This window comes from Pseudomonas sp. GW821-FHT05H12, assembly GCF_059419385.1.
Window position 1 is genome coordinate 11365 of sequence record NZ_JBWKRS010000018.1, and the last position, 54938, is coordinate 66302.

The 54938-nt window shown below is 60.7% G+C and carries 61 protein-coding genes and 1 pseudogene (1 of these 62 running past the window's edge); 15 read left to right on the top strand and 47 right to left on the bottom strand.

What is annotated here, in order from left to right:
• Positions 1–296 precede the first annotated feature (296 nt).
• Positions 297–1922, top strand: a complete 1626-nt coding sequence (locus AC07SU_RS17140; protein ID WP_494997697.1) for a glucan biosynthesis protein D — start codon at positions 297–299, stop codon at positions 1920–1922.
• A gap of 110 nt (positions 1923–2032) precedes the next feature.
• Here AC07SU_RS17140 and AC07SU_RS17145 read toward each other — a convergent pair whose 3' ends face one another.
• The 4 genes from AC07SU_RS17145 to AC07SU_RS17160 all read right to left on the bottom strand — a co-directional run bounded on the left by AC07SU_RS17145 (position 2033) and on the right by AC07SU_RS17160 (position 6193).
• A complete protein-coding gene (locus AC07SU_RS17145; protein ID WP_176994806.1) occupies positions 2033–2218 on the bottom strand; it encodes a hypothetical protein in 186 nt (61 codons plus the stop codon).
• A gap of 195 nt (positions 2219–2413) precedes the next feature.
• Positions 2414–2959: a GNAT family N-acetyltransferase gene (locus tag AC07SU_RS17150; protein ID WP_494997698.1), complete on the bottom strand. Its 546-nt coding sequence runs from the start codon at positions 2957–2959 to the stop codon at positions 2414–2416.
• Positions 2960–3061: 102 nt separating this feature from the next.
• The gene (locus tag AC07SU_RS17155) at positions 3062–4168 is read right to left on the bottom strand and encodes an NADH:flavin oxidoreductase/NADH oxidase (RefSeq protein WP_494997699.1); all 1107 of its coding nucleotides are present in this window, start codon (positions 4166–4168) and stop codon (positions 3062–3064) included.
• Between the two features lie 123 nt (positions 4169–4291).
• A complete protein-coding gene (locus AC07SU_RS17160) occupies positions 4292–6193 on the bottom strand; it encodes a potassium transporter Kup (protein WP_176994809.1) in 1902 nt (633 codons plus the stop codon).
• A gap of 289 nt (positions 6194–6482) precedes the next feature.
• Between AC07SU_RS17160 and rimO the strand changes: the two genes are divergently transcribed.
• From rimO to tsaA, 5 genes are all read left to right on the top strand, one after another.
• On the top strand, positions 6483–7823 hold the full coding sequence (rimO, locus tag AC07SU_RS17165; RefSeq protein WP_017254931.1) for a 30S ribosomal protein S12 methylthiotransferase RimO: 1341 nt from the start codon (positions 6483–6485) through the stop codon (positions 7821–7823).
• Between the two features lie 110 nt (positions 7824–7933).
• Entirely contained in the window at positions 7934–8428 is a 495-nt protein-coding gene (locus AC07SU_RS17170; RefSeq protein WP_494997700.1) for a GNAT family N-acetyltransferase, read from the top strand.
• Between the two features lie 159 nt (positions 8429–8587).
• A complete protein-coding gene (locus AC07SU_RS17175) occupies positions 8588–9298 on the top strand; it encodes an rRNA pseudouridine synthase (protein ID WP_494997701.1) in 711 nt (236 codons plus the stop codon).
• A gap of 70 nt (positions 9299–9368) precedes the next feature.
• Positions 9369–9830, top strand: a complete 462-nt coding sequence (locus AC07SU_RS17180; protein WP_071487504.1) for a YehS family protein — start codon at positions 9369–9371, stop codon at positions 9828–9830.
• A gap of 3 nt (positions 9831–9833) precedes the next feature.
• Complete coding sequence (gene tsaA, locus AC07SU_RS17185) at positions 9834–10529, top strand: tRNA (N6-threonylcarbamoyladenosine(37)-N6)-methyltransferase TrmO (protein WP_176994812.1); 696 nt, start codon at positions 9834–9836, stop codon at positions 10527–10529.
• 163 nt (positions 10530–10692) lie between these two features.
• On the opposite strand, the gene fpr is transcribed toward tsaA, so the two are convergent.
• Positions 10693–11472: a ferredoxin-NADP reductase gene (gene fpr / locus AC07SU_RS17190; protein ID WP_003189055.1), complete on the bottom strand. Its 780-nt coding sequence runs from the start codon at positions 11470–11472 to the stop codon at positions 10693–10695.
• A gap of 124 nt (positions 11473–11596) precedes the next feature.
• Here fpr and AC07SU_RS17195 point away from each other — a divergent pair, with 124 nt between their 5' ends.
• Positions 11597–12523, top strand: coding sequence for a LysR family transcriptional regulator (locus AC07SU_RS17195; RefSeq protein WP_010212678.1), 927 nt, complete (start codon positions 11597–11599; stop codon positions 12521–12523).
• A gap of 3 nt (positions 12524–12526) precedes the next feature.
• Here the strand turns inward: AC07SU_RS17195 and AC07SU_RS17200 are convergent, their stop codons facing one another.
• From AC07SU_RS17200 to AC07SU_RS17210, 3 genes are all read right to left on the bottom strand, one after another.
• On the bottom strand, positions 12527–12889 hold the full coding sequence (locus AC07SU_RS17200) for a diacylglycerol kinase (protein ID WP_017137081.1): 363 nt from the start codon (positions 12887–12889) through the stop codon (positions 12527–12529).
• A 75-nt stretch (positions 12890–12964) separates the two neighbouring features.
• Complete coding sequence (erdR, locus tag AC07SU_RS17205) at positions 12965–13615, bottom strand: response regulator transcription factor ErdR (RefSeq protein WP_176994813.1); 651 nt, start codon at positions 13613–13615, stop codon at positions 12965–12967.
• A 252-nt stretch (positions 13616–13867) separates the two neighbouring features.
• Complete coding sequence (locus tag AC07SU_RS17210) at positions 13868–14587, bottom strand: tRNA-uridine aminocarboxypropyltransferase (RefSeq protein ID WP_494997702.1); 720 nt, start codon at positions 14585–14587, stop codon at positions 13868–13870.
• 179 nt (positions 14588–14766) lie between these two features.
• On the opposite strand from AC07SU_RS17210, the gene AC07SU_RS17215 reads away from it, so the two are divergent.
• Positions 14767–15207 (top strand): PA3611 family quorum-sensing-regulated virulence factor, encoded by a 441-nt coding sequence (locus AC07SU_RS17215; RefSeq protein ID WP_176994815.1) that lies wholly within the window; start codon positions 14767–14769, stop codon positions 15205–15207.
• 293 nt (positions 15208–15500) lie between these two features.
• Complete coding sequence (locus AC07SU_RS17220; RefSeq protein ID WP_494997703.1) at positions 15501–16613, top strand: LOG family protein; 1113 nt, start codon at positions 15501–15503, stop codon at positions 16611–16613.
• Positions 16614–16676: 63 nt separating this feature from the next.
• On the opposite strand, the gene recX is transcribed toward AC07SU_RS17220, so the two are convergent.
• From recX to AC07SU_RS17400, 36 genes and pseudogenes are all read right to left on the bottom strand, one after another.
• Positions 16677–17144 carry a recombination regulator RecX gene (gene recX / locus AC07SU_RS17225; protein WP_176994817.1) on the bottom strand — a complete coding sequence of 156 codons (468 nt, stop codon included), beginning with the start codon at positions 17142–17144 and terminating at the stop codon, positions 16677–16679.
• 8 nt (positions 17145–17152) lie between these two features.
• A complete protein-coding gene (recA, locus tag AC07SU_RS17230) occupies positions 17153–18211 on the bottom strand; it encodes a recombinase RecA (protein WP_016970800.1) in 1059 nt (352 codons plus the stop codon).
• 84 nt (positions 18212–18295) lie between these two features.
• A complete protein-coding gene (locus tag AC07SU_RS17235) occupies positions 18296–18796 on the bottom strand; it encodes a CinA family protein (protein WP_176994818.1) in 501 nt (166 codons plus the stop codon).
• Positions 18797–18877: 81 nt separating this feature from the next.
• The gene (locus AC07SU_RS17240) at positions 18878–19378 is read right to left on the bottom strand and encodes a lysis system i-spanin subunit Rz (RefSeq protein ID WP_494997704.1); all 501 of its coding nucleotides are present in this window, start codon (positions 19376–19378) and stop codon (positions 18878–18880) included.
• Positions 19366–19923 carry a glycoside hydrolase family 19 protein gene (locus AC07SU_RS17245; protein WP_494997705.1) on the bottom strand — a complete coding sequence of 186 codons (558 nt, stop codon included), beginning with the start codon at positions 19921–19923 and terminating at the stop codon, positions 19366–19368. The genes AC07SU_RS17240 and AC07SU_RS17245 overlap by 13 nt, the downstream gene beginning before the upstream one ends.
• Before the next feature lie 8 nt (positions 19924–19931).
• Positions 19932–20132 (bottom strand): hypothetical protein, encoded by a 201-nt coding sequence (locus AC07SU_RS17250; protein ID WP_494997706.1) that lies wholly within the window; start codon positions 20130–20132, stop codon positions 19932–19934.
• A 646-nt stretch (positions 20133–20778) separates the two neighbouring features.
• Positions 20779–20974, bottom strand: a pseudogene (locus AC07SU_RS17255) (tail fiber protein); the annotation flags it as partial.
• Positions 20975–20985: 11 nt separating this feature from the next.
• Positions 20986–21585 carry a YmfQ family protein gene (locus AC07SU_RS17260; protein WP_176994823.1) on the bottom strand — a complete coding sequence of 200 codons (600 nt, stop codon included), beginning with the start codon at positions 21583–21585 and terminating at the stop codon, positions 20986–20988.
• Positions 21573–22613, bottom strand: coding sequence for a baseplate J/gp47 family protein (locus tag AC07SU_RS17265; protein WP_176994824.1), 1041 nt, complete (start codon positions 22611–22613; stop codon positions 21573–21575). The genes AC07SU_RS17260 and AC07SU_RS17265 overlap by 13 nt, the downstream gene beginning before the upstream one ends.
• Positions 22603–23001 carry a phage GP46 family protein gene (locus AC07SU_RS17270; RefSeq protein ID WP_176994825.1) on the bottom strand — a complete coding sequence of 133 codons (399 nt, stop codon included), beginning with the start codon at positions 22999–23001 and terminating at the stop codon, positions 22603–22605. Before AC07SU_RS17270 ends, AC07SU_RS17265 begins: the two co-directional genes overlap by 11 nt.
• Positions 23001–23510 carry a phage baseplate assembly protein V gene (locus AC07SU_RS17275; protein ID WP_176994826.1) on the bottom strand — a complete coding sequence of 170 codons (510 nt, stop codon included), beginning with the start codon at positions 23508–23510 and terminating at the stop codon, positions 23001–23003. The genes AC07SU_RS17270 and AC07SU_RS17275 overlap by 1 nt, the downstream gene beginning before the upstream one ends.
• Positions 23511–23526: 16 nt before the next feature.
• The gene (locus AC07SU_RS17280; RefSeq protein ID WP_494997707.1) at positions 23527–24564 is read right to left on the bottom strand and encodes a phage baseplate assembly protein; all 1038 of its coding nucleotides are present in this window, start codon (positions 24562–24564) and stop codon (positions 23527–23529) included.
• A 3-nt stretch (positions 24565–24567) separates the two neighbouring features.
• Positions 24568–25806 (bottom strand): DNA circularization protein, encoded by a 1239-nt coding sequence (locus AC07SU_RS17285; RefSeq protein ID WP_494997708.1) that lies wholly within the window; start codon positions 25804–25806, stop codon positions 24568–24570.
• Complete coding sequence (locus AC07SU_RS17290) at positions 25793–26968, bottom strand: phage tail tape measure protein (protein WP_494997709.1); 1176 nt, start codon at positions 26966–26968, stop codon at positions 25793–25795. Before AC07SU_RS17290 ends, AC07SU_RS17285 begins: the two co-directional genes overlap by 14 nt.
• Before the next feature lie 130 nt (positions 26969–27098).
• Positions 27099–27395 (bottom strand): phage tail assembly protein, encoded by a 297-nt coding sequence (locus tag AC07SU_RS17295; RefSeq protein WP_176994830.1) that lies wholly within the window; start codon positions 27393–27395, stop codon positions 27099–27101.
• Positions 27392–27739 carry a phage tail tube protein gene (locus AC07SU_RS17300; protein WP_176994831.1) on the bottom strand — a complete coding sequence of 116 codons (348 nt, stop codon included), beginning with the start codon at positions 27737–27739 and terminating at the stop codon, positions 27392–27394. The genes AC07SU_RS17295 and AC07SU_RS17300 overlap by 4 nt, the downstream gene beginning before the upstream one ends.
• A 64-nt stretch (positions 27740–27803) precedes the next feature.
• Positions 27804–29300, bottom strand: coding sequence for a phage tail sheath subtilisin-like domain-containing protein (locus tag AC07SU_RS17305; RefSeq protein WP_176994832.1), 1497 nt, complete (start codon positions 29298–29300; stop codon positions 27804–27806).
• Entirely contained in the window at positions 29300–29482 is a 183-nt protein-coding gene (locus AC07SU_RS17310) for a DUF2635 domain-containing protein (RefSeq protein WP_176994833.1), read from the bottom strand. The genes AC07SU_RS17305 and AC07SU_RS17310 overlap by 1 nt, the downstream gene beginning before the upstream one ends.
• Positions 29479–30063 carry a phage tail terminator protein gene (locus tag AC07SU_RS17315; protein WP_176994834.1) on the bottom strand — a complete coding sequence of 195 codons (585 nt, stop codon included), beginning with the start codon at positions 30061–30063 and terminating at the stop codon, positions 29479–29481. The genes AC07SU_RS17310 and AC07SU_RS17315 overlap by 4 nt, the downstream gene beginning before the upstream one ends.
• 63 nt (positions 30064–30126) lie before the next feature.
• Positions 30127–31134 carry a phage late control D family protein gene (locus AC07SU_RS17320; RefSeq protein ID WP_494997710.1) on the bottom strand — a complete coding sequence of 336 codons (1008 nt, stop codon included), beginning with the start codon at positions 31132–31134 and terminating at the stop codon, positions 30127–30129.
• A gap of 9 nt (positions 31135–31143) precedes the next feature.
• Positions 31144–31356 (bottom strand): tail protein X, encoded by a 213-nt coding sequence (locus AC07SU_RS17325; protein WP_176994836.1) that lies wholly within the window; start codon positions 31354–31356, stop codon positions 31144–31146.
• The gene (locus AC07SU_RS17330) at positions 31349–31732 is read right to left on the bottom strand and encodes a phage tail protein (protein WP_494997711.1); all 384 of its coding nucleotides are present in this window, start codon (positions 31730–31732) and stop codon (positions 31349–31351) included. The genes AC07SU_RS17325 and AC07SU_RS17330 overlap by 8 nt, the downstream gene beginning before the upstream one ends.
• Entirely contained in the window at positions 31732–33009 is a 1278-nt protein-coding gene (locus tag AC07SU_RS17335) for a hypothetical protein (RefSeq protein ID WP_256349796.1), read from the bottom strand. Before AC07SU_RS17335 ends, AC07SU_RS17330 begins: the two co-directional genes overlap by 1 nt.
• Positions 33010–33137: 128 nt before the next feature.
• The gene (locus AC07SU_RS17340) at positions 33138–33710 is read right to left on the bottom strand and encodes a phage tail assembly protein (protein WP_494997712.1); all 573 of its coding nucleotides are present in this window, start codon (positions 33708–33710) and stop codon (positions 33138–33140) included.
• A 133-nt stretch (positions 33711–33843) separates the two neighbouring features.
• On the bottom strand, positions 33844–34350 hold the full coding sequence (locus AC07SU_RS17345; protein ID WP_494997713.1) for a phage major tail tube protein: 507 nt from the start codon (positions 34348–34350) through the stop codon (positions 33844–33846).
• Entirely contained in the window at positions 34350–35516 is a 1167-nt protein-coding gene (locus AC07SU_RS17350; protein WP_176994840.1) for a phage tail sheath protein, read from the bottom strand. Before AC07SU_RS17350 ends, AC07SU_RS17345 begins: the two co-directional genes overlap by 1 nt.
• A gap of 2 nt (positions 35517–35518) precedes the next feature.
• The gene (locus AC07SU_RS17355; protein WP_176994841.1) at positions 35519–35710 is read right to left on the bottom strand and encodes a hypothetical protein; all 192 of its coding nucleotides are present in this window, start codon (positions 35708–35710) and stop codon (positions 35519–35521) included.
• A 60-nt stretch (positions 35711–35770) separates the two neighbouring features.
• Positions 35771–36199 carry a phage tail assembly chaperone gene (locus AC07SU_RS17360; protein ID WP_494997714.1) on the bottom strand — a complete coding sequence of 143 codons (429 nt, stop codon included), beginning with the start codon at positions 36197–36199 and terminating at the stop codon, positions 35771–35773.
• A 2-nt stretch (positions 36200–36201) separates the two neighbouring features.
• Positions 36202–38214 carry a phage tail-collar fiber domain-containing protein gene (locus AC07SU_RS17365; protein WP_494997715.1) on the bottom strand — a complete coding sequence of 671 codons (2013 nt, stop codon included), beginning with the start codon at positions 38212–38214 and terminating at the stop codon, positions 36202–36204.
• Positions 38215–38844 (bottom strand): phage tail protein I, encoded by a 630-nt coding sequence (locus AC07SU_RS17370; protein WP_494997716.1) that lies wholly within the window; start codon positions 38842–38844, stop codon positions 38215–38217. It lies immediately after the preceding gene.
• Positions 38841–39836 carry a baseplate J/gp47 family protein gene (locus AC07SU_RS17375; protein ID WP_494997717.1) on the bottom strand — a complete coding sequence of 332 codons (996 nt, stop codon included), beginning with the start codon at positions 39834–39836 and terminating at the stop codon, positions 38841–38843. Before AC07SU_RS17375 ends, AC07SU_RS17370 begins: the two co-directional genes overlap by 4 nt.
• On the bottom strand, positions 39833–40165 hold the full coding sequence (locus AC07SU_RS17380) for a phage baseplate protein (RefSeq protein ID WP_176994846.1): 333 nt from the start codon (positions 40163–40165) through the stop codon (positions 39833–39835). The genes AC07SU_RS17375 and AC07SU_RS17380 overlap by 4 nt, the downstream gene beginning before the upstream one ends.
• 9 nt (positions 40166–40174) lie before the next feature.
• On the bottom strand, positions 40175–40786 hold the full coding sequence (locus AC07SU_RS17385) for a phage baseplate assembly protein V (RefSeq protein WP_494997718.1): 612 nt from the start codon (positions 40784–40786) through the stop codon (positions 40175–40177).
• Between the two features lie 3 nt (positions 40787–40789).
• A complete protein-coding gene (locus AC07SU_RS17390) occupies positions 40790–41293 on the bottom strand; it encodes a hypothetical protein (RefSeq protein ID WP_494997719.1) in 504 nt (167 codons plus the stop codon).
• Positions 41294–41315: 22 nt separating this feature from the next.
• Complete coding sequence (locus AC07SU_RS17395) at positions 41316–41660, bottom strand: phage holin family protein (protein WP_176994849.1); 345 nt, start codon at positions 41658–41660, stop codon at positions 41316–41318.
• Between the two features lie 599 nt (positions 41661–42259).
• Positions 42260–42994 carry a LexA family transcriptional regulator gene (locus AC07SU_RS17400; RefSeq protein ID WP_259172023.1) on the bottom strand — a complete coding sequence of 245 codons (735 nt, stop codon included), beginning with the start codon at positions 42992–42994 and terminating at the stop codon, positions 42260–42262.
• A gap of 199 nt (positions 42995–43193) precedes the next feature.
• Between AC07SU_RS17400 and mutS the strand changes: the two genes are divergently transcribed.
• Positions 43194–45785: a DNA mismatch repair protein MutS gene (gene mutS, locus AC07SU_RS17405; RefSeq protein WP_494997720.1), complete on the top strand. Its 2592-nt coding sequence runs from the start codon at positions 43194–43196 to the stop codon at positions 45783–45785.
• Between the two features lie 142 nt (positions 45786–45927).
• A complete protein-coding gene (gene fdxA, locus AC07SU_RS17410; RefSeq protein WP_003208688.1) occupies positions 45928–46251 on the top strand; it encodes a ferredoxin FdxA in 324 nt (107 codons plus the stop codon).
• A 492-nt stretch (positions 46252–46743) separates the two neighbouring features.
• On the opposite strand, the gene apbC is transcribed toward fdxA, so the two are convergent.
• On the bottom strand, positions 46744–47838 hold the full coding sequence (gene apbC, locus AC07SU_RS17415) for an iron-sulfur cluster carrier protein ApbC (RefSeq protein ID WP_494997721.1): 1095 nt from the start codon (positions 47836–47838) through the stop codon (positions 46744–46746).
• 172 nt (positions 47839–48010) lie between these two features.
• On the opposite strand from apbC, the gene metG reads away from it, so the two are divergent.
• The 4 genes from metG to AC07SU_RS17435 all read left to right on the top strand — a co-directional run bounded on the left by metG (position 48011) and on the right by AC07SU_RS17435 (position 52406).
• Positions 48011–50062, top strand: coding sequence for a methionine--tRNA ligase (metG, locus tag AC07SU_RS17420; RefSeq protein ID WP_494997722.1), 2052 nt, complete (start codon positions 48011–48013; stop codon positions 50060–50062).
• A gap of 150 nt (positions 50063–50212) precedes the next feature.
• Positions 50213–51376, top strand: coding sequence for an electron transport complex subunit RsxB (gene rsxB / locus AC07SU_RS17425; protein WP_494997723.1), 1164 nt, complete (start codon positions 50213–50215; stop codon positions 51374–51376).
• 101 nt (positions 51377–51477) lie between these two features.
• Positions 51478–52116 (top strand): endonuclease III, encoded by a 639-nt coding sequence (gene nth, locus AC07SU_RS17430; protein ID WP_494997724.1) that lies wholly within the window; start codon positions 51478–51480, stop codon positions 52114–52116.
• A 107-nt stretch (positions 52117–52223) separates the two neighbouring features.
• A complete protein-coding gene (locus AC07SU_RS17435; RefSeq protein ID WP_124526113.1) occupies positions 52224–52406 on the top strand; it encodes a PA3496 family putative envelope integrity protein in 183 nt (60 codons plus the stop codon).
• 87 nt (positions 52407–52493) lie between these two features.
• On the opposite strand, the gene AC07SU_RS17440 is transcribed toward AC07SU_RS17435, so the two are convergent.
• Together AC07SU_RS17440 and AC07SU_RS17445 are read right to left on the bottom strand one after the other, a co-directional pair.
• Positions 52494–53126: a response regulator transcription factor gene (locus AC07SU_RS17440; RefSeq protein ID WP_176994855.1), complete on the bottom strand. Its 633-nt coding sequence runs from the start codon at positions 53124–53126 to the stop codon at positions 52494–52496.
• Positions 53127–53746: 620 nt separating this feature from the next.
• Positions 53747–54938: the 3' portion of an argininosuccinate synthase gene (locus AC07SU_RS17445; protein WP_010212738.1), read on the bottom strand. The gene runs 26 nt beyond the window's last position; 1192 of the gene's 1218 nt are visible here — the last part of the coding sequence; its start codon lies beyond the right edge, outside the window — the gene reads right to left on this strand; its stop codon occupies positions 53747–53749.

The following is a 54938-nucleotide window of genomic DNA, read 5'->3' on the forward strand; positions in this document are numbered from 1 at the left end:
CCCTTGTAGGAGCCGGCTTGCCGGCGATGGCGACCTTGAATGTTGCGCTGACGTCAAGGGCCTCATCGCCGGCAAGCCGGCTCCTACACTGGAGTTGTGTCAGTTGGAAATGTCTTGTCGCACTTGCAACGCCATCGTCCCGCCATCAATCATTTTTCCTACGTCACCGAACCGCTTAAGCTATCCGGCGTCTGTTTATTGTTCGTTGCGTTTGGTCGAAGGCATGTCCGAACCGTAATTTCTGATCCAGTACGTGCCAGGAACGGCGCAGGATTTGCTCACGACAGGTTGTCTCTATGCACCGCAGGAATTTGCTCAAAGCGTCCATGGCCATTGCGGCTTACACCGGTTTATCGGCCAGCGGCCTGCTCGCTGCGCAAGCCTGGGCCGGCAACCGCGCCGCCGACGGCAAGGCCATCGCTTTCGATTTTGAATCGCTCAAGGCCCAGGCCAAGCAATTGGCCGGCACGCCTTACAAAGACACCAAACAGGTGCTGCCGCCGACCCTGGCGACCATGACCCCGCAGAATTTCAACGCCATCGGCTACGACGGCAAACACTCGCTGTGGAAGGAATTGAACGGCCAACTGGACGTGCAGTTCTTCCACGTCGGCATGGGCTTCAAGACGCCGGTGCGCATGCACAGCGTCGACCCCAAGACCCGTGAAGCCCGCGAGGTGCATTTCCGCCCGTCGCTGTTCAACTATGAAAAAACCACCGTCGACACCAAGCAACTGACCGGCGACCTGGGTTTCTCCGGCTTCAAGCTGTTCAAGGCGCCTGAGCTGGACCGCCATGACGTGCTGTCGTTTCTGGGTGCCAGCTACTTCCGCGCGGTGGATTCCACCGGCCAGTACGGCCTTTCTGCCCGTGGCCTGGCCATCGATACCTACGCGAAAAAACGCGAGGAATTCCCCGACTTCACGCAGTTCTGGTTCGAAACCCCTGACAAGGACGCGACCCGCTTTGTGGTCTACGCCCTGCTCGACTCGCCAAGCGCCACCGGTGCCTACCGCTTCGACATCGACTGCCAGGCCAGCCAGGTGGTGATGGCCATCGACGCGCACATCAATGCGCGTACCGCCATCGAACAACTGGGCATCGCGCCGATGACCAGCATGTTCAGCTGTGGCACCCACGAGCGCCGCATGTGCGACACCATCCACCCGCAGATCCACGATTCCGACCGCCTGGCCATGTGGCGCGGCAACGGCGAGTGGATCTGCCGCCCGCTCAACAACCCGGCCAAGCTGCAGTTCAACGCCTTTGCCGACAAAGACCCGAAAGGCTTTGGCCTGGTGCAGACCGACCACGAATTCGCCAGCTACCAGGACACCGTGGACTGGTACAGCAAGCGTCCAAGCCTGTGGGTAGAACCAACGACGGCGTGGGGCGAAGGCTCGATCGACCTGCTGGAAATCCCGACGACTGGCGAAACCCTGGACAACATCGTGGCCTTCTGGATCCCGAAAACGCCGGTGGCTGCCGGTGACTCGCTGAACTACGGCTACAAGCTGTACTGGAGCGCCCTGCCGCCTGTGAGCACGCCGCTGGCGCAGGTCGATGCGACCCGTTCCGGCATGGGTGGTTTTACCGAAGGTTGGGCACCGGGCGAGCACTACCCTGAGGTGTGGGCACGTCGCTTTGCCGTGGACTTCAAGGGGGGCGGCCTCGACCGCCTGCCGGCCGGCACAGGGATCGAGCCGGTAGTGACCTGCTCCCACGGCCAGGTGAAGGATTTCAGCGTGCTGGTGCTCGACAACATCAAGGGCTACCGCATCCTGTTCGACTGGTACCCGACCAGCGACAGCGTGGAACCGGTGGAACTGCGGCTGTTCATCCGCACCCAGGACCGCACCTTGAGCGAGACCTGGCTGTATCAATACTTCCCGCCAGCGCCAGAGGCGCGTAAATACACCTGATACCCCCTTGTAGGAGCTGGCTTGCCAGCGATGCAGACACCTCGGTTTCTCGGCTGTACCGAGGCGATGCTATCGCGGGCAAGCCCGCTCCCACAGTGATGCCCCTTCATCTAGAACCGCGAAACACTCTTCATCGCCCCAATCAAATAGCGCATCGCCACCTGATCGTTTTCGGTCAACGCCCGGTACTGCGCCAGCAATTCAGCTTCATCGGAACTCAGCCTTCGCCCCCACAACGACAACCTGCGACCCACATAAGCCGCCACCGCACCCGCTACACCATAGGACTTGGCCATGGACCGTTACTCCTGATATCGATCAAATACTGTCGGTGCCCATCACCCGCCTCCCGCAAAGCGCAATGCCTGCGTGAACAAACCGACTGACTCCCTGGGCCAGAAATCAGACTTACCCTAAGCGTAGAAACTATCTCGCCAGACGTGGGATTTTTTTAGAGTATTAACTTAAAAAAATTCAGTGGTAACAAAGGCCTACAGCCCTTTCTCACGCAATGGCCGATACAGGTGAATGTCGTGGGGTTCCTGTGCAAACAGTCCGGGGTCGGGGTGTTGCAGCCTCTGGCAGCCATGACGCAGGTAAAAGTCCACGGTATTGCGCGACTCCGTAGCCGATACATACAGGCCATCGATGCCAGCCTTTCGCCCCTGCTCACACGCCAGGGCAAACAACCGCCCTCCCAGCCCGTGCCCTCGCGCCCGATGGCTGACGTGCAGGAACTTCAACTGCTGCAGGAGCAGGCCCTGGTTGTGGATGGGGCGATTGTCCACCACCACTGCAGCCACCAGGGTTGGCCCGTCGAACACACCCCATAACCACCCGCCCCGCTCAAGGCAGGCGAGCAGTGCAATGGCGTCCTGTTCAGCCTCGCCTTCGGGCCAGCCGCGCATGTCGTGGAAGTCGGGGTATAGCACCAGCTCGCCGTCCTCGACGCGGTAGCACTCGTGTACCAGTTCCGTGCGGTCGATGGTGGCCAACAAAGGGATATCGTTTTTAGTTAACGCTCGTTCGACCGACATGGTGGCCTCCTGCTTTTGAGCGCCAAGCATCGGGGTTGCGTGAACCGCGGGCAAGAAAAAACCCACCGGGCCAGGGTGGGTTTGTATTAAGCGACTGTAGGATCAATCCCTGAGATCGGACTCGTGAATCGGCTGGTCGCGATGGGTCGCCCGTTGGTACTGCGCTGGCCAGATGGCCTTGCGCCCGCCCAGGTCGTCGTCGGCATGCAGCGGCCAGTACGGGTCGCGCAGCAGTTCACGAGCCAGGAAAATGATATCGGCCTGGCACGTGCGCAGGATGTGCTCGGCCTGGGCCGGCTCGGTGATCATGCCGACGGTGCCGGTGGCCATGCCGGACTCCTTGCGCACACGCTCGGCGAAGCGCGTCTGGTAGCCGGGGCCCGTGGGGATCTCGGCGTTGGCGGCGGTGCCACCGGAGGACACGTCGATCAGGTCCACGCCCAAGTCCTTCAGGCGGCGTGCCAGCTCCACCGTTTCGTCGGGGTTCCAGCCGTCTTCCACCCAGTCGGTGGCCGATACGCGCACGAACAACGGCAGCTCCTGGGGCCAGACGTCGCGCACGGCCTTCGTCACTTCCAGCACCAGGCGGATGCGGTTTTCAAAGGAGCCGCCATATTGATCCTGGCGCTGGTTACTGATGGGCGAGAGGAATTGATGCAACAGGTAACCGTGGGCCGCGTGGATCTCCACCACTTCGAAACCCGCCGTGAGTGCGCGTTTGGCGGCGGCGACAAAGTCGGCGATCACCTGCTGGATCTGCGCTTCATCGAGTGGCTTGGGCTGTGTGTGGTTGGGGTCAAAGGCAATCGGTGACGGCCCTACCGGCACCCAGCCGCCGTCTTCAGGCTTGACGCTGCCATGCTTGCCGATCCAGGGCCGATGGGTGCTGGCCTTGCGCCCGGCGTGGGCCAGTTGAATACCTGCGACCGCCCCCTGGGCCGCGATAAACCGGGTGATGCGTTGCAGTGGTTCGATCTGTGCGTCGTTCCACAGGCCCAGGTCCTGGGCGGTGATGCGGCCATCGGCGGTCACGGCGGTGGCTTCGGTGAAAATCAGCCCGGCGCCCCCCACCGCGCGACTGCCCAAGTGGACTAGGTGCCAGTCATTGGCCAGGCCATCATCCGCAGAGTACTGGCACATCGGCGAGACGGCGATGCGGTTGAGCAGGGTCAATTGACGGAGGGTATAGGGTTCGAGCAGCTGACTCATGGCGCACCTCTTCTGGGTTCTATGGGCACTCAACGGTGCTTAGAGCCTAGTCGACAACGCGCGATTGCACAGGGTTCAGAATGGAACACGGGAGCCGATTGCCGGCTCCCGTCTTGCAGCCGCTTACATTTCGACCTGGGTGCCCAGCTCGATCACGCGGTTGACCGGTAGCTTGAAGAAACGCAGGTTGCCGTTGGCGTTCTTCAACATAAACGCGAACAACGCCTCGCGCCAGCGCGCCATGCCCTTGATCCGGGAGGCGATGACGGTCTCACGGCTAAGGAAGTAGGTGGTGCGCATCGGGCTGAAGTCCAGATCGTCCAGATGGCACAGCTTCAGGGCTTCGGGCACGTCCGGCTCGTCGGCAAAACCAAAGTGCAGGATCACCCGGAAGAAGCCTTCGCCGTAGGCATCCACTTCGAAGCGACGCGAGGTGGGCACACGGGGAATGTCTTCGTAGACCACCGTCAGCATCACCACTTGCTCATGCAACACCTGGTTGTGCAGCAGGTTGTGCAACAGCGCGTGGGGCACCGCGTCAGGCCGCGCGGTGAGGAACACGGCGGTGCCTTGCACACGGTGCGGCGGCTGCACGCGGATACTGCCAATAAAGATCGGCAGCGGCAGGCCGCCTTCGTCGAGGCGATCCACCAGCAATTGCTTGCCGCGCTTCCAGGTGGTCATCAGCACGAACAACACGATCCCCGCCAATACCGGGAAGGCACCGCCCTGGATGATTTTCGGCACGTTGGCCGCAAAGTACAGGCCGTCGACCAACAGGCAGCAGACCAGTACCGGCACCGCCAGGATCGGCGGCCATTTCCACAGCAGCAACATCACCGCCGACACCAGGATAGTGGTCATCAGCATGGTGCCGGTCACCGCCACACCGTAGGCCGAGGCCAGGGCGTTAGAGGACTCGAAGCCCAGCACCAGCAGGATCACGCCGACCATCAACGACCAGTTCACCGCACCGATATAGATCTGGCCCTGCTCGGCGCTGGAGGTGTGCTGGATGTGCATGCGCGGGATGTAGCCCAACTGGATCGCCTGGCGCGTCAACGAGAACGCACCGGAAATCACCGCCTGGGACGCAATCACGGTCGCCAGGGTGGACAGCACCACCAGCGGGATCAACGCCCAGCTCGGCGCCAGCAGGTAGAACGGGTTGCGCGCCGCTTCCGGGTCGCCCAGCAGCATGGCGCCCTGGCCGAAATAGTTCAGCACCAGCGCCGGCAGCACCAGCATGAACCAGGCGCGGGCGATGGGCTTGCGGCCAAAGTGGCCCATGTCGGCGTACAACGCCTCGGCCCCGGTCAATGCCAGGACCACGGCGCCGAGAATGGCCACGCCAATCCCCGGGTGGGCCTGGAAGAAACGCACGCCCCACAGCGGGTTCAACGCGCTGAGCACTTCAGGGTGCAGCGTGATGCCATACACCCCCAGGCCGCCCAGCACCAGGAACCAGGTCACCATCACCGGCCCGAACAGCTTGCCGATGCGGTCGGTGCCGTGTTTCTGGATCAGAAACAACGCCACCAGCACGATCAACGCGATGGGCACGACCCATTTTTCAAGGCCGTCGAACGCCAACTCCAGGCCTTCGATGGCCGACAACACGGAAATGGCCGGGGTGATCATACTGTCGCCGTAGAACAGCGCCGCACCGCACAACCCGCACACCACGAGGAAACTGCGCAGCTTCTTGCGCTCCCCTGCCGCCCGACGTGCCAGTGCCGTCAGGGCCATGATGCCGCCCTCGCCCTGGTTGTCGGCGCGCAGCACGAACAGCATGTACTTGATCGATACGACCCAGATCAGCGACCAGAAGATCAGCGCCAGGATCCCCAGCACCCCATCATGGTTGACCTGAACCCCGTAACCGCCAGTGAACACTTCTTTTAGGGTATAGAGCGGGCTGGTACCGATATCGCCGTAAACCACCCCGACCGCCGCCACCAGCATGCCAATCGGCTTTGCGTTGGAATGCTCGGCACCTGCTGCCTGACTACTTGCCTGACCCATCAACCACTCCTGCCCTTTGACCTGAGGTCTTTTATAAACAGCGCGTCTAAGCTGACCCTAGCATGCGCTGTTTTACTTCTCGTAACAGACGTTTTATTGACCTCGGGGTTTTACCCGTGTGCAACGGCGCGAAGCATAGCGCAGCACTCGTCGTATTTCCCTGCATAAAGCTGGTCAAGTGCGTTGCCCGTCGCTAGAATTGCGCACTTTTTGATCAGAGGCGCACCAAGCGCCCGTCTACCGCCTTGTCGTGCCCGACTGGCGGCGTCATTCAATACCGAGGTTAGACATGTCCACCACTCCCGCGACGGCCAATCCCAAGGTCGGCTTTGTATCCCTGGGCTGCCCCAAGGCCCTGGTCGATTCCGAACGCATCCTTACGCAATTGCGCATGGAAGGCTATGACGTCGTGTCCACCTACCAGGACGCGGACGTGGTGGTGGTCAACACCTGCGGCTTCATCGACTCGGCCAAGGCTGAGTCCCTGGAAGTGATCGGCGAAGCGATCAAGGAAAACGGCAAGGTCATCGTGACCGGTTGCATGGGTGTGGAAGAAGGCAATATCCGCAACGTGCACCCAAGCGTGCTGGCCGTGACCGGCCCGCAGCAGTACGAGCAGGTGGTCAACGCCGTGCACGAAGTGGTGCCACCGCGCCAGGATCACAACCCGCTGATCGACCTAGTGCCGCCGCAAGGCATCAAGCTGACCCCGCGTCACTACGCGTACTTGAAGATTTCCGAAGGCTGCAACCACAGCTGCAGCTTCTGCATCATCCCGTCGATGCGCGGCAAGCTGGTCAGCCGCCCGGTGGGTGACGTGCTGGACGAGGCCCAGCGCCTGGTCAAATCCGGTGTGAAAGAGCTACTGGTGATCTCCCAGGACACCAGCGCCTACGGCGTCGACGTCAAATACCGCACCGGTTTCTGGAACGGCGCGCCGGTGAAAACCCGCATGACCGAACTGTGCGAAGCCTTGAGCAGCCTGGGCGTGTGGGTGCGCCTGCACTACGTGTACCCGTACCCGCACGTGGACGAGCTGATCCCGCTGATGGCTGCCGGCAAGATCCTGCCGTACCTGGACATCCCGTTCCAGCACGCCAGCCCGAAAGTGCTCAAGGCCATGAAACGCCCAGCCTTCGAAGACAAGACCCTGGCGCGCATCAAGAACTGGCGCGAGATCTGCCCGGAGCTGATCATCCGTTCCACCTTCATCGTCGGCTTCCCTGGCGAAACCGAAGAAGACTTCCAGTACCTGCTGGACTGGCTGACCGAAGCCCAACTGGACCGCGTCGGCTGCTTCCAGTACTCGCCGGTGGAAGGCGCGCCGGCCAACCTGCTGGACCTGGCCGTGGTGCCGGACGACGTCAAGCAAGACCGCTGGGAGCGTTTCATGGCGCACCAGCAAGCGATCAGCTCGGCGCGCCTGCAACTGCGCATCGGCAAGGAAATCGAAGTGCTGATCGACGAAGTCGACGAGCAAGGCGCCGTTGGCCGTTGCTTCTTCGACGCGCCGGAAATCGACGGTAACGTGTTCATCGACGATGCCAGCGGTTTGAAGCCAGGTGACAAGGTGTGGTGCACCGTGACCGACGCCGACGAGTACGACTTGTGGGCTGAAAAGCGCGACTGAATCGCGCCTGCGTAATAATTTGAAAAAGCCCCGCCTCTGGACAAGATGCGGGGCTTTTTTCGGTCTATCGTTTGCCCATCGGCGCCATTCATCGGCAAGGGGCAGCGGGCATGCGTCAGCGTTCGGTTATCCACACACCTAAAACCAGCGACTATGCGGAGCTGGCGCGCCTTTGGGAGGCCTCGGTGCGGGCGACCCATGACTTTCTGCCAGACAGTTACATCCTGTTGTTGAAAAACCTGGTGCTGACCCGCTATCTGGATGCCGTGATGCTGATCTGTACGAAGGACGCGCGTCAGAACATTACCGGGTTTGCCGGGGTGGCGGCGGGCAAGGTCGAGATGCTGTTTATTGATCCGCAGCACCGGGGTGAAGGTCTGGGCCGGCAATTGCTGAGGTATGCGATCGAGCATTTGAACGCCGATGAGCTGGATGTGAACGAACAGAACCCACAAGCGTTGGGGTTTTACTTCAAGCAGGGGTTCGAGGTTATCGGGCGTACGGAGCATGATGGCCTCGGCCAGCCTTACCCACTGCTGCACATGCGCTTGCGCGCTTCTGTAGGAGCTGGCTTGCCGGCGATGCAGGCACCTCGGTCTGCCTGATGTACCGCGTGGAGGCAATCGCAGGCAAGCCAGCTCCCACACAAGCCAGCTCCCAGCAAAGCCAGAGCCCCCACAAAAAACACCCGCACTGAAATGGAGCCGGGATTAACCGGCGCCAGGCAGGTACAATAGTCGCCCCCTTTTGTTACGGCCCTTGTCATGACTGACCCCATACGCCTCTCCAAACGCCTTATCGAACTGGTCGGTTGCTCCCGTCGGGAGGCTGAGCTGTTCATCGAAGGCGGCTGGGTCTCGGTGGACGGTGAAGTGATCGACGAGCCGCAGTTCAAGGTCACTACCCAAAAGGTCGAACTCGACCCCGAGGCCAAGGCCACCGCGCCGGAGCCGGTGACCCTCCTGCTGCACGCGCCGGCTGGCGTGGACGCCGAAACGGCCTTGGCCTCGATCAGCGCCGACACCCTCTCCGAAGAACACCGCTTCGGCAAGCGCCCGCTCAAGGGCCACTTCCTGCGCCTGACCGCCAGCGCCGACCTGCAAGCCAAGGCCAGCGGCCTGCTGGTGTTTACCCAGGATTGGAAGATTCTGCGCAAGTTGACCGCCGATGCCGCCAAGATCGAGCAGGAATACGTGGTCGAGGTCGAAGGCGACATGGTTGCCCACGGCCTCAACCGCCTGAACCACGGCCTGACTTACAAAGGCAAAGAGTTGCCGCCCGTCAAAGCCAGCTGGCAGAACGAAAACCGCCTGCGCTTTGCGATGAAAAACCCGCAGCCCGGCGTGATCGCCCTGTTCTGTGAAGCGGTTGGCCTCAAAGTCATCGCCATCCGTCGTATTCGTATCGGCGGCGTGTCCATCGGCAAGGTGCCGGTCGGCCAATGGCGTTACCTGTCCGGCAAAGAGAAGTTCTAAGCCGCTACCCTTTTTCTCGACACTGCCGGATTTGAGCGGTGTCCTCAGTTGAATACCAGGATTGCCCACCATGATTCACAACGACGTACTGCGCAGCGTGCGCTACATGCTCGACATCAGCGACAACAAGATGGTCGAGATCATCAAGCTCGGCGGCATGGACGTGACCAAGGACGATCTGCTGACCTACCTCAAGAAAGACGAGGAAGAAGGCTTCGTGTTCTGCCCGGATGAAGTCATGGCGCACTTCCTCGATGGCCTGGTGATCTTCAAGCGCGGCAAGGACGAAAGCCGTCCGCCGCAGCCGATCGAGACGCCGGTGACCAACAACATCATCCTTAAGAAACTGCGCGTGGCCTTCGAACTGAAGGAAGACGACATGCACGCCATCCTCAAGGCCGCCGAGTTCCCGGTGTCCAAGCCGGAGCTGAGCGCACTGTTCCGCAAATTCGGCCACACCAACTACCGCCCGTGCGGCGACCAGTTGCTGCGCAACTTCCTCAAGGGCCTGACCCTGCGGGTTCGCACCTAAGCCATGAGCTACAACGTCTCTCCCGTCGGTTTCGTGCGTTCCTGCTTCAAGGAGAAGTTCGCCATCCCGCGCCAACCGCAACTGGCGCCCGCCGCCCGTGGCGTACTGGAGCTGGTGGCGCCGTTCGACGGCGGCGAGGCGGTGCAGGGCCTGGAGCAGGTCAGCCATGTGTGGCTGTTGTTTTTGTTCCACCAGGCCCTGGAAGACAAGCCCCGCCTGAAAGTGCGCCCGCCCCGCCTGGGCGGCAATGCATCCATGGGCGTGTTCGCCACCCGCGCCACCCACCGACCCAACGGCATCGGCCAGTCGGTGGTGAAGCTGGACAAGGTGGAACCCGGCAAGCTGTGGATCTCCGGGATCGACCTGCTCGATGGCACGCCGGTGCTGGATATCAAGCCGTACGTGCCGTATGCCGACATTGTCGACATCGCCACCAACGGCATCGCCAGCGCCGCGCCACAACTGATTCCGGTGCAATGGCTGAAGACCGCCCTGCAACAGGCACAAAGCCACGCCGAACGCCTTGGCGAACCCTTGGTGGCGTTGATTGATCAATGCCTGGCACAGGACCCACGGCCGGCGTACCAGACACCAGGGCCAGAGCGTGAATACGGCGCGCAGTTCTGGGATGTGGATGTGCGCTGGCACTATCCCGAGGCTGGGGTGATTTGTGTGTTGGAAGTGCTCGCGGCGAAATAAACGCTGAAACGACTGTGGGAGCTGCTTGTGTGGGAGCTGGCTTGTCGGATCGCCGCACCGCTGCGATAGCATCACCTCGGTTCAACTGAATGACCGCGGCGTCTGCATCGCAGGCAAGCCAGCTCCCACACAAGCCAGCTCCCACAATTTTTTGTATCGGTGTTTATTTTTCGACGAATGCGCGTTCGATCAGGTAGTCACCCGGCTCACGCATGCGCGGCGAAACCTTCAGGCCGAAGCTGTTCAGCACTTCGCTGGTTTCGTCCAGCATGCTTGGGCTGCCGCACAGCATGGCGCGGTCGTCTTCAGGGTTGATCGGCGGCAGACCGATGTCGCTGAACAGCTTGCCGCTGCGCATCAGGTCCGTCAGGCGGCCTTCGTTTTCGAACGGCTCGCGGGTCACGGTCGGGTAGTAGATCAACTTGTCACGCAGGGCCTCGCCGAAGAATTCGTTCTGCGGCAGGTGCTCGGTGATGAACTCGCGGTAGGCGACTTCGTTGACGTAACGCACGCCGTGGCACAGGATCACTTTTTCAAAGCGCTCGTAGGTTTCCGGGTCCTGGATCACGCTCATGAACGGCGCCAGGCCAGTACCGGTGCTGAGCAGGTACAGGTGCTTGCCCGGCTTCAAATCGTCAAGCACCAGGGTGCCTGTCGGTTTTTTGCTGATGATGATCTCGTCGCCTTCCTTCAAGTGCTGCAATTGGGAAGTCAGCGGGCCATCCGGGACCTTGATGCTGAAGAACTCCAGATGCTCTTCCCAGTTCGGGCTGGCAATGGAGTAAGCACGCATGAGCGGGCGGCCGTTGGGCTGTTGCAGGCCGATCATCACGAACTGACCGTTCTCGAAGCGCAGGCCCGGATCGCGGGTGCACTTGAAGCTGAACAGAGTGTCGTTCCAGTGATGAACACTGAGGACACGCTCGTGGTTCATGTTGCTCATGTACGGGGGACTCCTGGAAATGGGTCTGCGCCAAAGATGGGATGCGCAATTGCACAGCATTCTAATGGCGGCGACAATATCTGTTAACTGGATTATTAAGATAAGGGTTATCGGTTATATCGATATGCGATTTACTCTCCGTCAACTGCAAGTTTTCGTCGCCGTCGCCCAGCAGGAAAGCGTCTCCCGCGCTGCTGGCCTTCTGGCCTTATCTCAATCCGCCGCCAGCACCTCGATCACCGAGCTGGAGCGTCAATCCAGCTGCCAATTATTCGACCGCGCGGGCAAACGCCTGAGCCTCAACGCCCTCGGCCATCAGCTGTTACCCCAGGCGGTGGCGCTGCTGGACCAGGCCAAGGAGATCGAGGACCTGCTCAACGGCAAGTCCGGCTTCGGTTCCCTGGCAGTCGGGGCCACGCTGACCATCGGCAACTACCTGGCGACCCTGCTGATCGGCAGTTTCATGCAGCAGCACCCCGAGAGCCAGGTGAAGCTGCATGTGCAGAACACTGCCCATATCGTGCACCAGGTGGCGCACTACGAAATTGACCTAGGTCTAATCGAAGGTGACTGCAGCCACCCGGATATCGAGGTGCAAACCTGGGTGGAGGATGAGCTGGTGGTGTTCTGCGCGCCGCAGCATCACCTGGCCAAGCGGGGTGTGGCGAGCATGGACGAGTTGACCCATGAGGCGTGGATCCTGCGGGAACAAGGCTCGGGCACGCGCCTGACGTTTGACCAAGCCATGCGCCATCACCGTAGCGCGCTGAATATCCGCCTGGAGTTGGAACACACCGAAGCGATCAAGCGGGCGGTGGAGTCAGGCTTGGGGATTGGTTGCATCTCCCGGCTGGCGCTGCGAGATGCATTCCGCCGTGGCAGCCTGGTGCCGGTGGAAACCCCGGACCTGGACCTGGCCCGGCAGTTCTACTTCATCTGGCATAAACAGAAGTACCAGACCTCGGCGATGCGTGAGTTCCTGGAGCTGTGCCGCGCCTTTACCGCCGGGGTTCAGCGCAGCGACGAAATCGTGCTGCCGAGCATTGCCTGAGGCTTAGATCAGGATGACGGCCCACACCAGGGTGATCATGGTCAGGGCCACAAATTGTGCGGCGCTGCCCATGTCCTTTGCGTTCTTGGACAAGGGGTGGCGGTCCAGGGAAATACGGTCGATCGCCGCTTCCACCGCCGAGTTGAGCAGCTCGACGATCAGGGCCAGCAGGCACACCGCGATGAGCAACGCGCGCTCGACGCGACTGACGTGCAGGAAAAAGCTCAGCGGGATCAGGATGACGTTCAGCAACACCAACTGACGAAATGCCGCCTCGCCGGTGAAAGCCGCACGCAGACCATCCAGGGAATAGCCCCCTGCGTTGAAGATACGTTTGATACCGGTTTGACCCTTGAAAGGCGACATAGATGTAGGCAACTGAACCAAAGGAGTGGGGAAACTAGTTCACGCAAAGTCAAAAAAGCGTGAACCGGTGACATCTTAATGCTGCGAAATTGACTCAAGTTGTTGCAAGAGCAGCGCCGCCTGGGTGCGCGTGCGTACGCCGAGCTTGCGGAAGATCGCCGTCACGTGGGCCTTGATGGTCGCTTCCGACACGTTCAACTCGTAGGCAATCTGCTTGTTCAACAAGCCTTCGCACACCATGGTGAGCACGCGGAACTGCTGGGGCGTGAGGCTGGCCAGGCCATCACGGGCGGCCTTGGCTTCGTCGGACACATTGATTTCTTCAAACGCCTGGGGCGGCCAAGACACGTCGCCGTCGAGCACCGTGCGCACGGCGTTCTGGATATCTTCCATGGCGCTGGACTTTGGAATGAAACCGCTGGCGCCAAACTCCTTGGAGCGCACCACCACGTCGGCCTCTTCCTGGGCCGAGACCATCACCACGGGGATCTGCGGGTATTGACCGCGCAGCAGCACCAGGCCGGAAAAACCGTAGGCACCGGGCATGTTGAGGTCGAGCAGCACCAGGTCCCAGTCGGATTTTTCGGTGAGGCGGGCTTCCAGCTCGGCAATGCTGGCCACTTCGACCAGGCGCACGTCCGGGCCGAGGCCCAGGGTCACCGCCTGGTGCAGCGCACTGCGAAACAGCGGGTGGTCATCGGCTATCAGGATGTCGTATGTGGCCATTGATTAAATGATCCTGTTTTTTATGGGAGCCCTGATGGGTTCAGGGTTCGCCAGTACACAAGGCGACGGCCAGGCAGCCATCGCCACAGGGCACACTCAGCGTCAAAAACACCTGGAACGACGCTGAAAATTCACGGTTACGCCCCAATCGGCGCCCAGCATGCCCAGCGTAGCCTGGGGGGTCAAGCACTACGCCCGTGGGCATTTTAGCGGGTTACCGGTTTGCGGTGCCATCATGCAAACGTCGTCTGGTTATACCGCCGGGATATAGGGTGCAAGACGAGTATGGACGATGTCCGCAGGGTCCAGCGGCAGTTGGAACTTGGCCGCCAGGTAGTGGGTGCTGAACACATCAAGGTAGGCATCCAGCACTTCACTGGCGGTTTGGTCGTCGGCCAACTCCAGGCACAGCGCTGCCACTTCAGCGGTACAGAAATGATCATCGCGCTTCGATCGGCGCAGCTTGTAGCGAGACAGCTGTTCCGGCGCCAGGCTCAGGACCGGCAGGTGCTCCAGGTACGGGCTCTTGCGAAACATCTTGCGCGCTTCGCTCCAGGTGCCGTCCAGCAGGATGAACAGCGGGCGCTTGCCCGTCTCCACCGTGACCTCGCTGACCACCCGCTGCGGCGCAACAAATTCGCCGGGAAACACGATGTACGGTTGCCACTGCGGGTCGGCCAGCAAGGTCAGCAGCTCAGGGTCGACCTCGGTGCGAGACCAGGCGAACGCAGTGGTGTCGTCGATCACATCGGCGATCAGCCAGCCGGTGTTGCTGGGTTTCATGGGTTCCACGTCATGCATCAGCAGGCACATCGCGGACCGCGCCTGAACCTTGGGGCGCCAGGCACACAGGCAATACTCGGGGATGACCCGACAGCCGGGGCAACGTTCGGCGCGGGAGCCACGGTTGAGGAACGGCCGGACGGCACGGGCCAGGCGCTGGGCGCGCAGGCGGGAGACGGCGTGGCTCATCGGATGCGCCGTTGGGACGGGTAAATCGACACGGTGAAAACTCGTGGAGGGCTTAAGTGGCCGCAGTTTACCAGCGATACGCCTGGCTGTAGTGGCAAGGGGTCACCTATAATTGCGCGCCACTGAACGCACAGCGCAGTGGCTGGTCTATGCACCAGTAACCGAATCAGGAGAGTTTCATGCTGCGTTCCATGCTGCGCCTTGTTGTTCCATCCGTCGCCTTGGCGCTGGTCTTGCCCATGGGTGCCCAGGCAGCCTCGTTGCTGGAGGCCCAAATGAACCGCAAGCTGCAAAGCGTCGCGGCTGAAAGCAACAAGGACCTGCCCCGGGAAATCGATGAAAAGACACTGGAAGTGGCCTACACCGTCGAAGGCATGCAGCTGATCGACCACCTCAGCGTGCAGCCTGATCGGGCCGAACAGATGCGCGCCAACCCCAAGGCTGTGTATTTCCAGCTGGGCCAGAGCGTGTGCCTGAACAAGGGCTACCGCGAGCTGATGGCCAAGGGCGCAGTGATGCGCTACGACATCACCGAGAACAAGACCAACCGCCCCGTGGCGTCGGTAAAGTTCATCGAGGCTGACTGCCCGGCACCGGCTGCAGCGAAGAAGAAAAAGTAACCTCGTGACCTGCGCGCACTGCCGTCCGGCGGTGCGCACGCCCCCCCGCTTCAAGTCCTCTCCAGCAGCTAGACTCCCTATCAAGCGGCCAATTAAGTGGTTGCCAGCCAAGGGTTTTCCGGCCCATGATCAAGTCATCCCAACCGTTCAATCACAGCGCTTTTCATGCTGTTCTGTAACATTTTCAGGGCAAAAGAAGGTTGCCCCCTGCGGCAAGCAACGACACATGCAGTGTCGTCGCCTCCGGCGAATGGCTCGTCGGCCACCCGGGCCCTGCAAAAAGGAGAAGTTGAATGCCTTACGAATCGAATGACCGCCTATTACGGCACTTTGAAGAAAACGGGGCCGACCTCACGCAGCAGGTCGACGCACAACTCCAGCTGATCGCCCCCAACAGCCCGAACATCCCCCTTTATCGCGACATGATCCTGACTGTGCTGCGCATGGCCCAGGACGACCGCAACCGCTGGAACGCCAAGATCACCCTGCAAGCGATCCGCGAGTTGGATAACGCTTTCCGCGTCCTGGAGCAATTCAAGGATCGCCGCAAGGTCACGGTGTTCGGCTCAGCACGCACCCCCGTCGAAAGCCCACTGTATGCCCTGGCCCGGGAAGTGGGCGCCATGCTGGCGCAATCGGACCTGATGGTGATCACGGGCGGCGGTGGCGGCATCATGGCCGCTGCACATGAAGGTGCGGGCCTGGAACACAGTTTGGGGTTCAACATCACCCTGCCGTTCGAGCAACACGCCAACCCGACCATCGATGGCACCGACAACCTGTTGTCGTTCCACTTCTTCTTTACTCGTAAGCTGTTCTTCGTCAAGGAAGCCGATGCGTTGGTGCTGTGCCCGGGTGGCTTTGGCACCCTGGACGAAGCGCTGGAGGTGCTGACGCTGATCCAGACCGGCAAGAGCCCGTTGGTACCGGTGGTATTGCTGGACGCACCGGGTGGAGGTTTCTGGCAAGGCGCCCTGGACTTCATCCGTAGCCAGTTGGAGGCCAATCGCTACATCTTGCCCACCGACCTCAAGCTGGTACGGCTGGTGTACAGCGCACAAGAAGCGGTGGAGGAGATCAACCGGTTTTATGCCAACTTCCACTCCACTCGCTGGCTGAAACGTGAGTTTGTGGTGCGCATGAATTATCCGCTCAGTGATCGGGCATTGGCTCATCTGCAGAGCGAGTTTGCCAGCCTGCGATTGAGTGGGGAGTTCCAGCAGCTGGCGTATACGGGTGAGGAGCATGATGAAGCGCGCTTCAGCCATTTGACGCGGTTGGTGTTCAACTTCAATGGACGGGATCAGGGGCGGCTGCGGGAGTTGGTGGATTACATCAATTTGCCGGAGAACTGGGCGCAGGCTCAGGGGAAGGCGCAGCAGCGGGTGGCGCCGGAGCCAGCGTGACTTTTTGAAAGCCGAAAAAAAAGGCCCACTATTTTCATAGTGGGCCTTTGTTTTTTGGTTTGCTCAGTCGTCCAGATCTCGGCCGCTCAAGAGGCGGTTGATCATTTCCATCGAGAAACCGCGATAGCTCAGGAAACGGCCCTGTTTAGCGCGCTCCTTGGCATCGATCGGCAGATGGCCGGAAAACTTGCGACGCCAAGTGTCTTCCAACTGCGCCTGCCAGCTGATACCGCACTCACGCAGGGCAAGGTCGATATCGGCACGCTGCAGGCCACGTTGGCTCAGCTCTTCGCGAATTCGCGCGGGGCCGTAGCCAGAGCGCGCTCGGTAGGAAACGAAACTTTCGAGATAACGGGCTTCCGACAGCAGTCCCTCTTCCGTCAAACGGTCGAGGGCACTTTCGATCATCTCAGGCTCTGCGCCGCGCTGACGCAGCTTACGCGTCAGCTCGACTCGACCATGCTCGCGGCGAGCGAGCAGGTCCATTGCAGTGCGCCGAACGGCGACGAGTGTATCCAGTACAACAGTCATCATTTGCTTCAGATGTCAGTGTCGACTTCTTCCATCTCGTCAACCGGCTCACGGTTGGCGGCCGCTTTTACGTCTGGTGCGGCGGTCAACAGCTTGTCGCGGATCTGCTTCTCAAGCGTGGCTGCGATGTCCGGGTTGTCCGCCAGGAACTTGGCCGAGTTGGCCTTGCCCTGACCGATCTTGCTGCCGTTGTAGGCATACCAGGCACCGGACTTCTCGACGAAACCGTGCAGCACGCCCAGGTCGATCATCTCGCCGTTCAGGTAGATACCCTTGCCGTAGAGAATCTGGAACTCGGCCTGACGGAAAGGCGGAGCCACTTTGTTCTTCACGACTTTAACGCGGGTTTCGCTGCCGACAACCTCGTCACCTTCCTTCACCGCGCCAGTACGGCGGATATCCAGACGGACCGAAGCATAGAACTTCAACGCGTTACCACCGGTGGTGGTTTCCGGGCTGCCGAACATTACGCCGATCTTCATACGGATCTGGTTGATGAAGATCACCAGGCAGTTGGCGTTCTTGATGTTACCGGTGATTTTACGCAGCGCCTGGGACATCAGACGAGCTTGCAGGCCCACGTGCATGTCACCCATTTCGCCTTCGATTTCAGCCTTGGGTACCAGGGCCGCCACGGAGTCGACCACGATCACGTCGATGGCGTTGGAGCGCACCAGCATGTCGGTGATTTCCAGGGCTTGCTCACCGGTGTCCGGCTGCGAAACCAGCAGGTCGTCAACGTTGACGCCCAGCTTGCCGGCGTACTCGGGGTCCAGGGCGTGCTCGGCGTCGACGAACGCACAGGTGGCGCCCATTTTCTGCGCCTGGGCGATCACCGACAGGGTCAGGGTCGTTTTACCGGAAGATTCAGGACCGTAGATTTCAACGATACGGCCTTTTGGCAGGCCGCCAATGCCGAGCGCGATGTCCAGACCCAGAGAGCCAGTGGAAATAGCCGGGATCGCCTGACGGTCGTGATCGCCCATACGCATTACGGCACCCTTGCCGAATTGACGTTCGATCTGACCCAGGGCCGCAGCCAAGGCTTTCTTCTTGTTGTCGTCCATTAAAGTCCTCACGTAATCAATAAGGCCTGGTCGGCCAACACCTGTATAAGTAGACAGTATTGTTCCACAAAGATCCGGGATCGCCTACCCCTGATTTTCGATTTCTGCTGCAGCTCGTCGCAACAAGCCCTCCAGGGCGGCCTTTACCGTTTGTCGGCGGACCTCGTCGCGGTTGCCGGTGAAGTGTTCACGCTCAGCCGTCACCTCATCACCCACACCAAAAGCCAGCCATACGGTGCCCACCGGTTTGTCCGGCGAACCGCCGTCCGGCCCCGCCACACCGCTGACTGCCACCGCAAAGCGCGCCAGGCTTTTCTCCTGGGCGCCACGGACCATCGCTTCCACCACTTCCTGGCTGACAGCGCCCACTTTTGGAAACAACGTTTCCGGCACATTCAATTGCCGGGTCTTCTGACGATTGGAGTAAGTGACATAGCCCGCCTCGAACCACGCCGAACTCCCTGGAATCCGCGTGATGGCTTCGGCAATACCGCCACCGGTGCAGGACTCGGCAGTGGTGACATGGGCATTGAGCACCTGCAAGCGGCGACCCAGTTCAGCGGCCAGTTGAGTGATTTCCTTCACGGTCGTCTCCAGGAATGGGCGGGGGTTCGCCTACCCTACAGGAGCCCATTGGCCATGCAAGTTACAGAGTGCATCAAGACGCTAATGCGCGACGGCCTGCACATACGCCTGGCACGCACGCAGGGCGATCAGCGCACTGTCGCCGTCGTCGGTGATGGCGATAATTCGTTGAGCATGCGCCGGGTCAAGTTGGGCTCGCGCGGCTGCATGAACCACGCCGCCGGTGGGGGTGGCGGCTGGCACTGCACAACCACGGGAGGTGTCGGCGGTGTCGAGAAGGACTGACAACCGCACATCAGCAGTGGCCAGGCGGTCACGCAGAGCCGCCTGATGACGTTGGGCATCGTTCAATTCCTGGGCATGTTGTTGGTCGCTGGCACTGAGCTGTTGCTCCAGCGCCAGCCGTTTTTCCTGCTGTATCTGTTGCTGGTGCAGGGCAGACGCAGATTGCTGACTAAGCGCCTGCACCTGTGCAGCCGCTTGCTGCTCAAGCTGCGCGCCATAACGCCAGGCCTGGACTTGCCACACAACGGCCATCAGCAGGCAAACGCCGACCACGCGACAACCGACTAGGAAACGCATAGCACCGCCTTCGCCCGCGCCCACCGTTGCAGGCGGTCCTCCAAGCCATTGAGCCCGCCATTGATCCGCCGCGTGATCGTGGTGAACTGGTCCTTGTCAGCCAATTCATTCAAACCGTTGCTTTGCCAGAACCAGGCAGCGGATTCGCAGGCCCATTGCGGTTGCTCCAGCAGCTCGGGCTGTCGCAGCAAGCGATCATCACCGAACAACGCCTGGCTGCACGCCAGGTAATTACGCCGACCGGTAATCTGTATCAGCCCCCTGCCCCGGTACATCTGGCCATCGCCGTCGGCTTGCGGGGTATTGCCCAGACGTATGGCCAAGGTGCCGGTGTCGTATTTGCTCAGGTATTGATCACTGCCCAGCTCACGCACGTAGCGCAACTCGCCGGATTCGTGACCGATTTGGGCGAGGAAGGCAGCGATGCGTTTGGGGGTAGTGATTTGATAGCGGGCAATGGCCGCGTTCAGGGCGGATATGAAAACGCCGGCTCGTGGGCCGGCGCTTTGAAAGACCTGCGACAACTGTTGCCGTGTAATAGGCATAACGGTCCTCACGCACTGTCTTCAACAATGTGAACGGGATCAACCGGCGCCTCTGGAACAGGCAGCGGCCTGACCTTGAATCCACCCTCGATGATCACTTCAAGGCCATTGCATAACCCCTCAAGCGCCTCGGCGTATTCAAGCGGGGTGATTTCAATAGCACCCTCAAACACATCCTGGGCGATTCGATTCTTGGCTGCGTAGGGCATTACTTGATCCTCATGTAGTAAGTGGCGCCGATGTTTTTAACGCGGGTTTCGTTGGCCTGCCGAGGTACACCGTTAACGCCGTCATCCACCGGATCACCCAATACCCCGCCGCCGATTGCGGCCAACGACATGCTGTCGCCTCTTCCCAGGTAGTAAGGGTTCCAACCCGTGACTCTGACTTTGTGTCCTTGAAACGCATCCTGCTCAAGCACCCCGGACGTACCTGCGCGAAGCGAACGCCGCTCCGTGTTCAACAACGAAACCGACCGTGCGTTGAACGGGCTGCCCGCCAAGTTGACGATCGCACTGGCGATAATCAACGGCGCTACCCCCGCTACGCTCTCGGAGACCAGAACCCCGGCGTTGTAGGGGTCAGAAGCAGTGAGTTTTATGTACCGATACTGGTTGCTGTTAATCGGTGGGATTGCGACACCCGGCACATGATCAAATATCGCAATCGGCACCCCCACCAGTTGCATGGCCCAAGGGTCAAAGCCGGCCAGGCTGGCGGCCGTCACCGGCTTGGCATTGTCCGTGCCCAAGGCAACGTCTGCAGGCGTGGCCGGCGTCATGCCGAAGCCTTGAATCGTGGTGGGCTTGTTGAGCAATTGGGGCCAGGTCACATTCGACGCAGCGATTTTGCCGACGGCTGCGGCAAGCTGATCGGTTTTCAGCTCATCGGGCACAATCCCCGCCGCACTGAGTACGTTCAAAATCTCCTGCGTCACCCCATTCCCCCAACTCGCCGGCACCAGGCTTCCTGGCGTCCCGGTCACGGGGTTCTCGTCCACAAACTTGCCATTTACCAGCCCAACGCTGGGCACACTTTTTGGGTAATCCACTGTTTTATCCCCTAGTCATAATTAATGTTCACCTGCGTGTGTGCAGGTGCGCTGCGATGGATCAGGCATTCCAGGGCACTGCCCGGGTCGGCGCCGAAGCGTTCGCCCCAATAGCTCGCGCCGAACCGACGGCCCAGGTGTTGTCGCCCGCCCGTGTTAAGGGTCCACATGAAGTGAGCGCGCCAGGTGCCGAAGCACGCGGCGCCAAAGCGGGCGTGGCCCATGCGCGGTGCGCGCAGTTCGGTGACGCTGGCGTCGGGGTAGCCCTGACTGCGGGCGATGTCGATGTAGTACGCGGCACGCTGGTTGCCCACGGCCAGCAAGCGTCGACGTACTGCCAGGCGTCGGTCGTCGTAGAGCGGGCTGAGGCCCAGGCACGGGTCAGGCAGTTGCATCACCTGTTCCCATTCGGGCACCAGTTCGCTGACGTTGGCCGGGTCCATTTCGTTTTGCAGGGCCCAGGCACGGGCGTCGACGCGGGCCAACTCCTCGGCAAGCCCGCTGAGCACCTGGCCCAGTTGCGGCACCGTCTCCAGGTCCCAGGCCGGGCCGCTGGGCAGCAGGTCGACCAGTTGCTGCCGATACTGTTCCGCCGTTCTCATCCCACCCATGTGATACCTCCAAACACCAGCAGTTGGTTATTGGCAGCGGTCACATCCGCCACGGGGCTCGCCAGTCGATGATCGGTCTCGCCGGTCGCGCTGCTGATGGCTTCTGCGATGTGGCTGAGCAACAGGGTGTCGCCCAACCCCGCCTCGCGGCTGTGCAGGTCGCGCAACTGGGCTTCCACCGCCGCGCGCACCGCCGTCGTGTCCGGGGTCAGCCGCAGTTGGTAGCTCACCGGTTTCATCACCGGCGCCAGCACATACACATCTGCCGTCACCGGGCGCAGGGGTTCGATATGGGCCTGTACCGCTGCCAGTTGGGCTGCATTGGGGATGGGCTGCGCATCGTCATCACGCATCACGAAGACACCTACCGTGCCCGGTCCCAAATAATTGCCTTGGCACCAGGCTCGGGTGACGCCGGGCACTTCCAGCGCCCAGGTCTCGTAGTCCTGGGCCGAGCCCCCTTGGGGAATCACGCGGTAGGAACGAATCACCCGAGTGCGCAGCGCCTCCAGGCTTTCCCGTGCAACACCGCCGGTCAGCCCCGGCGCCAGCACGGTGAAGGTCGAGCCAATGCCTTGCAGCGGCTGCACCGCCACCAGGTTCAACCCGGCGTCAGCGTTGCCAAGAAGGCCCGCGTCCACCGCCTGCACGGTGGTGGTGTTGAGCCCGGCCTGGGTCGTCACCGCAGCCGTCACGACGTAACCGCGCCCGTCGCTGGCTTGCAATACGCGGCCCACGTCCAGCACCGCACCGGCCGCGGCGGTAAAGCTCACGCTGCCGCTGGCGGCCGTCGCAGCCTTGCGTGGCTGGCTCAAACGCAGTACGGCCATGCGCTCCAGGGTCGCTTCGTCGGCGGTGTCCGGCAGGATCTGCTCGGCGATCCAATCGAGGTAGCCATACAGGCCAAACGCGGCACCGCTGAGGGTGCGCGCCAACACCTGGGCATCGGACTGGCGCAGCGAATCGCTGGCCAGGTCGCTTTGGGTGCGGTTGATCAGCACCGGCAGCGAAGGGGTTTCAAAGGGCATAGATCACCTGCCAACTGTTATCAGGGTTGATGTCCAGGCGCTCGCCGTCGGCCAGGGTCAATTGCGTGCGCAGGTTGAGGCGCTGGGCGTCGATGCGTTCGCTGAGGACCTCAATGGCGCGGCAATGACCGTCGTCGATCAGCCATTGCAGCGCCTCGCGGGCATAGAATTCAGCATCCAGACGGGTTTGGCGGGTCAACTTGACCCGCCTGAGCAACCACAGCCTGGAGCCAATGCGGTCATCGGCCACACTGGGGAAACTGTCGCCCCACCAGCCGAAGCGTTCGTCGTCTTCAACCGGGTCATCGGGTGCCGCACGGCGCCAGGTGAACAGGCTGATCAGCACCGCCCGGGTCAGGGCATTTTTCAAGGTGTCGGATACAAACATCACGGCCCTCCTACCGGCGCACCGGTCTGGCCGTTGCCGGGTTGCACGCCGGGATGCAGGTGCTGGATCTGGCTGATACCGCCCGCCACCTGGTCGCCCTTGGAAACGATCTGCCCACTCTGGGTCAGCGTCGGCGTATCAATGTTCACCGCCGTGCTCGCGCGGATATTCAAAGTGCCGGTCTCAATGTCGATCACCCGCCCACGCTTGAAGTGAATGCGATCACCTTCGTCGGTGTAGATCGCCACTTCGCCCGCGGCCAGCGACTGCAAGCGATAGCGACGGTCGGCCACCACCAGCACCACCGCATGGGAGCGATCCCCCCCGAGAAAGGTGGCGATTCCCTCGGCACCTGCCAGCGGGTTGCTGGTGAAACCGTAGGGTTCGAAATGCTCCATGTCGTCATTCACTTCGCCTGCGGTCAGGCGCATCTGCAGGGTTTGCAGCTTGGAAGCCGACTGGGCGAGCACGACGGTGCCGCGCGCCAGCAGGCGTGTCAGTAGGCTCATACAGGTTCCTTGAAGGTCAGGCAGGTGGCGCCGGGTTGGCGTCGAAGGTGGAAGGCGGCGCCACCTGCAGGGTGGTGATCGAGCCGCTGTCGGACAGCGAGTAAGTGACCTTTGAAATCAGCAGGTCCCTGTCGAACCCCAGCACCGGATCGATCACGCGCACCAGTCGGTTGTGTCGCCAGAGTTCCCCGTTGGATTGGCGCCAGCCCTGCACCCGATAGGTGGTGGTCAGGGCTTTTCCGGTGCGCGTGGCACGCTCCCAGTTCGCACGTTGCTGGGCCATTTCCGGGGTGATCTGCGTGGCTTCGCTGATGACCGTGATGCGTTTGCGCGCGGCCTTGTCGTCCACCGAAACGCCATACACTTCGCTGATCGCCGCCGCACTTTTCTGGTCGTCACCCTTGTGCTGACCAATCACCCGGTATTCGGAAAACACACCGCCAAAGTCCCGGGGCGCATCGGCCGAGAGAATATTCTTGCCCAGCGCCAATGCGTCACTGGCGCGTCCGCCGCTGCCCGGTTGCGCCAGCACCAGGCGGCCTTGTTCGTCATCGGTGGAGAACAGCCGGTACAACGTCAGCAAGCGATCAATAGACTGAAACACCGTCTCACCGGGCACCACGCTGTGGGTATGCAGGCGTGGGGTTTCAGGGATTTCGCTGCGCACCTCGATGCCATAAGGCGCGGCCAGGGCGCGAACAATGCTCGGCAAGGTTTGCCCGCGCCATTGGCCGGGCGTGTTGATGGCCGCGCAATCGACCAGGTCCTGGGTCAGCGAACTGCCCTCGAGGGCCAGGCTGATGCTGTTGCCGTCGTAGGTGACCGGCGCCTTGAACACATACCCGCTCAGCACCAGGTCGCAGCCGATGCGCACCTGGCAACGTGCGCCGGGCTGGATCGGCACCTCCAGGGTTTGCCCCGGCCATTGCCAGGTGATGCTCAGGTTGAAGGTGCGGAACTGGCGCTCCAGGTCCGCGGTGATTTCCACGCTTTTCCAGCCACCGTACTCCAGGCCGTCAACGGTCAAGGTGACGGTATTGTCCAGGTCATTCATGGCTTACTCCCGAACCACTTGCAGGTCAGCCGGTGGCAGGAACCCCGGGTGAGCCACCCGGTTGCGCTGCACCACTTCACCCACGCGGGTGGCATCGCCGAAGCGCTGATACGCCAGCACCAGCGCCGGCATGCTGCGCATCGGCGTGAGATTGACCAGGCGCACACCGGACGATGCCACCGCGTTGAGGTGGGCAAACAGTTGCTGGCGCAGGTCATTGAGCGCCACGTAATGCCCGGCATCGGCCTTGAGCGCGGCGTGCCACAGGGCTTCGTTGAGTTGATCACGCAGCGCCAGCACATCGTCGGCCACCGGTACTTCGCGGCGTTGCACCGGTTGCGTCGCCTGTTGCGCCAGTGTCGGCGTGGTGGTGAGGGTGACAGCCTTGGTTGCGACCGGGGTGTCCGCCAGCCAATGGGCTATTTGCACCCAGAGCGCGTCCTGCACCAGGTTGGCCGTCGCTTGCACGGCGGCAACACTGTCCTTGCCGGTGGTCAGTTTCGGCGCATCAATGCGCCGCGCTGCCTCCACCTGCTGCGAAACGTTGGCCAGCATGCCGCGATAGCCAATGCGGGCAAACTCGCCCAGCTCCTTCACATCGCCGAGCAGGCCCTTGAACTCGGCACTCAGTTCCCGAGGCAGTTCCTTGATGCCTTTGACCAGCGCATTCACATCCCCGTACAGCTCGATCAGCGGCGCGAATTGATGCTCGATCACCTGGTAGACATCGGCCAAGCCATTGCGCAGCGCTTGTATGCCGACACGCGCCTGCTGAACAAGCGCCGTCGCCTGCTCAAAACGCAGCATGGCTGAACCCAACAGGCTGTCGGCCGACACCAGCAATTGCTGGCGGGTATTCACGGCAGCGGTGGGAAACTTGAGGGGCGCGTCGGGGTAGAACTTCAGTGCAAACGTCACCAGCCCGCCATCCTGTCGGGTCTGGGTCATCTCGCACTCGCCCACCTTGACCTGCAAGCGTCCCAGCCACGGGTGTACCAGTTCACCCGCGCCTTCTTCCAGCGCCTTGAGCAGCTTGTCGCGCTGCTCCAGGCAATCCTCACCCACCACAAACGCGGTCAGTTCATGCACCCGCGACTGCTGCCCCAGGCGCTCGAAAAACGGTTCGTCGCGCTGGGGGTATTCGTGCAACTGGCCCTTCTTGCCGACCGGGGTTTTCGCCTGGTCGACCCAAAACCCGACGCCGCGAAACGACGCCGGCAACAAACGATCACGCCAGCTCATTGGAGCCTCCAAGGGACAGCGAGCGGTAGCCGACGCGCGGCGTCACGCTCAAGCCCGGTTGATTGGTCTGCGGCGGGCTGACCCGCAGGCCCGCCGGCGCATTGTCGAAGCTCACCCGCAGGTCGCCGTTGAGTTGGGTACGGTTATTCGCGGCGCTCTGCTGCAGCAACGAATGGGAGGTCGATGCCAAGTGCGTTGAGGTCAGCGAATGGCTGTTGGATACCCGGCTCGACGACGTCATCGCCACCGCAGCCGGCGGCAGCAACGAAGCGCCCTGCTCACCCGCCAGCCCCGGCCGCGCAGCGTTGTGCGTGACCTGCACGTCACCGCCCGTGAACAGCGCCATCCAACTGCCCAGGGTTTGCGAAAAGGCTTGTCGGATCGGCTCGAGGATCGCCTTGAGCTTTTCCCAGAGCGCCGAAAACCACCCCAGCACCGGTTCCCAGACTTGGGCGAGCGTTTCCAGCGGCGATTGGCTGAATATCGTCTGGAAGAACTCGACGGCGGGCATCGCTGCCGCCTGCAAGCTGCCCCACAGGTTGGAGAAGAACGCCGAGATCGGTGTCCAGTTGGCGACAATCAGGCCGGCCGCCACCGCAAAGGCCACGGCAACCAGCGCAATGGGGTTGGCCGCCAGCACCAGGTTCATGAAGGCCAGGGCTTTAGAGGCCCCGGTGACCGCCGCCTGAACCACGGAAAACGCCGCGGCACCGGCTGCCAGACCCTGCACCAGTTGCGGGTTGTCAGTCAGCACCTGCGTGACCTTGCCAAGCAACGGCTCCAGCCCAACCGTGACCGCCCCCACCGCCGGCAATAACGCCGTGCCAATGGTCACCGAAACCTTGTCCATCGACGCGCTGAAATCCTTGAGGTTCTGCGCAGCCACTTGCGGCACACTCGGCAGCACGGTGGCCTTGGCCTTGGAACTGACCGAGGCCACTTGTTCCTTGAACGCCACTGCCGACTTGATGCCGCTGACAAAGGGGGCCGCCAACCCGCCACCCTTGACCAACCCGGACACATCCAGGCTACCCAGCCCGCTTTTCGTCAGGTTCTGCTTGAAGCGCTCTACGGTGGCACGCAGCCCGGCGAGTTTGGGCGACAGTTCATCAACACCGGTCAGGCGCACCGCCTTGGTTTTTTTCTTGCGAGATTTGGCCATCACTGCACCTGCTGCGTCGCGTTGATTCGTTGCGCATGCTCCAGGCATTCCCGGAGCACATCCAAAGGCCTGGCCAGCATCTGTTCGGGGTCAACCTTCCAGAACCAGGCCAGGTCATAGGCCACCGCAATCAGCTCGGCGACGGTGCCTGCGCCGCACTCATGAAAAAACCGGCGACCGCCCAGCTCAGGGTGTTGAAGTCCACCAGATCCAACTGGTTGACCGACGATGGCGGGATGCCGGCGCACACGGCGATGTATTTGGCCGCCACGTCGAGGTCCAGGCTGACGTCCTCGCCCTTGTCGATCTTGTACGGCAGCGCCTTGATCGCCCGCACTTCCTGCACCGTCGGGCGGCGCAGAGTGAGTTCACGCAGGGGCTCGCCGTGGGCCTCGATGGCCACTTGCAGGGTTACCGTGTCAGTCATTGCCAGGTCCCCTTGATGCCTTCGAATTTCAGCTCGATCACTGCGTCGTCGCCCTTGGCCACCGGCTCCTCCACCAGGTAGGCGCCGGCCAGCACGTAGACTTTGCCGTTGCTGAATTCGCAGGTGACGGTCATGTCGGTACCGGCGACCAGTTGCTTCAACGGGAAGTCCGGCGTGTGCAATGCACTGACCTTGAACGAGGGGGCGATGTCGGTTTCCTTGTAGAAACCCGGTACCACGGTTTCCCGCTTGATGCTCAACAGCGGTGCTTCACAGCCGCCGCTGATGGTCAGTTGAGCGCCGTCCACTTTGACGTAGCAGGTGCCCGCAATCAGTTGACCCATGATGTTTCTCCCAAAAATAAGCCCGCACGCGGCGGGCTGGAATCAGTTGCGAAAAGCGCGGGGCTTAGAGCGCCGCGTCGTACTGCAAGCGGAATTGGTTGAGCAGCGCAAACACCCGCAGCCCATTGATGTAGTCCGGCGGGAACAGCACGTTGACCCGGCTCGGATCCTGGCTGTCGCGCTCCACGATCAGGTGTTCGGCGAACAGCTCGGCGTTCTCCACATGACCTTCCAGCTCCAGCTTGGCGTACTGGGCGATCAACTCACCGCGGATCGTGCTCGGGGTCACGATCGGCTGGCCGGCACCGAACCGCGTGCCGTCGCTGGCCAGTTTGTGGCGCCCGTATTTGCTGGTGATCACGCTTTGCAGGCGGCGCACGATAAAGGCCGACTGGTGCAGGGTCTCGCTGTCCAGGTAGGAGTTGTCGGCCTGACCGAACGCGTTCTTCTGGTAGGTGGTGATTGCCCGCTGGATACGCACATAACCGCCTTCGTAGTAGGCGGTGGCGATGCCGTAGTTGAGCAGCGACTGACGCTCGGTCAGGGTGAAACGCTCGCTCGCAGCGGCCGGATCAAGGCCAGGCAGGCTACCGCTCTGGGTCGGGCGGCTGGCGTCTGCCGAGATAAACACTGCGGTGCGTGCGGCCAGGGCGGCGGCTTGTACCCAGACCGGTTGCGGCACACCCGGCTCCATGGCCTGGAGGGTCACGTGCTGATCGTTGCGGGCCTGGCCAGCCGCTACCAGCGTGCCGACCGTGCCGCGCTTGGCGGTGTACACGTGACCGAACAGTTGCTTGGCCCAGGACCAGCGACCCGTGTTGTCATCCATCACCGCCTGCCAGGCATTCAGGCTGGCGGTGTCAGCCCACGGCATGCAGATGAATTCAAACGGTTCATCGCCCAGGGCTGCCAGCGCCGCCAGTTGATCAGGTACACCGGTGCCCGTCGCCATTTTGCCCAGGGTCGCCGTCAAGCCGTCGGGGATCTGCTCCCCATTGCTCTGGCCCAGGCGGTTGAGTTGCAGGCTGATGTCGTTGCCGCTGTCGCCAGTCCATTTCGCCGCCAGTGCGACGGTGCCGTCCACGGCGACCGCTGTCACCGGCAGGTCGTTACTGGCGTTGATTTTCACCGCCAGCGCACTGGCCGCGACGGCGGCGGTCGCCCCATTGATGACGCTGGCCTGCACGCGCACACCGCCGACATACAGGTTGAGCACGCCGCCCTGGGTGGCGGTGCCGGCGAGCTTGAGCTCGGCCTTGGCCACGCTGCCTTCCGTGCTGTGCAGGGGCAGGCACCAGATCTCTCCCACCGGATCGCTTTTGCGAAAGGTCTCGTACATCGCCGCCAGCATCGAGCCCGAGCCGCCAATACGCTTAGCCATCGCCGCGCTGGACACCAGCACCAGGCTGCCGACTTCGGCGCTGGTCACGTTGTCGTTGACCTGGCCCACGATCAACCGGCGCAAGGCCGAGCGGGCACTGTTGGCTGCCGAATTGTCCATCTCGGCGTAGAACAGCGGCACACGAATGTCCGCTGGAATTTGACTGAATCCAATCGCCATTATTTGGCTCCCTTTGGTTTTGCCGCCTTGGCGGCTTTGGTGATGATGTCGCCATCAGCCAGACGTCGACGCCACCAGGCGTTGTCCGGGACTTCACGACCCTCGGCCGGCAACAAGTCGCCAGCCTGCGGGTCGGGTACGGCACGGCCGGCAACCGGCAGTACGGTGATACGTGTGCTCATGGTGTTACCTCGGCAGAAAACGTCAGTTCCAGGCGCCCGTCGGGGCCTGGGCGTTGCAGGTTGGGGTCGGCCGGGTCAATCGCATCGACCCGCACCGTGGCCCCGTTGAAGGACGGCAAAGCGTCCAGCTCAAGCTCGTGCCAGGTTTCCGCCGGCTGCGTGCTGAGGTTACGGCCGAGCTGGAACCCGGCAGAAAAACGCAGGCGATACAGGCCCCGCGTCTTGTTCAACAGCAGCCAGTGGCCGCCGTCATACCGGATGGGCTCGTAGAAACGTTCCGGTTTGAACCCCACCAGCGCGCGCCAGACTTCGGCGCGCAGGGTATGCAGTTGGTCCATCGCCTGGGCCTGTTGGCCGTCCACCAGGTCGATCACCAGCACCACGCCAAAACGCTCGCGAATCACTTGGCGCAGGGTGTTCTGTGAATGGCTGGGGGCAGCTGCATCGGCGATAGGGGTCACCACCGCTGCCGGCGTGCCGACCAGCGCTTGCAGGCTTTCGAGGTCGAGGCCGGCATGAAGATGCGGGGTGAGGCTGGGGCAGTGGTCGTGCAGGTGGGTGAGTAAGGGCGTGATTTTCATGGGACTTTCCAGGCAATAAAAAGCCCGCTCGTGAGCGGGCCTTGGGGGCGACACCAATACCAACTAAAGCGCCAGGCCACTGGCGGTGATCGTGCTTCGGTAGCCCTTTGCGTCACTGCTATGGACCACCTTGTCGATTGACCAGCGCCCTCGCATATACACCGGCCAGGACTCATCCAGCAGCACCAGGCCTTCGGCAGACAGCAGCGGATTGCCGGGACAATCGATGGCCATCGTCAGCCCTTGCTGGCCTACTCGGCGCAATTCGCCTTCGGCCACCGCTCGTGCTTCCGCTTCGTTCTGATAGCGTTGGCGCAGGGTCTTGAAAGGAGCGATACCTACCTGTACCACCCGCTGCTTACAGGCGGCGCCATCCCACCAGTTGACCCGGCACCCCTGGTATTTTGACCGGGCCTTTTCGTCGATCTTGGCCGTGGTAAACGCCTGGCTTCCCGGCCGATTGTCTTGGGTCACCGACAGGCTGACATCGGGCAACTGCTGACCAGACAGCGACTTGACTTGCCCGCTTTGAGCCAGCACATACAACTCGTTGATCGGCTTGCACACGGCGTTGTAACGACTCGCGAGCCGTGTGATAAAGCCCATGTCAGTCTCGTTGGACTGGTCGATATGAGGGATCGAAATACCTTCCAGGGCGGGCGCAACGCGAGGTGAATAGCCATGACGCGTTGCCAGTTGACGAAACAGCGCGCCCAACGTCGTAGGGCCATGGCTGACAGAGCGTCGCTGGCGATAGCCACTGGCATCCAACACACTGAATGGCGCGGCAGAGGCCACGATGTGCAGGCGCATGGGAAACAGCACCGGCGTGCGCTGGGTGACCACAAACTCGCCCTTCTCCACCAACCCGGATTCCTGGTAGCCGACCCGCAGGCCGATTTTGCCACCCAGGCTCGGCAACCCGTCCAGCCCCTCGATGTTGATCGTCAGTTCCAAGCGGTCAGACTCGATACCGGCCGCATCGGTATGGGTCCAGCTCATCACCCGTTGATTGAGCAGCGCCGCATTGGCGCCGTAAAACTCCACGCTCGGCGTAAATCCAAAGGGCATGTCGCCTCCTTAATCCCAGGCAGTAACAGGGCGCGCAGCGGCCGGCTGCGGCGGCACTTCGGGCACGCTTATCCAGACGCCCGCCGGCAATACCGGGCCTTGCTCCGCAAGGTCGGGGTTCAAGCGCCAGAGGAGCTCTTCAGCCGTATCGTCACAACGACCCAGCTCCCGATAGAGCAACAGGTTGACCGAATCACCGGCAATACTTCGTGCTCTACGCATTGACGAACTCCTCTAACGTGAGTGTCCAGCCGATGAGCATGGCCGTGCCGTCATCGATCACGGCGCTCTGGTTTTCTGCAATCGTATTGATACGCCACAGGCCCCAGTTACGGCCAATACCATCAACCAAGGGCAATGGCCGGCGTTCGTTTTGCAACGCCCGCAACTCATCCAGGCGCTGCATGCCGGTGCCGTACATGGCTTTGCCAGTGAAGGTCAGGGTTTCAGCCTTTTGCCCGGATTGCCGCGTTTGGGGTTTGCTGGCAATGATCTCCAGGCTGGTCCAGCCGCCATCAGAATTGCGCGTGAGCGTGTCATAGGAAAACTCGCGGGAGAGTCCGAAAATAAAATTGCCTAACACCATTTGTTGTCGCATCAGACCCTCACATCGTTCATGGCAGCACCGCTGCGCGTACCTAACAGATCACTCATCGACAGCGGGTTGAACTGCGCTTCGATCTGCTGAACCACCAGGGTGGCGAGTTCTTGGTGGCTGGCCTGTTCAGGCGCGTTGATCGTGATCTGGGGCGCGAAATTGATTGCGCCGCTGTTGGTTTGCGCGCCATTGAGACCTTTGCTGACGTCCGCAGGCGTGGGCAGCCGATCGGGTGTGCCGATAAATTTTTCGCTCAGCCATACGCCGAGGTCACTGCCAACAAAATTGCCGACGGCGCCACCAACAGTCTTACCCACTGCGTTGCCCAGCACACTGCCCAACACCCCACCTAGTAATGTCCCGGCACCGGGAATGATTGAACCGAGGGCAGCACCGGCGAGCCCGCCAATCCTTGCCCCAACGACTGAACCAACAGCACTGCCCGTGTAACCGCCTGCCACGGCACCGCCCGCTGAGGCCACACCGGCACCGACAGTTTTCATGTCACCTGACGCAAGCCCACGGCCAATATCAGCACTTGCGCTGACCAGCAGTAGCGGCAATGCAGCTTTACTCACTGCACTCCCAACCCTGGCCACCTTACCGAACAAGCCCCGGCGGCCCGGCGCTATCGAGGCGCCTTTGTTATCACCCGGCTTGTTTTCAGCCGTTTTGCCTGCCGCCCCGGGGCTCGCCGATGAGGCACCACCGCCCAGCACCTTCTCGGCAACTTTTTCGTAAACCTTGTCCGTGACAGCACCGAAAACGCCAGAAACAAGAGGCGCCAACGCTGCACCGGCCAAGCTGATCGCGGCAGTGGTTTTGGGCAAAACCCCAGCCAGTGCAGTCAAACCATCGATCACCTCGGTCAGGATCATCAACGAAGTATCCACCACCGGCGCCTGTGCTTTATCGACAGCAGTGGAAAGGCGCGTGGTACTCGCCTCATACGCTTGACGCCTAGCTTGTGTAGATTCCGGCTCCGTGGAGGCCTTTTTCTCAGCGGGGCTGCCATCGGTCGTCTGCCGCAGATCATTCAGCTTGAGTAACGAGGCATTGAACGTTTCAAGCGTTCCCCTGAGCAGCACCTGCTCCACTGCCAAGCGATCGATCACAATACTGGCGTTGGCCAGCGCAAGGCTCAGGCTCGAGAACGGCAGTTGCGCGGCATCCAGAGATGAAGGCCCTGTGAGACTTTGCTGCTGGGGTGGTGCGTCATCCATGACACTCGCGCTGTACATCAGCCCGGCCGACGCCAGCGAATAATTGATTTGCATACCGCTCTACTCCTGTTTAACGCCAAGGCGAGTCATCGCGATGTCGTAGCGGCGCAATGCTTTTGCGGCATCCCATTCCAGGATCTCCGCTTCGGTTACCGAGTAAACCAGCGGCACCACATCGAGGATTACGTCGATGTCGCGTTGCGAAAGAAGGCCGCCGGTTGATTTAAAAAATCGTCGATGCGCTCCTGCAGTTCGGTCCAGTCGGGCACGGTCAACTGGGCGAGGTCGGGGATCATCAGGCCGGTGCAGTGAGCAGTGATGAACTCGGCGCGCTCTTTGTTGGTGGTGAGTTTTTTCATCACCTTGGTAGCACGCAGGGCCGGCATTTCCAGGGAGAGTTCGGTGTGGGTACGACCCGCTGCGTCCAGGGGCAGCAGCAGCTTGACCTGTTCGTGGGAGGAGGACTCTTCCGGTTCGCCGAGGAAGAACGCCGCAGGGCGGGTCGACATCTCGTGTACGTATTGGGCGATGGTCACGTAGTCCGGGCGCTTGAGCTGGTCGAGTTCTTTTTCCGACAGGCCGGTGGCGAGCTTCGCCAGTTCGAAGAACTGGTCGTCCTCGTCATCACCGGCCCGGGCCAACGCGTCTTTTTGCGCGGCGTAGTACAGCGGCTTGAGCTGGACCTGCTCGATCGTCGCGCCGGTGTCAGCGGTGATCGGCGAGAGCAGGCGGTGCAGCGGTGGCATCCAGGCCATGGGGCAATTCCTTTATGTAAAAACGGTACCTGTAGGAGCCGGCTTGCCGGCGATGCAGGCGACTCGGGTTTTCGGATGTACCGAGGTGATGCGATCGCTGGCAAGCCAGCTCCTACAGGGGGGTGTGCCGGGTTTAAGGCATGAGCACGGCGCGGCGGGCGTCACCTAGGATGTCGACGCCGTTGAGCACGAACTTCTGGGTACGCACGTCGATGTCGATCACCGGGATGCCGTTTTCCTGGCGGTTGTAGGTGCGGCAGGACAGCTCCAGCGTGGTGAGGGCCTTTTCGCCCATCTTCAGCTTCGCTTCCGTGAGGGATTTGAGCTTGCCGCCGACGGTGTGGTAGGTGAAATAGGTCTTGCCGTCCTGGTCCTGGCCGGCTTCACGCACGTTCAACAGGATGTCGTCACCCAGGCGCACACCCAGGGCCAGCATCACTTCCGGGCCCGCGCCTTGCAGCACCAGCGTGGCGCCCAGCACCTTGCCACTCTTGGCCATTTCCTCAGCGATGAAACGCCCGCCGGACATGGACTCCATGTCGAACTCGATCTTCGGCGGGGTGAACTCCTCCACCGTCGCGGACAACGGCAGGCCTTGCAGGGTGGCCGCAATGGCCTGTCTTACACGGTTGGTAAACATTAGAGAACGTCCTCCAGGAACTGCTCGATGATTTCATCGCGGGCATTGAGTTGATAAATCATGTGTTCGTTCGGCGCGTAGCGGCCGTAGTCGATGACGATGTACCAGGTGCCGTTCTTGTATTTCTCGACACTGTTGAGTTCCGGGTGCAGGTACACGCTGCCGCCGGGGATGGTTTCGTCGGCGACCAGGGTTTGCAGCCAGTCGTTGATGCGCTTGACCTCCTGGTCCATGAAGGACTTGGTGAGGTTCTTGGCCATGGCTTTCTGGCCGGCCTTGACCAGCTTGCGGCTGATGGCATCTTCCAGGCCGACGTAGCTGATGAACTTGCCGGTGATGGAGCGGTTGCCCAGCAGCGAAAAACCGCCAAGGATGGTCCGGGCGTAGTAGCTCACGCCGTAGCGGTTGAGCAGGTCGCCTTCGGTGGAAGTGTCGAGGATGTTGTACTCGACCACGCGGGATACGTCCTCGGCGAACGTCACCTGGTTGCCCGGGCTTTCCCACTGCTTGACCTTGGCCAGTGCGGCGATGGCCAGGGACGATGGCGACAGGAACACGTTCTTCTTCGCTGCCTTGGAGTACACCGACGGCATGTTGTGCACCAGCAGGCAACGGTCGAAGCCGAGGTCGGCACCGCCCAGTTCACCGCTGTAGGTCACTTGATCGGCAACGCTGGCGTCTTTGCCGTCCAGCACCACGCGGGCCTTGATGCGCTTGCCGAAGGCGGCGAACTCACCGGCCACAGCCTTGGTGCCGGTGAAGCCCGGGGCGCCGATGATGGTCAGGTCTTCCGGCACGCTGGCCAATGCCGCCAGGCCCAGCTTGCGACCGGTGACCGGCTCGTCGCCGCCGATCACGTTGTTGATCGTGTCAGCCGGGGTCGTGCCCTCTTCGACGATCACCACGTAGACCGGCACCTTGACCACTTTGAGGATCTGGTAAACAGCGTGGAACAGCGTGCCCGACTCAGTGCCGGTCGGGTCCAGCAGCGCCTGGGTGGTGAAGCTATTGATGCGGAACGGCGCATTCTTCGGGATCGACGCATGGGCCTTCGGCGCAGTGCCGACCAGGCCGATCACGTTATCACCGAGGCCACCCATGGCCTCGGGGGATTCGGTGGCATTCACGGTGATGCCGTTGTGCTCGAAGTTCAAAACCTCAGCCATGATTAGTCAGCCTTCTTGGTGGTGGCCTTTTTGGCCGGGGTGGCGTTGAGGACGCTGGTCAATTCCAGACGGCCAGCGGTGCGCAGGGCGGATGCTTCGACGTCCAGCAACTCCAGTTCCTGGCCGACGGTGGACCAATGGCCGGCGCCGATGGGGAATGGGGTTAGGACGGTGTAGGTTTGGCGGGTGGGCATGGGTAGGATCTCCAGGCGAAAAAAAACCGCTCGCTGCGGTTTTGGGTAATAAGTCGGTATCTACTCGGTTCGTTCGACCAGCCAGCTCGGTGGCTTCGGACGGTTTTCAACCGTAGGAAAATTCGCAGACTGTGGCCAGTCACGTAACTGCTGCAGGTAATTCAACAACTCAGTGAATTGCTCTGGAACCAACGTGGTTGGAGAGGCCAATTCCAACTGATCGCGATGCCGATCTCGTAGTCCGGTAGCGGTCGCCAGTTGGCGGTCCCGCCATGAGCGCTCCTTGGTCGCCAATTGCTCAGAGGTGAGTCCGGGCGGATCGACCGTGACCGGGAAGCCTTGATCATCAGCAGCAATGATCTTCCCGGCCGCGTTTTCGGCGCGAAGTTCAGCGTGGCGGGCCTTGGTGATCTCCTGGCAGTCAATGTCAGATGGCTGCATGCCGGGCAGATAAAAACCACCCGTTTCTGCGCAATAAAAAATGCTCATGGTTATTTTCCGATTCCGATGACGAACATATCCCGGTTATTAGCAACTGCCGTACCGATGTCTTGACGATCAAGGATCACCGTGGTTTTGGTGAGGTTTCGGTACTGCGCGGAGATGCCGTCGTCGACACGGGCAAGTGAAGAATGCACCGCGCCAGAGATGGCATAGCACGCATCAGGCCAGGCAAGAGGCCAGGTCAGGGTGGTGAACTGATCTGCCGCCAGAGACGCGCGTCCGTATTGGAGGAGCAGGCCACCGAGCCACGTTGGAAACAGGACGTATCCGCTGGCTGCAGTGAAGTTCATTGCAAAGCCAAAGCGCATTTTCTTCGGGGTCACGATTGTCGCGTCGTCAACGCCAGCCTCAGTTTGAGGCTGGGTCGCAACCCTTGCGGTTCCTTGGTTGACCTCGGTTGCCTGGGAGGCGAGTACCGCGACGTCGATGGCTCCTTGATTGACAGGGGCGTTCCAGGCCTTGATGCACCACATGACAGCCAGGTTTCGAGGCCGTGTAACCCCAAAATTGTTACCTTCGGCAGCCATCGTGCCGCCGCTACCGCTAACGCCACCATATGCGGCACCGGGATAATCCCCTGCGTTACCGATATCCAACCCGTATGCAGCACGAGCGTTCGATTCCGGCGTTACCGTTGCGTTGTACAGCCCGGTAACCGTGACGGTGGTGATGGTTGAATCCACAGTCTGAAGGCTGCCCTTCTGTGCGCTTCCAAGCTCCCGTCCGGTATCCACGCCTCGGCCATGATCCCAGCCTCGGAGGAACTCTCCGCGCGACTCAGGCAAGCGGAAATACCCTGCGGGTTCGCTCCCGGTGTTGAACGTAGTGCCTAGGTATGCAGCCAGGTCCGGGTAGGTCGCAATGCTCTTTACGCTGCCGTCAAGCTCCAGGTAGCCAGGCGGTACGGCAGCTTTGGGGAATGGAACAATCGAACCTACGGGAACGGCGGATTTCAACGTATCGAGTTCACTGACAAGTGCGGCGACATCGATGCTTCCCTGATTGATCGGAGCGTTCCAAGCCTTGATGCAGTACATCACGGCAATACTGCGCGGGCGTGTTTCACTCGCGATACGGGGATCGCCGTTCACGCCATCATTAATAGGGGTGACAACTGTAGGGCCAAGAACCGTATCACCTACTTTGTTTGATACGAATGGCCCGTTCGACGTTTCACTGATAACGCCCGCTCTACCACGCAATTCATGACCATGACCTTGAAAAGAGTCCGCGCGCCAACTACCGATGCCACGGCCTAGGTCAACACCCCGCCCATGATCCCACCCACGCAAAAACTCCCCACGCGACTCCGGCAGTCGGAAATTCCCAACCCCCTCATCGCCCTTATTGAACGCAGTCCCCAGGAACTTCGCCAAATCCGGGTACGCCGCAGCGCTCTTCACACTGCCGTCAATTTCCAGGAACCCAACCGGTACCTTATCCACCGGAAACGCCACCATCGAACCCACGGGCAGCGCCGAAGATTGAGCAATCAGCGCCTCAATCTCAGCCTTGGAATACGTCCCCTGCTTCAGGTAATCCATCACCCACGCCCGAGTCGCCTTCACCACCGTGTCATCAATCAACAACGTCACAATCGAGGCATTGCTCGTCTCAAAAATCGAGCGAATGTAAAACTCTTTCCCCGAGCCCGACGTGGCCAACACCGGCTTGTACGACTCCGGGTATTTCACGATGGCGTACAAAATCCCGGTGTCTGTCCACAGCCCGGCCTCGCGCACATACCAGCCGCCCACATCCGACGGAATGGTGACTTCGGCCATCAGCCAGTTGGCGTTTTTTTCGTCCTGGAACAACGCATTCAACGGCCCGCGCCAGACTTCGCGTTTCAGCGCTTTTGCGTTGGCATCCGGGTTGTAGACGGCGCCGTTGCCGTCGCCGACGGAGATCTGCGCCAGTTTGATCGGCACGCCCGCCGCCTTGCAGGCGGTTTCGTAGGCGATCCCCGCATTCGTGAGCAGGGTGTAATAGTCAGCCATTTAGTGCTCCTGTGGATAAAGGGTGGTGGTTTCGACGGTGTAGAGCCCGGCCGCCATAAAGGCGCGGCCCGTGGCCTCGACTCCTGCCAGCACGCTGGGGTAGATCGTGGTCAGTTCGCCGCACAAGGTGGCGGCGCCGATGGAGTGACGGCCCGAAGCACTCAGGCCTACGGAGATCGACAAAATGTCGCGCTCGCTCTTGGCGTCAGCCAGGCGGCGGTCGAGTCGGGCGTCGATGATTTCGCTGTAGGGCAACTCGGTGTAGGCCCGTACGGAAAAGCTGTAGGGCACGCCGGGCGGTGTTTGCTCGTACCAGGCGCGCACTTCGGGAGTGAGTTGCAGACCTTTGGCCGCGTTTTCCAAAGCCTGTCGCGTGCCAGCCTGGCGAGCAGTGGGCCAGGCGAGTTTGACGGTCAGGCGTTTCTCGGCCTCGGGGGCCGTGGAACTCCATTCGTTCACCGCGCGGTCTGCCGCCAGGTAGGGCAGGAACGCCGCCGGCGTGCGATCCGGGTCCATCAATTGCGGGAACGGTGGAGTCACTCGCTCCAGCAACTGGCCAAAGCCCAGGTCCAGCGCCTTTTCCAGCGGTGAGCTGTTGGCGGGCAACAGGCTCGCTTTAGGCTCGCTCATAGCGTGCGCACCTCCACCTCGACACCCGTGCAATAGGGGGCCTGGAACGCGCTGCTGATGATCGGTTCCAGAGGTTCGAGAATCTGCAGTTGGGCGGCACCGGCGCTGTGGATGGCGTAGTCGATCCAGCTTGGGTCCACACGGCCCTCCAGGCGGTGGCAAGAGTCGGCGTAGGTTTGCAGCAGTTTTTGCGCAGCGACTTGGGTCAATCCCGAATCGGGGCCGGCGTTGATCATGGCCACCACGCGAATTTTGTAACGTTGAATCTGCGCGCCCTGAACGGTGACCCGATCGGTCTCCGGTCGCACATCGGGCCGTGCGAAATGTCGCCGTACACCGTCAAGCAAATCGGCAGAAGCGCTGCCATCGCCGTCCCGTGAAAGCACAGTGACCATCACCTCGCCGGGGGCGGTGCGCCTGCCATTGCCGTCCTTGACCTGAGCCGCGTAACCATCCGGTTCGAAGGTGTAGCTGACGGTGACCACACCCGGCGAGGCGCTCTGCACCTTCACCGACGGCCGTTCACCGAGGGTGAAGACTTCACGGCGATACTGCATACGCGAGCCCGCTGCCGGCGCATGGGGCGCCAGGTAATAACGCAAGCGGGCGTCGTCGTCGCTTTCCAGAATCGGCGGCACCGGCGGGAATGCGGCCGGGTCGCCGGGGTCGAGTACCTGGCGCTCCAGGCCCATGTCGGCCAGGCGGGCATCCAGGTTGCTACCAGTGGCCCACCACGCCAGCATCTGCTTGATGCGGGCGTTGTATTTGCGTTCATGGGTTTGCAGGCGCACGCAAAAGGCTTCCAGGGCCAGGGTCAGCAGCTCGCTTTCGTTGTCGAGGCTGACCTTGAGTTTGGCCGCGCTTTGCGGCGCACGGGTGGCGACGTAATCGACGACGAAGGCTTTGAACTCGGCCAATAAAGGTTCGAATTCATCGACAGCGATGATCGCCGGTTCTGCCAGTTGGTTCTGGCCAGGGATCAACATACTCATGTGACGACCTCGAAGGATTGTTGGCGGTTTTTCCAGGTGCCGGCAAAACGCAGCAACAAACCTGCGCCCTGGCGGGTGGCGACAATGACCTGGGGTTGAAAATCAGCAATGCCGTTCTGGGTGTTGTAAAACGCTTGAGCCGCGTGGCTCTGGGCGAGAAGCAGCAAATCGTCGCCCAGGTTCTGGCCGAGCAGTTGGGGGATGAGCGAGCCGTACAACGGCCGCTTCTGACGCGTGCCCACAGGGGTGGTCAGCGCTCGGGTGGCACGCTGCACAAATTGCAGCCAGTCATCGACGGCTGCCCCGGTGTTCCTATCGATTCCGATCATGGCAAATCCTTATGCGCTGCTGATCACTCGGCCTTGGTGATCCACCACCGGGCCGCTCAAATGCACGCCGGCCGCATCCAGCAACACGCCGCTGGCGCCGAGTTGCAGGGTGATGCTCTGGGCCGTCATCGTCAGGCTGGCGGCACCGACCTTGACCTCGACCTGTTCGCGGGAGCCGCTGAGTGTGGTGGGGCCATTGACCCAATTGAAGGTGTGGCTGGCATCGTCGTAATCGCTTTGGGTGCCGTCCTGATGGCGGCGGCGTGTTAGCGAAGCAACACTGGAGACAGGCGGAAACAGACTACTGTTGAGGCCGAACAAAGCCACCGACTGCGAGCCCCCTTCCCCACCGCCATAGTTAAGCAACAGGCATTGCTCGCCGACTGACGGAATGCGGGTTTCGGTCTGCGCCCCCGCGCTGGGGTTGAAGAACCGGATGGCCGGGGTAAGCAACTCGCCGTGGCTGACCTTGCAGGTATTGCTGACAGCGTCCACTTCCTGGCACACACCGATGCGGCAGAAGCTTTCGGCGCGACGGTAGAGGTCTTCGAGTTGGGCTTCCATTTCAGCCAGGCGCTCGACGATCGGCCCCAGTTGCATGCGTAGCAATGCATCGAACATGGACTACTCCTGCAGGGGGCGATATTGGTCAGGATCATCGATGTTCGAGACTTCCCAGGTGCGGGCAAACAGCGGTGTGCCGGTGGGGTCTTCGAGCAGCGACGGGCCGAGGTAGAGGGTTTGGGTGAAGGACACGGTCCAGGTGTCGTAGTCCGTTTCTGCAATGGATGAAGTCGACGGCGCCGCGACAATGTTGGTGGGCAAGTCGCATTGGTCTGGCGGCAGGCCCCAGCGATTATCCAGGGCCAGGTCCATCACTTGGCTGGCCAGATCGCAGGCGTCGAAAGGGGCTGAGCCGGCAGGTACATTGACCTTGAGCAAAACCGTGAGGGCATGAGCCTTGCGCCCGTCCATGGAGCGAAAACCAGGCCCATTGCGTTCAATGCTGATCAAGACGCCGGGGCCTTGAGCGTCCAGGTGTGTTCCCAAGCTCAGCTGTGGGAAAGCGTTCTTCAACGCCAGCCCAATGGCTTCGGGAAGCCGGGAAGGTTTTTCAATAAGTGTCATTGGGTCGCGTCCTTGCAGCGGGTTACGGCTGATCCGGGCGAGACGTCGGGGTCTCGTTGACCCCGATGCGCTTGGCCGCCCAGCGTTCATAAAGGCCGATGGCGACGTCCGCGCCGGCCATGGCGGTGAGGCAACCAATGGCACCCGCGGTCCAGATCGACATGCCGGCGGCGTAGCACAGCATCAACGCCGAAACCCCGCAGACCATGCACGCCCCGGACCGCAGGGCCAGGCGCCGTATTAGCGACCAGCCACGGGCGCCCTCTTTGTCGGCGCGCCACATTTCGCCGGACACCCCGCCGATCAGGGCCAGTGCGATCACCAGCCAGATCGGCATTTCCGCTAACGCTTGCTGCTCGTTTGTCATGTCACGCCTCCTGGCTGAGCACTGCCGGCAACGTGCCGGCTTCCTTGGTAAATCCATACAGTGGTAGGCATTCCAAAAAGCCCGGTCGCCCAGGCTTTTCAGTAATGATGTCCTCGGTCTTTCGGCGCTACTGGCGCGGTACGGACCTTTCCTCGATGTTTTTCCGACCACGATCCCTGTCTGCCGGATAACTGCTTCTGGTGCTTTACGCTGCACACCCGGGCCAGTTGCCAACCCTCTGAACCGTTATGAGGCCGGTTCATCGCTGCCTGTTCTTGAAGCGGTGGTGAAACTAAAGAGCGTCGGCATCCTTGCCGGTGTTGCCTGGCATCCCTGCCATCGCTTCGATGGCGTCCATGCCGGTGTTGCGTGCCTTCCTTGTCTTCCTTGGCAGCATCCTTGCCGCCTCCACCAGGCCTTATTGGCTGGCTTGAGATGAAGAATATGCATGTATGCATATACAGTCAATGCACAAATGCATTTATTTTTCCTGATGAAATGCACGAATGCATTTTCAGCCTTGTGGGCAGCGGGATTGGTGGTTTTTTGCAGACGAAAAAAAGCCCGCTCGTGGGCGGGCTTTTTCTTACGGAGGAAGGTTATCGGGCGTACATGCCCCACCAGAATACATGGCCGAGGATGCTGATCTGCTCATCCTGGATATCCTGGAAGCTGTAGTCTTCGTCCGGGTGCTCATCGCGATTGAAACTGCGCAGGCGAATCCCGGAAGGCAGGCGGTAGAGCTGTTTCACGCGCAACTGACCATTGTGATTGATGGCATACAAGTCGCCATCGACAATGTCGCCGATGCCGCTCTTGCCCGCATTCACCCCAACGGTGGCGCCGTCACGCAGTACCGGCAACATGCTGTTGCCACGTACTGTCACGCACTTGGCCTGGTCGAACTGCACACCGTTGTGGCGAAGGCTGCGCTTGCCAAACCGCAGGCTGGCTTTCTCGCTTTCCTCGATGACGAATCTTCCTGATCCAGCAGCCAATTCAACCTCGCGCAAAAAGGGGATCGACACCTCGTCATCATTAACGGGCGTGTCGTCGTCCCACAGGCTTATGTCCTTGAGTTCGGAATGCATTGGGTCACGCCCCTCCTCCCGCGAAACGCCCACCGCCACGCGCCCGCGCAGTTGATCGGTGCTCACGCGAAAGTACTCGGCGATGCGGGAAATATGCTTGTCCGACGGATCCACGATCTTGCCGCTGAGGATCCGTGACAGCGTGGATTGAGGCACGCCGGTACGCCGGTGAAGCTCCGTGGGGGAGATCCGGTCGCGGTCCAGCAGTTCTCTTAATACGGTTGAAACGTTGCGTTTTTGCATAACGGGGATGATGACGGGGGATTTAGAGGTTGGCAAATGCAAATTTGCATATTTCATGCATTTACCTTGCCGGGATACCTATCCGTTTGCGAACTGCGTAGCCACGACCTCGCGTGTTAACCTTGCCGCCATCGCAAAATCGCAGGGCCGAATGCCCCACCTTTGCCCCACTCCTTTCAACGAATTTGCCTACGACCCAATGAGTAAAGCCACTTCAGATCTGTCCTCCCACACCCCGATGATGCAGCAGTACTGGCGCCTCAAGAACCAGCACCCTGATCAGTTGATGTTCTATCGCATGGGCGACTTCTACGAGATCTTCTATGAAGACGCGAAGAAGGCCGCCAAGTTGCTGGACATCACCCTGACCGCGCGCGGGCAGTCGGCGGGGCAGTCGATTCCGATGTGTGGCATTCCTTATCACTCGCTGGAAGGCTACCTGGTCAAGCTGGTGAAGCTGGGCGAGTCGGTGGTGATTTGTGAGCAGATCGGCGACCCCGCAACGAGCAAGGGGCCGGTGGAACGTCAGGTGGTGCGCATTATTACGCCGGGGACGGTGAGTGATGAGGCGCTGCTGGATGAGCGTCGCGACAACCTGATCGCCGCGGTGCTGGGGGATGAGCGCCTGTTCGGCCTGTCGGTGCTGGATATCACCAGTGGCAACTTCAGCGTGCTGGAGATCAAGGGCTGGGAGAACCTGCTGGCGGAGCTGGAGCGCATCAATCCGGTGGAGTTGCTGATTCCGGATGATTGGCCAAAAGACTTGCCGGCAGAAAAACGCCGTGGGACCAAGCGTCGTGCGCCGTGGGATTTCGAGCGTGATTCGGCGCTGAAAAGTCTCTGCCAGCAATTCTCTGTGCAGGACCTTAAAGGCTTCGGTTGTGAAACCCTGACCCTGGCCATCGGCGCTGCCGGTTGCCTGCTCAGCTATGCCAAGGAAACCCAGCGCACCGCCCTGCCGCACTTGCGCAGCCTGCGCCATGAGCGCCTCGACGACACCGTGGTGCTGGATGGTGCGAGCCGTCGCAACCTGGAGCTGGACACCAACCTGGCCGGCGGTCGCGATAACACCCTGCAATCGGTGGTCGACCGTTGCCAGACCGCCATGGGCAGCCGCTTGCTGACCCGTTGGCTGAACCGCCCACTGCGGGACTTGAGCGTGCTGCAAGCGCGCCAGTCGTCTATTACCTGCCTGCTGGACGGATACCGTTTTGAGAAGCTGCAGCCGCAGTTAAAGGAAATCGGCGACATCGAGCGCATCCTGGCGCGGATCGGCCTGCGCAACGCTCGCCCCCGCGACCTGGCACGCCTGCGCGATGCCCTCGGCGCCCTGCCGCAGTTGCAGGCCGCGATGACCGAACTGGACACACCGCACCTGCAACAACTTGCCGTGATCGCCAGCACCTACCCGGAACTCGCGGCGCTGCTGGAAAAAGCCATCATCGACAACCCGCCGGCGATCATTCGTGACGGCGGCGTACTCAAGACCGGTTACGACAGCGAGCTGGATGAGCTGCAGGCCCTGAGCGAAAACGCCGGGCAGTTCCTGATCGACCTGGAAGCCCGCGAAAAAGCCCGAACCGGCCTGGCCAACCTGAAAGTCGGCTACAACCGTGTGCACGGCTACTTCATCGAATTGCCGAGCAAGCAGGCTGAATCAGCACCGATCGACTATCAACGTCGCCAAACGCTTAAAGGTGCCGAACGTTTTATCACCCCTGAGCTGAAAGAGTTCGAAGACAAGGCACTGTCGGCCAAGAGTCGTGCCCTGGCTCGGGAAAAAATGCTGTATGAGAACCTGTTGGAAGACCTGATCAGCCAACTGGCACCGTTGCAAGACACCGCCGCTGCATTGGCCGAATTGGATGTGCTGAGCAACCTGGCCGAACGTGCGCTGAACCTTGACCTGAACTGCCCGCGTTTTGTGAGCGAGCCGTGCATGCGCATCGTGCAAGGGCGTCACCCGGTGGTGGAGCAGGTGTTGACCACGCCGTTCGTCGCCAACGACCTGTCGCTGGACGACGATACACGCATGCTGGTGATCACCGGTCCGAACATGGGCGGTAAATCCACCTACATGCGCCAGACCGCGTTGATCGTGTTGCTGGCACATATCGGCAGCTTCGTGCCGGCTGCCAGTTGCGAATTGTCCCTGGTGGACCGCATTTTCACGCGGATCGGCTCCAGCGATGACCTGGCCGGCGGCCGTTCGACCTTTATGGTGGAAATGAGCGAAACCGCCAACATCCTGCACAACGCCACCGAGCGCAGCCTGGTGCTGATGGACGAAGTGGGGCGCGGCACCAGCACCTTCGACGGCCTGTCCCTGGCGTGGGCGGCGGCGGAGCGATTGGCACACCTGCGTGCCTATACGTTGTTCGCCACCCACTACTTCGAGCTGACTGTACTGCCGGAAAGCGAGCCACTGGTGGCCAACGTGCACCTGAACGCCACCGAGCACAACGAACGCATCGTGTTCCTGCACCACGTACTGCCGGGGCCAGCCAGCCAGAGTTACGGCTTGGCCGTGGCGCAATTGGCCGGTGTGCCGAACGATGTGATTCTGCGCGCCCGCGAGCACCTCAGCCGCCTGGAAACCACAGCCCTGCCCCATGAAACCGTGGTCGCAAGCCCTTCCAAGGCCCCTAGCAAACCTGCCGCTCCGCACCAGAGCGATATGTTCGCCAGCCTGCCCCACCCGGTGCTGGAAGAGTTGGCCAAGCTTGACCTGGATGACTTGACGCCGCGTAAAGCGCTCGAAATGTTATATGCACTGAAGGTTCGGATATAACGCTGGCGCTTGCAAGCTGGTAGACTCTCGCGCGGTTTGGGATGCTGCGGGCTATTAGCCTGGCCTGCAGACTATCGCTCCCGAACCTCGCGAGCCCTGCCACAAAGGGTTTCGCTGCCGCCGCCTGAGGAGAGAATTAGAAATGACCTTCGTCGTCACCGACAACTGCATCAAGTGCAAGTACACCGACTGCGTGGAAGTATGTCCGGTGGACTGCTTCTACGAAGGCCCGAACTTCCTGGTTATCCACCCGGACGAGTGCATCGACTGCGCCCTGTGTGAGCCAGAATGCCCGGCCGTCGCTATTTTCTCCGAGGACGAAGTCCCGGCAGAGATGCAGGAATTTATTCAGTTGAACGTCGAGCTGGCGGAAATCTGGCCGAACATCACTGAACGCAAGGATCCGATGCCGGATGCTGCGGAATGGGATGGCAAAAAAGGTAAGATTGCAGACCTCGAACGCTGATAGCGTCGTCGCCCCAAAAGGCCCCTTGCGGGCCTTTTTGCGTTTCTACAGGGCGGGCTTTACTTTTCTACAGGCAAAAAAAAGGGGCGGTATGACCCGCCCACATTTTTCCCTAGTCCCTGTGTTCCTTTTCATCATCCTGATGAATCGCATCCTGCGACGTTCCTTGAACCATCGTTCCTTGATGGCTGTGTCAATCCGTGGACACAGGGCTGATCTTAAAGAGTTCCAATGTAAGTTCAACGGGATCCAAGCGCAGGGACCACCATTGATCTCGGTCAACTCGAAAAAAATAACCCTTTAATATCAATGAGATAAAAAACACTCTCAACGATTCAAGACGGCCAAGGCGGGTAAAAAAACCAATCACTTACGAAAAAGTAAGCGAATGCTTACACGAGCAATTGCGTAAAAGCGTAACTGCGACCTTTCTCCGGCCATCCAGATAAGAAAAAGCCCCGACACGTCGAGGCTCCTTTTCCCGCCAACGGCTCAGTCGTCGCTGACCGTAATGGTCGGCATGGCTGGCGCGGCGGCTTCCTGCAGGACGATTCGTGCGCCCACATGGCGCGCCAATTCCTGGTAGATCATCGCGATCTGGCTGTCCGGCTCTGCAACCACCGTTGGCTTGCCGCCGTCGGCCTGCTCGCGGATCAACATCGACAACGGCAGCGAAGCCAACAGTTCCACACCGTACTGGGTGGCCAGCTTCTCGCCACCGCCTTCGCCGAACAGATGCTCGGCATGGCCGCAGTTGGAGCAGATATGCACCGCCATGTTTTCCACGACGCCCAGTACCGGGATGTTGACCTTGCGGAACATCTCCACGCCTTTCTTCGCGTCCAGAAGCGCCAGGTCCTGGGGCGTAGTGACGATTACAGAACCGGCCACCGGGACTTTCTGCGCCAGGGTCAGCTGGATATCACCGGTGCCTGGCGGCATGTCGATCACCAGGTAGTCCAGGTCGCCCCAGGCCGTCTGGGTCACCAACTGCAGCAGCGCACCCGAGACCATCGGCCCGCGCCAGACCATCGGCGTGTTGTCATCGGTAAGGAAGGCCATGGACATGACCTCCACGCCCAGCGACTCGATCGGCACGAACCACTTCTGGTCCTTGACCTTGGGCCGCGTGCCCTCGGCAATGCCGAACATCACGCCTTGGCTCGGACCGTAGATATCGGCGTCGAGAATCCCCACGCGCGCGCCTTCACGGGCCAGGGCCAGGGCCAGGTTGGCGGCGGTGGTGGATTTGCCCACGCCGCCTTTGCCGGACGCGACCGCAACCACGTTCTTAACGTTGGCCAGGCCTGGAATCTGCGCCTGGGCCTTATGCGGGGCAATCACGCATTGGATGTCGACCTTGGCGGTCGCTACGCCGTCGAGGCCTTCGATAGCCATTTGCAGCATCTGCGCCCAGCCGCTTTTGAACAAGCCGGCGGCATAGCCCAGTTCCAACTGGACCGAGACCTGGTCGCCCTGGACCTCGATGGCCCGTACACAACCGGCACTGACCGGGTCCTGGTTCAAATAGGGGTCGGTGTACTGGCGAAGAACGGCTTCCACCGCTGCGCGATTGACGGCGCTCATGGGCTACTCCCGAAAAAAGACTGACTGAAACAGGCGGCTATCCTAACCGTTCCGACCGGTTAACGGCATGCTTTCGCAGCCAGGGAATGTTCTGAAACAGCGCCACGGGGTGAAATATATTTCCCGGCGCTTTATAGTGGCCGACCTCCGTTTCATCAAGTAGCCGAGCCCCATGTCCGAGCCACGCAAGATCCTCGTCACCAGCGCCCTGCCCTATGCCAATGGTTCCATCCATCTTGGCCATATGCTTGAGTACATCCAGACCGATATGTGGGTGCGCTTCCAGAAGCATCGCGGCAATCAATGCATTTATGTCTGCGCGGACGACGCCCACGGTTCGGCCATCATGTTGCGCGCCGAAAAGGAAGGCATCACCCCGGAACAACTGATCGCCAACGTGCAGGCTGAACACAGCGCCGACTTTGCCGAGTTCCTAGTGGATTTCGACAACTTCCACTCGACCCACTCCGAAGAAAACCGCGAGCTGTCGAGCCAGATCTACCTGCGCTTGAAAGAAGCCGGGCATATCGACCAGCGTTCGGTGACCCAGTATTTCGACCCGGAAAAGAAAATGTTCCTGGCCGACCGCTTCATCAAGGGCACTTGCCCGAAATGCGGCACCGAAGACCAGTACGGCGACAACTGCGAAAAATGCGGTGCCACCTACGCGCCGACTGAGCTGAAGAACCCTAAGTCGGCGATTTCCGGCGCCACCCCGGTGCTCAAGGACTCCCAGCACTTCTTCTTCAAGCTCCCGGATTTCCAGGCCATGCTGCAAACCTGGACCCGCAGCGGCACCCTGCAGGACGCCGTGGCCAACAAACTCGCCGAATGGCTCGACAGCGGCCTGCAGCAGTGGGACATCTCCCGCGATGCGCCGTACTTCGGCTTCGAGATCCCGGGCGAGCCAGGCAAGTATTTCTACGTGTGGCTGGACGCGCCGATCGGCTACATGGCCAGCTTCAAGAACCTGTGTGACCGCACGCCCGAGCTGGACTTCGACGCGTTCTGGAACAAGGACTCCACCGCCGAGCTGTACCACTTCATCGGCAAGGACATCGTCAACTTCCACGCCCTGTTCTGGCCGGCGATGCTCGAAGGTTCGGGCTACCGCAAGCCGACCGCCATTGCCGTGCACGGCTACCTGACGGTCAACGGCCAGAAGATGTCCAAGTCCCGTGGCACCTTTATCAAGGCGCGCACCTACCTGGATCACCTGTCGCCGGAATACCTGCGCTACTACTACGCCTCCAAGCTGGGCCGTGGCGTGGATGACCTCGACCTGAACCTGGAAGACTTCGTACAGAAGGTCAACTCGGACCTCGTGGGCAAAGTCGTCAACATCGCCAGCCGCTGCGCTGGTTTCATCCATAAGGGTAACGCCGGTGTGCTGGTGGCCGAAAACGCCGCGCCAGAGCTGACCGACGCGTTCCTCGCCGCCGCGCCGAGCATCGCCGACGCCTATGAAGCACGCGACTTTGCCCGCGCCATGCGCGAGATCATGGGCCTGGCCGACCGTGCCAACGCCTGGATCGCCGACAAGGCACCGTGGTCGCTGAACAAGCAGGAAGGCAAGCAGGCGGAAGTCCAGGCGATCTGCGCCACGGGCGTCAACCTGTTCCGCCAACTGGTGATCTTCCTCAAGCCAGTGCTGCCGTTGCTGGCCGCCGATGCCGAGGCGTTCCTGAACGTCGCGCCGCTGACCTGGAACGACCACGCCACATTGCTCAGCAATCATCAGTTGAATGAGTTCAAGCCGCTGATGACCCGTATCGACCCGGTGAAGGTGCAGGCCATGACCGACGCGTCGAAGGAAGACCTGGTTGCCAGCCAGACCGACACCGGTGAATCCGCGTCTGCAGGTAATGGCGAGTTGGCCAAGGACCCGATTTCCCCGGAAATCGAGTTCGACGCCTTTGCCGCCGTGGACCTGCGCGTGGCGCTGATCGTCAAGGCTGAAGCCGTGGAAGGTGCCGACAAGCTGCTGCGCCTGACGCTGGACCTGGGTGGCGAGCAACGCAACGTGTTCTCCGGGATCAAGAGTGCCTACCCGGACCCGTCCAAGCTCGATGGCCGCCTGACCATGATGATCGCCAACCTCAAGCCTCGGAAAATGAAGTTCGGCCTCTCGGAAGGCATGGTGATGGCGGCCGGCCCTGGCGGCGAAGAAATCTACCTGCTGAGCCCTGACAGCGGCGCCAAGCCGGGCCAACGCATCAAGTAAGCCCATGGGCCTACGATGAGCGAAACAGGTCTACTGTAGGAGCCCGGCTTTCCGGCGATGGCGTTCTCAAGGACGCCATCGCAAGCAAGCCGGGCTCTTACACATCCACTACCCGCCCGTTCGCTTGACCGGCATGCCAATGATCACCCCATGAACCTGATTCAACGTATCGACGCGCTGCTGCCACAGACCCAATGCGGCAAGTGCGGGCACCCGGGCTGCAAGCCTTACGCCGAGGGCATCGCGTTTGGCGAGGCAATCAACAAGTGCCCGCCCGGTGGCCAGGAAACCATCGCCGGCCTGGCGCAGTTGCTGCAGGTGCCTGTGCTGGAACTGGACACCAGCCGTGGCGAGGCTCCCGCCCAGATCGCCTATATCCGTGAAGCCGAGTGCATCGGCTGCACCAAATGCATCCAGGCTTGCCCCGTGGATGCGATTGTCGGTGCGGCCAAGCTGATGCATACCGTTATCGCCGATGAGTGCACCGGTTGCGACCTGTGCGTCACACCCTGCCCCGTCGATTGCATTGAGATGCGCCCAGCAGCGGCCGTGCTGCCTATCGTTGGAGGCCTGGCGTCCAATGCTCATGAGTTCCATGAACGCAGCCTCAAGCGTGATCGCGCCCGACGGCGTTCTGAACAACGCACTGCACGCTTGCAGCGGGAAGAAGCGCATAGACTCGCCGAACGCCTGGCTCGGGCCAAGCGCCCAGCAACGGCTGCCCCCGTGCAGACAGATACGACTCAGGCCGCTCAGGATGCAGCGATCAAGAAAGCCAAAATCTCGGTTGCAATGAGTCGCACCCAGTTACACAAATCGCTGAAGGCATTTGGTCACCCACCTACATTTGAGCAGCAGTCGCAATTGATCGTGCTCCAACAGCAGTTCGAAGCGGCTGAACAGGCACTAGCGGCATTGGAGCTCAGCACTCCGACACCTTTGCCCACACAGAAGGACCCGGCGCTCAAACGCGCAAAAATCCAGCTGGCCATGCGCCGGGCCGAACTGAAAAAAGCCCAGGACTTGAACGCTGACGAGCAACAGTTGGCAACCTTGAGTGCAGCCCTGTCCAGTGCGGAGCAGGCGCTGCATGATGCCGAGGCGGAAAGCGACCAACCCAGGCCCGACTTGCAACGCGTGGAAAAACGCCCTATCGATGCCCAGTTGCGCCAGCTGAAAACGGCGCTGGCATATGCACGGGCTGAAGTCAGCAAGCTGCAACGCCAACCCGTTGTCAGTGCACAGGAGCTGGACGTCGCGCAACAGAAGCTCGAGCAAGCGCAGCTTCGGGTAGATACCCACACCAGCCCTTGACCCGCGACAGGCGCTGCAAGAGGTGCCAACGATGGTTTATCCTGCAAGCGCTGCCCCTATTCGAAGATCATGCTGACCGCCTGCAAGGAACCGCCCGCCCGATGAATGCCGCTAAACGCCTGGAAATATTCCGCAGGCTTCACGAAGACAATCCAGAACCCAAGACCGAACTGGCCTACTCAACGCCGTTCGAATTGCTGATTGCGGTGATCCTGTCGGCCCAATCCACGGACGTGGGCGTCAACAAGGCCACGGCCAAACTGTATCCGGTGGCCAACACGCCAGAAGCGATCTATGCCTTGGGCGTGGAAGGGTTGTCGGAATACATCAAGACGATCGGACTGTACAACAGCAAAGCCAAGAATGTCATCGAGACCTGCCGTCTGCTGGTGGAACTCCATGGCAGCGAAGTGCCACAAACTCGCGAAGCACTGGAAGCCTTGCCTGGGGTCGGCAGAAAAACGGCCAACGTTGTACTGAACACTGCATTTCGGCAACTGGCCATGGCGGTGGACACCCATATATTTCGTGTCAGCAACCGCACCGGCATTGCCCGTGGCAAAAACGTGGTGGAAGTCGAAAAGCAGTTGATGAAGTTCGTGCCCAAGCCCTACCTGCTTGACTCCCACCACTGGCTGATCCTGCACGGTCGCTACGTTTGCCAGGCGCGCAAGCCGCGTTGCGGCAGCTGCCGCATAGAAGACCTGTGTGAATACAAGGAGAAAACGTCCGACGATTGAGTGATCATTGTTTTTTTCGATCAATCGATTGAAAAAATCTTTTTTACCCGTTCATGGATTATCGTTATAAGGAGCGCCAACGGCAGTCTTAGCCTGGAGTTAACCTTATGAGCACTGGCAAAGAACAACTCGATGTAGAAGACGACCTCGTTGCGGAGTCGGACGATGATGGGGAAGCACCTGTTGCAGAGGTGGCCAAGACCAATTTGAGCAAACGCCGCACCATCGACAATCTTCTGGAAGAGCGACGCTTGCAAAAACAACTGGCCGACTACGACTTCGACCTCTGATCAATCCGTTGACGACCGGAAGCCTCCCTGACGGAGGCTTTTTTGTGCCGGTAATCCTTCCTAATGCCTGCGGCGTAACACGTTCGCCTATACCAGGCCGTTGCGTTGGGCCAATTCGATCAAGTCGACAAGGGAGCGGGCGTTGAGCTTGAGCAGAAGGCGAGTCTTATAGGTACTGACGGTCTTGTTGCTAAGGAACATGCCATCGGCAATCTCCTTGTTGGTTTTGCCACGTGCCAGTTGCTGCAACACCATCATCTCCCGACCTGAAAGGCGCTCGACCATATCTGCTTCACTGGCGTTGCCAATGGTGGAGCGCACCGAGTTCAGTGCCTGGTTCGGAAAGTAGCTGTAGCCGGACAATACCGCCTTGATGGCGCTCAGCAGTTCGGCCAGGTCCTGTTGCTTGCACACATACCCTGCTGCGCCCGCCTGCATGCAGCGCATGGAGAAATGGCCCGGAGCCTGGGACGTCAGCACCAGCACCTTGAAGGGCGCAGGTTGTTTGGCAGAAGACAGCCGGCAGATAACTTCCAGGCCGTCGAGCTTGGGAATACCGATATCCAGTATGACAATGTCCGGCGTGTATTCCTTGGCAAGTTGCAGCGCATCGACACCGTTATCAGTCTCGGCAACGACCTCATAACCATGACGCTCCATTAGCATGCGCACAGCAAGTCGAATGACAGGATGATCATCCACGATCAGCACTTTATTCATGAGAAAGTCCAATTTCGCTGTTCGAATTATTTAGAGCAAGCACAATAGCCTAGTCGTTTCCTAGTTGGCATAGTGTTCCCCCCCAAGCAACAGCAAGCAGAGACCCAACCCACACAGATAAAGGAATCGCCCTACAAAAAAACGCCAACTTGGAGGTATAGCGTTTTATGGAGCCTTTCAGATCTTTCCTTGGGCTTACATATTTTGAGTGAAATTTCCAAAGGGTAAGGGGCCTTGGGTAAACGTTCTGCACAAGGCTTTCAGGAAATTCCCCTTGCTTGGCGTTTTCCACAGGGACGGCATGCGAAATAAATTCGACACTTTTAGTTCCATTTAACATATTTACTTTCACCCCAAAGTCCTACAGACCATTCAGCACATTGCTGCTTATCTGCACTTTCATGAGTGAGGTTTCTGTAAGACCAGTTCCTACGCAGGTGTAAATATTCATGCCGACCTACATAATGCTAGTGACCTGCCAATAACCGCCATCGAAGTTTTTCTGACAAAAAAACATCAACATTTTTTAAACAAAATTAAACATCACAAAGCCGGACAAATAGACAGGCAAAAAAAATGGCCCCTTGAACAAGGGGCCATTTCTATAACGCGTGAAACACTCAGAACAACGAGCGACCTTTGTTGGCCGCAATGCGCATGCGCAGAGCATTCAACTTGATAAAGCCAGCTGCGTCCGCCTGGTTGTAGGCGCCGCCATCTTCTTCGAAGGTAGCGATGTTGGCGTCGAACAGCGACTCATCGGACTTGCGGCCGGTGACGATCACGTTGCCCTTGTACAGCTTCAGGCGCACAACGCCGTTCACGTGGACCTGGGATGCGTCGATCATCTGTTGCAGCATCAGACGCTCAGGGCTCCACCAGTAGCCGGTGTAGATCAGGCTGGCGTACTTGGGCATCAGCTCGTCTTTGAGGTGAGCCACTTCGCGGTCCAGGGTGATCGACTCGATGGCGCGGTGGGCGCGCAGCATGATGGTGCCGCCTGGGGTTTCGTAGCAGCCACGGGACTTCATGCCCACGTAACGGTTCTCGACGATGTCGAGACGGCCGATACCGTGTTCGCCGCCGATACGGTTCAAGGTCGCCAGCACGGTGGCCGGGGTCATTTCGACGCCGTCCAGTGCAACGATGTCGCCGTTACGGTAGGTCAGTTCCAGGTACTGTGGCTTGTCTGGAGCGTTCTCCGGGGAGACGGTCCATTTCCACATGTCTTCTTCGTGCTCGGTCCAGGTGTCTTCCAGCACGCCGCCTTCATAGGAGATGTGCAGCAGGTTGGCGTCCATCGAGTACGGGGACTTCTTCTTGCCGTGGCGTTCGATCGGGATGGCGTGCTTTTCAGCATAATCCATCAGCTTTTCACGGGACAGCAGGTCCCACTCACGCCAAGGGGCAATCACTTTTACGCCTGGCTTGAGCGCGTAGGCACCCAGCTCGAAACGTACCTGGTCGTTGCCCTTGCCCGTAGCGCCATGGGAAATGGCGTCGGCGCCGGTTTCGTTGGCGATTTCGATCAGGCGCTTGGCGATCAGCGGACGTGCGATGGAAGTACCCAGCAGGTACTCGCCTTCGTAGACGGTGTTGGCGCGAAACATCGGGAAAACGAAATCGCGGACGAACTCTTCGCGCAGGTCGTCAATGTAGATCTCTTTCACGCCCATGGCTTGCGCCTTGGCACGTGCAGGTTCGACCTCTTCGCCCTGACCCAGGTCAGCGGTGAAGGTCACCACTTCACAGTTATAAGTATCCTGCAGCCACTTGAGGATCACCGAAGTGTCCAGGCCGCCGGAATACGCG

Coding starts and splice junctions, on each gene's coding strand:
- AC07SU_RS17145 (WP_176994806.1), bottom strand. CDS start 2,218: ATGGCCAAGTCCTATGGTGTAGCGGGTGCGGTGGCGGCTTATGTGGGT.
- AC07SU_RS17315 (WP_176994834.1), bottom strand. CDS start 30,063: ATGAAAATCACGCCCTTACTCACCCACCTGCACGACCACTGCCCCAGC.
- fpr (WP_003189055.1), bottom strand. CDS start 11,472: ATGAGCAACATGAACCACGAGCGTGTCCTCAGTGTTCATCACTGGAAC.
- AC07SU_RS17395 (WP_176994849.1), bottom strand. CDS start 41,660: ATGACAAACGAGCAGCAAGCGTTAGCGGAAATGCCGATCTGGCTGGTG.
- AC07SU_RS17260 (WP_176994823.1), bottom strand. CDS start 21,585: ATGGGTGGGATGAGAACGGCGGAACAGTATCGGCAGCAACTGGTCGAC.
- rsxB (WP_494997723.1), top strand. CDS start 50,213: ATGAACCTGATTCAACGTATCGACGCGCTGCTGCCACAGACCCAATGC.
- AC07SU_RS17380 (WP_176994846.1), bottom strand. CDS start 40,165: ATGATCGGAATCGATAGGAACACCGGGGCAGCCGTCGATGACTGGCTG.
- AC07SU_RS17335 (WP_256349796.1), bottom strand. CDS start 33,009: ATGCAAATCAATTATTCGCTGGCGTCGGCCGGGCTGATGTACAGCGCG.
- AC07SU_RS17375 (WP_494997717.1), bottom strand. CDS start 39,836: ATGAGTATGTTGATCCCTGGCCAGAACCAACTGGCAGAACCGGCGATC.
- AC07SU_RS17155 (WP_494997699.1), bottom strand. CDS start 4,168: ATGAGTCAGCTGCTCGAACCCTATACCCTCCGTCAATTGACCCTGCTC.
- AC07SU_RS17440 (WP_176994855.1), bottom strand. CDS start 53,126: ATGAATAAAGTGCTGATCGTGGATGATCATCCTGTCATTCGACTTGCT.
- AC07SU_RS17280 (WP_494997707.1), bottom strand. CDS start 24,564: ATGAATGACCTGGACAATACCGTCACCTTGACCGTTGACGGCCTGGAG.
- AC07SU_RS17365 (WP_494997715.1), bottom strand. CDS start 38,214: ATGGCTGACTATTACACCCTGCTCACGAATGCGGGGATCGCCTACGAA.
- metG (WP_494997722.1), top strand. CDS start 48,011: ATGTCCGAGCCACGCAAGATCCTCGTCACCAGCGCCCTGCCCTATGCC.
- AC07SU_RS17370 (WP_494997716.1), bottom strand. CDS start 38,844: ATGAGCGAGCCTAAAGCGAGCCTGTTGCCCGCCAACAGCTCACCGCTG.
- AC07SU_RS17200 (WP_017137081.1), bottom strand. CDS start 12,889: ATGTCGCCTTTCAAGGGTCAAACCGGTATCAAACGTATCTTCAACGCA.
- AC07SU_RS17215 (WP_176994815.1), top strand. CDS start 14,767: ATGCTGCGTTCCATGCTGCGCCTTGTTGTTCCATCCGTCGCCTTGGCG.
- AC07SU_RS17325 (WP_176994836.1), bottom strand. CDS start 31,356: ATGCGTAGAGCACGAAGTATTGCCGGTGATTCGGTCAACCTGTTGCTC.
- AC07SU_RS17310 (WP_176994833.1), bottom strand. CDS start 29,482: ATGAGCACACGTATCACCGTACTGCCGGTTGCCGGCCGTGCCGTACCC.
- AC07SU_RS17160 (WP_176994809.1), bottom strand. CDS start 6,193: ATGGGTCAGGCAAGTAGTCAGGCAGCAGGTGCCGAGCATTCCAACGCA.
- AC07SU_RS17390 (WP_494997719.1), bottom strand. CDS start 41,293: ATGACACTTATTGAAAAACCTTCCCGGCTTCCCGAAGCCATTGGGCTG.
- AC07SU_RS17220 (WP_494997703.1), top strand. CDS start 15,501: ATGCCTTACGAATCGAATGACCGCCTATTACGGCACTTTGAAGAAAAC.
- AC07SU_RS17355 (WP_176994841.1), bottom strand. CDS start 35,710: ATGCCCACCCGCCAAACCTACACCGTCCTAACCCCATTCCCCATCGGC.
- mutS (WP_494997720.1), top strand. CDS start 43,194: ATGAGTAAAGCCACTTCAGATCTGTCCTCCCACACCCCGATGATGCAG.
- AC07SU_RS17250 (WP_494997706.1), bottom strand. CDS start 20,132: ATGCCCTACGCAGCCAAGAATCGAATCGCCCAGGATGTGTTTGAGGGT.
- AC07SU_RS17400 (WP_259172023.1), bottom strand. CDS start 42,994: ATGCAAAAACGCAACGTTTCAACCGTATTAAGAGAACTGCTGGACCGC.
- AC07SU_RS17265 (WP_176994824.1), bottom strand. CDS start 22,613: ATGCCCTTTGAAACCCCTTCGCTGCCGGTGCTGATCAACCGCACCCAA.
- rimO (WP_017254931.1), top strand. CDS start 6,483: ATGTCCACCACTCCCGCGACGGCCAATCCCAAGGTCGGCTTTGTATCC.
- AC07SU_RS17285 (WP_494997708.1), bottom strand. CDS start 25,806: ATGAGCTGGCGTGATCGTTTGTTGCCGGCGTCGTTTCGCGGCGTCGGG.
- apbC (WP_494997721.1), bottom strand. CDS start 47,838: ATGAGCGCCGTCAATCGCGCAGCGGTGGAAGCCGTTCTTCGCCAGTAC.
- AC07SU_RS17320 (WP_494997710.1), bottom strand. CDS start 31,134: ATGCCCTTTGGATTTACGCCGAGCGTGGAGTTTTACGGCGCCAATGCG.
- recA (WP_016970800.1), bottom strand. CDS start 18,211: ATGGACGACAACAAGAAGAAAGCCTTGGCTGCGGCCCTGGGTCAGATC.
- AC07SU_RS17245 (WP_494997705.1), bottom strand. CDS start 19,923: ATGCCTATTACACGGCAACAGTTGTCGCAGGTCTTTCAAAGCGCCGGC.
- AC07SU_RS17195 (WP_010212678.1), top strand. CDS start 11,597: ATGCGATTTACTCTCCGTCAACTGCAAGTTTTCGTCGCCGTCGCCCAG.
- AC07SU_RS17360 (WP_494997714.1), bottom strand. CDS start 36,199: ATGAGCATTTTTTATTGCGCAGAAACGGGTGGTTTTTATCTGCCCGGC.
- AC07SU_RS17340 (WP_494997712.1), bottom strand. CDS start 33,710: ATGGCCTGGATGCCACCGCTGCACCGCCTGCTCTCGCCGATCACCGCT.
- AC07SU_RS17435 (WP_124526113.1), top strand. CDS start 52,224: ATGAGCACTGGCAAAGAACAACTCGATGTAGAAGACGACCTCGTTGCG.
- fdxA (WP_003208688.1), top strand. CDS start 45,928: ATGACCTTCGTCGTCACCGACAACTGCATCAAGTGCAAGTACACCGAC.
- AC07SU_RS17295 (WP_176994830.1), bottom strand. CDS start 27,395: ATGACTGACACGGTAACCCTGCAAGTGGCCATCGAGGCCCACGGCGAG.
- AC07SU_RS17175 (WP_494997701.1), top strand. CDS start 8,588: ATGACTGACCCCATACGCCTCTCCAAACGCCTTATCGAACTGGTCGGT.
- AC07SU_RS17330 (WP_494997711.1), bottom strand. CDS start 31,732: ATGCGACAACAAATGGTGTTAGGCAATTTTATTTTCGGACTCTCCCGC.
- tsaA (WP_176994812.1), top strand. CDS start 9,834: ATGAGCTACAACGTCTCTCCCGTCGGTTTCGTGCGTTCCTGCTTCAAG.
- AC07SU_RS17385 (WP_494997718.1), bottom strand. CDS start 40,786: ATGTTCGATGCATTGCTACGCATGCAACTGGGGCCGATCGTCGAGCGC.
- erdR (WP_176994813.1), bottom strand. CDS start 13,615: ATGGCCACATACGACATCCTGATAGCCGATGACCACCCGCTGTTTCGC.
- recX (WP_176994817.1), bottom strand. CDS start 17,144: ATGACTGTTGTACTGGATACACTCGTCGCCGTTCGGCGCACTGCAATG.
- AC07SU_RS17300 (WP_176994831.1), bottom strand. CDS start 27,739: ATGGGTCAACTGATTGCGGGCACCTGCTACGTCAAAGTGGACGGCGCT.
- AC07SU_RS17275 (WP_176994826.1), bottom strand. CDS start 23,510: ATGAGCCTACTGACACGCCTGCTGGCGCGCGGCACCGTCGTGCTCGCC.
- AC07SU_RS17305 (WP_176994832.1), bottom strand. CDS start 29,300: ATGGCGATTGGATTCAGTCAAATTCCAGCGGACATTCGTGTGCCGCTG.
- AC07SU_RS17170 (WP_494997700.1), top strand. CDS start 7,934: ATGCGTCAGCGTTCGGTTATCCACACACCTAAAACCAGCGACTATGCG.
- AC07SU_RS17150 (WP_494997698.1), bottom strand. CDS start 2,959: ATGTCGGTCGAACGAGCGTTAACTAAAAACGATATCCCTTTGTTGGCC.
- nth (WP_494997724.1), top strand. CDS start 51,478: ATGAATGCCGCTAAACGCCTGGAAATATTCCGCAGGCTTCACGAAGAC.
- AC07SU_RS17270 (WP_176994825.1), bottom strand. CDS start 23,001: ATGTTTGTATCCGACACCTTGAAAAATGCCCTGACCCGGGCGGTGCTG.
- AC07SU_RS17140 (WP_494997697.1), top strand. CDS start 297: ATGCACCGCAGGAATTTGCTCAAAGCGTCCATGGCCATTGCGGCTTAC.
- AC07SU_RS17290 (WP_494997709.1), bottom strand. CDS start 26,968: ATGGCCAAATCTCGCAAGAAAAAAACCAAGGCGGTGCGCCTGACCGGT.
- AC07SU_RS17210 (WP_494997702.1), bottom strand. CDS start 14,587: ATGAGCCACGCCGTCTCCCGCCTGCGCGCCCAGCGCCTGGCCCGTGCC.
- AC07SU_RS17345 (WP_494997713.1), bottom strand. CDS start 34,350: ATGTTTACCAACCGTGTAAGACAGGCCATTGCGGCCACCCTGCAAGGC.
- AC07SU_RS17350 (WP_176994840.1), bottom strand. CDS start 35,516: ATGGCTGAGGTTTTGAACTTCGAGCACAACGGCATCACCGTGAATGCC.
- AC07SU_RS17180 (WP_071487504.1), top strand. CDS start 9,369: ATGATTCACAACGACGTACTGCGCAGCGTGCGCTACATGCTCGACATC.
- AC07SU_RS17240 (WP_494997704.1), bottom strand. CDS start 19,378: ATGCGTTTCCTAGTCGGTTGTCGCGTGGTCGGCGTTTGCCTGCTGATG.